The sequence below is a fragment of the Streptomyces sp. NPDC101118 genome (genome assembly GCF_044759445.1).
Classification (GTDB): Bacteria; Actinomycetota; Actinomycetes; order Streptomycetales; family Streptomycetaceae; genus Streptomyces.
The window spans coordinates 1-56,159 of record NZ_JBIVZG010000033.1; the positions used below are offsets into that span (position 1 = coordinate 1).

A 56,159-nucleotide genomic window follows, 5' to 3' on the forward strand; every position below is an offset into this window, starting at 1 on the left:
AGGGGGCTTCGCCCCTGGCCTTCGGCCACCCCAGGCCCGGGCCTGCCTCCGGACCAGCCTGCCACGACGCGTCAAGCACCTCCCCCACACACCACACGACCGGCAGGGGTGGGGAGGGGAGCCGGCGGGCAGCGGACGGGACCGGTGGTGAGTTGCTCAGGGAGGGAGCGGTGAGGAGCGGGCGGGCCCGGGGGCTTTGCTCTCGCCGCGTGTCGCCCCGGGGCTCCGGGACCGGCGCCCGCTGCCGCGCAACCCCCCTCCGGAGCTGACCCGTACCCGCCCCGCCGGGTCGGCGTCGCTTCCGGGCCGGGCCGCGGGGACGGTGTGGGGGTGCCGGCCTGCGGGGACCGGGAGGGGTGGGGGGTGGTGACGGCCACAGACCCGGGCCCGAGAATCGTGGGTATGCTCGCCGCCATGCCCCCAGCCCCTTCCCCCGCGTCCCGGGACGAACCAGTCATACGGGACGGCGGCGACGCCTGCCCGGGTGCGCTGCGTCTGCACGCGGCGGACGACGGGTACCTGGCGCGCGTACGTCTGCCCGCCGGCCTTCTCACCGCTCGTCAGGCCGCGGTACTGGGGCTGGCCGCGCAGCGGTTCGGCGACGGGCACCTGGACCTCACGTCACGGGGCAACGTGCAGATGCGCGGGCTCGTGGACGGCTGCGGTGCCGGGCTGGCGGAGCTGCTGGACACCGCGGGGCTGCTGCCCGCCCCCGGGCACGAGCGGGTGCGGAACATCGTGGCGACGCCGCTGTCGGGGCTCGACGCCCCCGGGCGGCCCGACGTGCTGCCCTGGGCGCGCGAGTTCGACCGGCTGCTGTGCGCCGACGCCCGCGTCACCGCCCTGTCGGGCCGGTTCCTCTTCGCCTTCGACGACGGCCGCGGCGACGTGGCCGCTCTCGACCCGGACGTGACGGTGCTCGCGGGACCCGTCGCGCCGGGGTCGGCCGCCCGGGGCGAACGTGCCGGACTGTCCGATGGCGTCCCGTCCCCCGGGTGCGCGCTGGTGCGGCTCGGCGGGTCCTCCGACGCCGTCGAGGTCGGCGGCGCCGATGCGCCTCGGGCCGCGTTGGAGGCCGCACACGCCTTCCTCGACGCCTCCGCCGCGGCCGGCACCAAGGCCTGGCGCGTGGCCGAGCTGCCCGCCGAACACTCCATGAGCGTCCGGCAGTTCGTCGTACGCCTCACCCGCGCCGGAATCCCGGCCGTGCACCGGTCCGGCATCGCGTGGCCCCGTACGCGGCCGCCCCGTCCCTGGGGCGCCGGGGACGGGCTCCGCGCCCACCTGTGCGTACTGCCGCCGCTCGGCCGGTTCACCCCGGACCAGTGGCAGGCGCTCGTGCAGGTCGCCGACCGGTCCCGCGGCCCGATGCGGATCACCCCCTGGCGCAGCGTCGTGCTGGCGGACGCGCCCGTGCGCCGCCCCCTCAACGGCCCCCGGCGGCTGGAGAGCACCGGGCTCGTCATCCGCGCCGACAGCGTCTTGGAGTCAGTCACGGCCTGTACCGGGCGGCCCGGTTGCGCCAAGTCCCTGGCCGACGTGCGTGCGGATGCGTTCCTCGCCGTACGGGCGGACCGGCCGGCCGCCCCGGGTGTGCTGCCCGTCCACTTCTCCGGGTGCGAGCGCCGGTGCGGACACCCGCGCGGCACCGACTGGGTCGACCTGGTCGCAGCTCCCGACGGCTACCGCCTGACCGCCCCCGGCCGGCCGGCCCGTACCGGACTGGCCCCCACCGACCTCGCCGCCGCCCTGGCGGAGGCGCGTACCACCACCCCTCACCCGTCGTCGCAGACCGCAGTGAAGAAATGAGCGAGTACACCGTGTTCGAGTACGAGAAGGACGGCGCGTCGATCTACCGCCAGTCCTTTGCCACGATCCGCGCCGAGGCGGATCTCGCCGGGCTGCCCGCCTCGGTCGCCCAGGTGGCGGTGCGCATGATCCACGCCTGCGGCATGACCGACCTCACCAGGGACCTCGGCTACACCGACGACGTCGTGCTGCGCGGCCGGGCCGCCCTGCACGCCGGCGCCCCGATCCTGTGCGACGTACAGATGGTCGCCAGCGGCGTGACCCGCAAGCGGCTGCCCGCCGACAACCGGGTCGTGTGCACCCTCTCCGACCCCGAAGTGCCGGAGCTGGCCCGCAAGATGGGTACGACGCGCAGCGCGGCCGCTCTCGAGCTGTGGCGCGACCGGGGCCTGCTGGAGGGCTCCGTGATCGCCGTCGGCAACGCGCCGACCGCGCTCTTCCGGCTGCTGGAGATGATCGAGGAGGGCGCGCCGCGCCCGGCCGCGGTCATCGGCGTGCCGGTCGGCTTCATCGGGGCCGCCGAGTCCAAGGACGCCCTGGCCGGGCACCACTCCGGGCTCGACCACCTGATCGTGCGGGGCAGGCGGGGCGGCAGCGCGATCGCGGCCGCCGCCATCAACGCGATCGCGAGCGAGGAAGAATGAGCGAGCAGACTGCCCCGCCCGCTGCCGGGCGCCTCTACGGTGTCGGGCTCGGCCCCGGCGACCCCTCGCTGATGACGCTGCGTGCCGTCCAGGTGATCGCCGAGGCGGACGTGGTGGCCTACCACAGCGCCCGCCACGGCCGCTCGATAGCGCGGTCGATCGCAGCGGAGCACCTGCGCGCGGACCACATCGAGGAACCCCTGGTCTACCCGGTCACGACCGAGACCACGGACCACCCGGGTGGCTACCAGGGCGTGATGGAGGAGTTCTACGCCTCCGCGGCGGCCCGGCTGGCCGCGCACCTGGACGCCGGCCGGACGGTCGCCGTGCTCGCGGAGGGCGACCCGCTCTTCTACGGCTCGTACATGCACATGCACAAGCGGCTGGCCGACCGCTACCGGACGGAGGTGATCCCCGGCGTCACGTCGGTGAGCGCCGCCGCCGCACGGCTCCAGACGCCGCTGGTGGAGGGTGAGGAGGTGCTCACGATCCTGCCCGGCACGCTCCCCGAGGAGGAGCTGACGGCCCGTCTGGCCGCCACCGACTCCGCCGTGGTGATGAAGCTGGGCCGCACCTTCCCGGCCGTCCGCCGGGCCATGGAGACGTCCGGGCGGCTCGCCGAGGCCAAGTACGTCGAGCGCGCCACCATGGCGGGCGAGCGGACCGGCGACCTCGCCGGCACGGACCCGGAGTCGGTCCCGTACTTCGCCGTCGCCGTGGTGCCGAGCCGGGTGGGCAACCCCGGCAGCCGGCCCGCCCCGGAGACCGGCGAGGTCGTCGTCGTGGGCACCGGGCCGGCCGGCCCGCTGTGGCTGACGCCGGAGACCCGGCGGGCGCTGGCCGACGCCGAGGTGCTGGTCGGGTACACCACGTACCTCGACCGGGTGCCCCGCAGGGCGGGCCAGGTGCGGCACGGCTCCGACAACAAGGTGGAGTCGGAGCGCGCCGAGTTCGCCCTGGACCTGGCGCGGCGGGGCAAGCGGGTCGCGGTGGTCTCCGGGGGAGACCCGGGCGTCTTCGCCATGGCCACCGCCGTCCTGGAGGTCGCCGCGCAGGACGGGTACCGGGACGTGCCGGTGCGCGTGCTGCCGGGCGTGACGGCCGCCAACGCCGCGGCCGCGGCCGCCGGCGCCCCCCTGGGCCACGACTACGCGACCATCTCCCTCTCGGACCGGCTCAAGCCGTGGGAGGTCATCGCGGAGCGGCTGGCGGCGGCGGCCCGGGCCGACCTGGTGCTGGCCCTGTACAACCCCGGTTCCCGCAGCCGCACCTGGCAGGTCGGCAAGGCCCGGGAACTGCTGCTGGAGCACCGGTCCCCGGACACACCGGTCGTGATGGCCCGTGACGTGGGCGGCCCGGAGCAGTCGGTCCGCATCGTGCGGCTGGCCGACCTGGACCCGGCCGAGGTCGACATGCGGACGATCCTGCTGGTCGGCTCGTCGCAGACCCAGGTGGTCCGCCGCGGGGACGGCGCGCAGGTCACGTGGACCCCGCGCCGCTACCCGGAGGCGTGAGGCCCGCGGCGGCCTGACGCCTCCGCCCGACGCGACGGTTCTCCCCCTCCCCCGGGCGGGGGAGGGGGATCCCCCGCGCGGGGGGAGGCACGCCCCCCTGCCTGCTGGGAGCTTGGGGGCATGGAACACGAACGGAAGCTGATCCGTGCCCGCCGCCCGCAGGGGCTACGGCTGGGCAAGTTGCCGGAACAGGGTGCCGATCCGGGACTGGTCGGCGACGAGCGGGAGCGTGTCGAAGTACAGCTCCCACGCGCCGCCCGGCCCGAAGCGCTCCACGATGCCGAAGGAGACCTCGCGGAAGCGGGGTTCCGCCGTCTGGTCGTCCCGGGGCACGGGGATGCGGGCGGTGCCGTGCCACTCCACGTACGCCGTGGTCCGCCCGAAGGCCGCCTGGCCGGCCTTGAAGCGCAGGTCCGCGGTCCCGAACAGCCGCTCCAGGTACGCCGTCTTCGCCTCGTGGGACGTCAGGGGCTCGCGCAGCCCCGGGCCGCTCAGCCGTGCCCCGGCCATGCGCCGGACCAGGGCCCGGGCGTCCGCGCCGTTCCACGCGGCCAGCCGGTCCGCGATCTCGTCGGCACGGAAGCGCTCCGGCGCCCGCCGGGACGCCTCCGACGCACCGTCCGCCCGGCCGGCGACGCCTCCGAACAGGTCCGGCACCGCGCCCGGCAGGGTGTCGCGGAACAGCGCGGCACGGTCGTAGTAGCGGCGCGCCTGCAGGGTCTTGCCGTCGTCGCCGAGCAGGTTGCGGGCGATCTGCGGGTAGGCCACGGTGCGGCCCTTGAGCGTCACCTCGTTCCACTGGCCGAACATCATCACGGCGCCGTCCGCGACCACGTCCGTGCCCCGGTAGCGCAGGTCCGGCGCGAGTCGCAGCGAGCCGGTGATGGAGGTGCCGATCGTGGTGTGGCCCCGCTGCACCGCGCCGCCGGCCTCCCACAGCGACGCGTCCGCGTCGAAGATGTCCAGGTACGCCCTGACCCGCGGGTGGCCCAGCTCCCCGAGTGCCGGGGGAGTGCCGGTGGGCGTTTCCCCGAAGGCGAGCTGCCGCTGCATGAAGGCGCAGGCGTTGGGCGTGATCCGGCCCTCCAGCCGGTCCACCTTCTCCCGTACCGCGGGGCAGTCTCCGAAGGACGGCGCCCCGGCGGCGGCACCCGCGACGGCGGCCGTCCCGCCGCCCGCGAACCCCAGCGCACCCATCGCCAGCACCGCCGCCACACCCGCGACCACACCACGCCGACCTGCGAACATTCCCCGCACCTCTTCCTGTTGCCGCTTGCGTGCGACAACCATCGCCGCCGGCCCACGACCTGGTCGATTACCTCGGAGGTCATGCCGGGGCCGTCGGGGGAGGGGCGGTCAGTGGCAGTCGTAGCGCCAGTCCCACGGCAGTCCGGGGCAGCGGCGGCAGTGGAAGAAGCAGACGCCGCCGCAGTCGCCCAGCTGTATGTCGCCGGTGATGGTCAGGAGGTGCTCCATACGGTGCCCGGCGGCCAGGACCTCGGCCTCGGCGCGCCAGTACAGCCGCGGGTGCACCGGCCCCTCGTCCTCGTCCTGGTCGTGGATCAGCGCGCACCACACCAGCTGGAGCACGTCCTTGCCGGGCGGGAACTCCAGCCGCGGCACGTCCCGGGCGTACAGCTGCAGGATCGGGCAACGCCGCAGACGGTCATACGCGCCACCGGCAGCCCGGCCGGCGTGCGGCGGGCGGGACGTCAGCGCCGGCGTGCCGTGTCGCGGAGCCAGGTGACGGCCTCCGGAACCGTGGTGGCGACCGCGACGCCCGCGGGCACGGGTGGGCGGCGGACGATGACGACCGGGACGTTCGCCTCGCGGGCGGCGGTGAGTTTCGGGGACGTGGCGGCGCCGCCGCTGTCCTTGGTGACCAGGACGTCGACGGCATGGGCCCGCAGCAGGGCGCGCTCGCCGTCCAGGGTGAACGGGCCCCGGTCCAGCAGGACTTCGGTGCGCGCCGGGCGCGGGCCCTCCGGTGCGTCCACCGAGCGGACCAGGAACCAGAGGTCGTCCAGGCCGGCGAAGGCCGCCAGGCCCATCCGGCCGGTGGTCAGGAAGACGCGCTCGCCCAGCCCCGGCAGCACGGCCGCCGCCTCTTCCAGGGAGGACACCTCGTGCCAGTCGTCGCCCGGCACCGGCGCCCACGAGGGCCGGCGCAGTGCCAGCAGCGGCACGCCGGCCGCGTCGGCGGCCGCCGACGCGTTGAAGCTCATCCGCTCCGCGAAGGGGTGCGTGGCGTCGACCACCGCGTCCACGGCGTGCTCCCGCAGCCAGCCGGCCAGGCCCTCGGCGCCGCCGAAGCCGCCGATACGGGTCTCCCCGGGCGGCAGCACGGGCCGGTTAACGCGGCCGGCCAGCGAGTTGGTGACGCGCAGGCCGGGCTCGCCAGCCAGTGCCTCGGCCAGGCGGCGCCCCTCGGTGGTGCCGCCCAGCACCAGGACGTGCGCCGCCGCGGGCGTCCTAGCAGACATGCCGGTCGCGCTCGGCCGAGTACAGGTGGCTGTCGCGGAACTGCTCCGCGCCCAGGGTGCGGCCCACGATGATGACCGCCGTGCGCACCAGGCCGGCCGCCTTCACCTGCCCGGCGATGTCGTCGAGCGTGCCGCGCAGCACCAGCTCGTCCGGGCGGCTGGCCATCGCCACCACCGCGGCCGGGCAGTCGGCGCCGTAGTGCGGCAGCAGCTCCTCCACGACCCGGTCCACGTACCGCGTGGCCAGGTGCAGCACCAGCAGTGCCCCGCTGCGGCCCAGCGTCGCCAGGTCCTCGCCCGGCGGCATCGGGGTGGCCTGCTGCGCGATGCGGGTCAGGATCACCGTCTGGCCGACCGTGGGCACGGTCAGCTCCCGCTTCAGCGCCGCGGCCGCCGCCGCGAAGGCCGGTACGCCCGGCACCACTTCGTACGGCACCCCGGCCTGGTCCAGGCGGCGCATCTGCTCGGCCACCGCACTGAACACGGACGGGTCGCCCGAGTGCAGCCGCGCGACGTCCTGGCCGGCCTCGTGGGCCCGCACCAGCTCCGCGACGATCTCGTCGAGGTTCAGCTGCGCGGTGTCCACCAGCCGGGCGTCCGGCGGGCACTCGGCCAGCAGCTCGCGGGGGACCAGGCTGCCCGCATACAGGCAGACCTGGCAGGAGGCCAGGGTCCGCGCACCGCGCACCGTGATCAGGTCCGCGGCGCCGGGTCCGGCGCCGATGAAGTACACGGTCATGTGAGATCTCCAGAAGTGACGTGTGGTGTCGTGGCGGTGCCGGCCGCAGCCGCGGTCTCCGTCTCCGTCTCCGGACCCGCGGCCCCGGCCGCGCCGCCCGGCTTGCTCACGGACCACTGCGTGATGGGCATCGCCTGCCGCCAGCCCGTGAACCCGCCCACCGGCACCGCGTGGGAGACCGCGAGCTTCACCAGCTCGCCCCCCAGCTCCCGGTGCCACCGGGCGAGCAGCGCCTCGGACTCCAGCGTGACGGTGTTGGCGACCAATCGGCCACCCGGCCGCAGCGCGGCCCAGGAGGCCTCCAGCAGCCCGGGCGCGGTCAGGCCGCCGCCGATGAACACCGCGTCCGGCACCGGCAGTTCGGCCAGTGCCTCCGGCGCGGCACCGCCGACCACGCGCAGCCCGGGCACGCCGAGCGCGAGCGCGTTGCGGCCGATGCGCCCGGCCCGTACGGCGTCACGCTCGACGGTCACGGCCCGGCAGGACCGGTGCGCCCGCATCCACTCGATGGCAATGGACCCCGAGCCCCCGCCGATGTCCCACAGCAGCTCGCCGGGCGCGGGCGCCAGCGCGCCCAGCGTGACGGCGCGCACGTGACGCTTGGTCAGCTGTCCGTCGTGCTCGTACGCGGCGTCCGGCAGGCCCGGCGTGACGGACAGCCGCAGCGCGCCCTCGGCCCGCCGGCACTCCAGCGCGATCACGTTCAGCGGATCGCCCGGAGCGTGCGACCAGTCCTCGGCCCGCCCTGAGAAGGAGTCCTCGCGCTCGGACCCGAGCTGCTCCAGTACGGTCATCCGGCTCGGCCCGAAGCCGTGCTCCCGCAGCAGCGCGGCCACTTCGGCGGGGGTGCCGGCACCCGCGCTCAGCGCCAGCAGCCGCCGCCCGTCGTGCAGGGCGGCGACCAGACCCGCGGCGGGCCGCCCGACCAGCGTGACGACCTCGGTCTCCTCGACCGGCCAGCCCAGCCGGGCGCAGGCGTACGAGACGGAGGACGGGTGCGGCAGCACCCGGAGCCGGCCGGCGCCCAGCTCCTCGGTGAGGGCCCGGCCGATCCCGTAGAACATCGGGTCCCCGCTGGCCAGTACGGCGATCCGGCGCCCGGCGTGCGCGGCGAGCAGCCGCGGGACGGCGGGCCGCAGCGGCGAGGGCCAGGCCACCCGCTCGCCCGGGCAGTCCGTCTCGGGCAGCAGGTCGAGCTGCCGCCGGCCGCCGATGAGCACCTCGGCGGCGCCGAGTTGCGCGCGGGCCGTGGCGGAGAGGCCCGCCCAGCCGTCCGCGCCGATCCCGACGACGGTCACGGGTGACGGTGACGGGGGCACTGGGGAACTCACGGGCCGGGTCCTCGGGGCTAGCTGGAGGGGAGCGGGACCCGACTCTACTGGCCCCTGACCTGCACGGGTGCTCCGGGCCCTGTGGCCGTCCTCACGCCGAGACGGCGGCGGCCAGGGTCGCCGCGGTCCGCCGCGCCCGCCGGGACGGCGGACCGGGAGCGAGTCCCGGTCCGCCGTCCCGCCCCAGGGGACCCCGGGTCTCGGGCGTCAACGCCTACCTCTGATCTTGCGAGAGTGCCCCGGCCTTCAGGCCGGGGGTGAATCGCATCTCAAGACTGCTCTGCCCTCAGCTGTGGGCACGGGTCTGTACTGTCCACCCAGGCCCACGGCTGGTCGCGCTCAGTCCGGCCGCTTCTGCTGCGCGATGTAGTCCTTGACCACCTGGAGCGGCGCACCGCCGCACGATCCCGCGAAGTACGAGGGCCACCAGAACCGGCCGTGCATGATCGCTCGGTTGACCCGGCCGGTGATCTCCGCGCGCAGACGGCGGGACGAGACGCCCTTGAGGCTGTTGACCAGGCCGGCGAGCGCGATCTTCGGCGGGTAGTGCACAAACGCGCCGGTACTTCGTGACGAACACCAAGTGTGCGTGAAGGTTGCAGACGACTGTTCGACCCCTGCGGATATCGGGGTTTCCCATCGTGGTGACACAGGCCAATGGAAGAGTGATCGTTATGCAGCTTCGGTACTCGTTCCGCGTGTACCCGAGCGCTGGTCAGCGCACAGCGCTGGCGAGGGCGTGCGGGTGCGTGCGGGTCGTCTTCAACGACGCGTTGCGCGTCCGCGAGGAGGCCCGCGCGGCGGGGCTGCCGTTCGTCACCTCGGCGGAGCTGTCCAAGCGCCTCACGGCCGCGAAGAAGACCCCGGAACGGGCCTGGCTCGGCGAGGTCTCGGCGGTGATCCTCCAGCAGTCCCTGCGGGACCTGGACACCGCGTACCGGAACTTCTTCGACGGGCTGAAGGGCAAGCGCCCGCGCATGGGCGCGCCGCGCTTCAAGTCGAAGCGGGACAACCGGCAGTCGATCCGTTTCACCGCGAACGCGGCCTGGCGGATCACGCCGGGCGGGAAGCTGCGTCTGCCGAAGATCGGCGACCTCAAGGTCAAGTGGTCCCGCAGCCTGCCCTCCACCCCGACCACCGTGACCGTGGTGAAGGACGCGGCCGGCCGGTACTTCGCAAGCTTCGTCGTCGAGACGGACGCCTGTGAGGTGCTGCCGGAGACGACGCCCGAGGTGGGCATCGACCTCGGGCTCGGGCACTTCGCGGTCCTCTCGGATGGCACGAAGATCGACAGCCCGCGCTTCCTGCGCCGGGCCGAGAAGCGCCTGAAGAAGGCACAGCACGCCCTCTCCCGCAAGGAGAAGGGCAGCAAGAACAGGGACAAGGCCAGGGGCCGCGTCGCACGGGCCCACGCCCGTGTCGCGGACGCGCGCCGCGAGTTCCACCACCGGCTCTCCACGCAGCTGATCCGCGAGAACCAAGCGGTCGCCGTGGAGGACCTGGCGGTGAGGGGACTCGCCCGTACGCGCCTGGCCAAGTCCGTGCACGACGCCGGATGGTCGGCGTTCGTGAGCATGCTGGAGTACAAGGCCGCCCGGTACGGGCGCACCTTCATCCGGATCGGCCGCTTCGAGCCGACCTCCCAGGTGTGTTCCCAGTGCGGCGTCAAGGACGGCCCCAAGCCCCTCAACGTACGCGAGTGGACGTGCGGGGCATGCGGGGCCGTCCTGGACCGGGACGTCAACGCGGCGGTCAACGTCGACAAGGCCGCCGGACTTGGCGGTGTCAGCCTGTCGAGCGCAGGTAGGACGGGCACCCGTGCCCGCACCGCGCAGTGAAGCAGGAACCCACCCGAAGTGACCCACACAGCCCGTGTGGGAGCAGGCGGGAATCCCGGGCCCTTAGGCCCGGGAGGATGTCAAACGTGCGCCGTGCCGCCCCCGGCCGCCAGCGCCCGCGCGATCCGCCGGTGCGTCTCCTGCCACTCCTCCAGGGGCACCTTGGGCAGCACGTCGCCCCACAGCGGCAGGCAGGTCCCGCGCAACTGCAGCATCCCGGCCGGGCGCGCGAAGAACCACCAGTGCAGGTGCTCGGCCCCGTCGCCGTACCGGTTGACGTGGACCCGCGCGACGCCGCCCGCCGACATCACCGCCTGCTCCACCCGCTGGAGCACCGGGCCCAGCTCCGCGGCCCGCTCGGGGGGCATGTCCGCCAGGTCGAAGTGGGCGCGCGGCAGCAGCATCACCATCGCGGGCAGCCCCTCCGGATCGGCGAACCCGCGTACCCACCAGTGCTCGTCGCCCCACAGGATGCCGTCGTACGCGCCGTCCGCGGACGGGCAGACCTTGCAGGGCCGGTCCTGCTCGCCCTCCCGCGGGGGTTCGGGCAGCACGGGCTCGTCCAGCACCTTGATCCGGAGGTCCCCCTCGTAGGGGAACACCTCCCAGAACGGTATGCCGTCCTCGGGCATCGGGATGCGCTCCCCGAGGGGCAACCGCTTGACGAATTCACTGGGTTCGACGGTCATGGCCGCAGCCTCGCACACCGTGCACGCGGGACCCGCGCGCCGCCCCCCGCCGCCTCAGCCGCGCGCCGCCCCCACCGCGCCCAGCGCCTCGACCAGCGGTGCCAGCTCGGGCCGGGCGGCGGCATCCGTCAGGGCCTCGTGCAGCGCGGCCCCGTTCGTGGGCCGGGCCTCGGCCAGCAGGGCCGCGCCCGCCTCGCTCACCTCGGTGTAGATCCCGCGCCGGTCGGTGGGGCACAGGTAGCGGGAGAGCAGCCCGCGCTCTTCCAGCCGCGTGACCAGGCGGGTCGTCGCGCTCTGGCTGAGGACGACGGCGTCGGCGACCTGCTTCATCTGCAGGTGCCCGCCGGGCCCGTCGTGCTGCCGGCTGAGCACGTCCAGCAGGGAGAACTCGCGCACGCTGAGTCCGTGGCCGGCCTGCAGGGCCCGCTCCAGGTGGGCCTCGATCCGGCCGTGCAGCAGCGACAGGGCGCACCAGCCCTGGGCCAGGCCGGTCAGCGAGGCGTCCGTGGCGGTCATTGGGCGCTCCTCTCCTCCTCCGTACGACGTCATCTCCAATGTACCGCGCTTGCAAATAACCCGCGTCTGCAATTATTGTGGACGCTCGTTAACGGCCCCTGCAATGAATCGCACGCACCGCACTCCCGGGAAGGCCCCTCCTCCCATGCCCCTCGCCCTCCTCGCCCTCGCGATCGGTGCCTTCGGCATCGGCACCACCGAGTTCGTGATCATGGGGTTGCTCCCCGAGGTCGCCGTCGACTTCGGCGTCACCATCCCCGCCGCCGGACTGCTCGTGACCGGCTACGCCCTCGGCGTGGTGGCCGGGGCCCCGCTGATGACGGCCCTCGGCACCAAGGTCCCGCGCAAGCGGATGCTCATGCTGCTGATGGGCCTGTTCGTCGCGGGCAACCTGCTCTCCGCCCTCGCGCCCGCCTTCGGCGTCATGCTCGCCGGCCGCATCGTCGCCTCGCTCGCCCACGGCGCCTTCTTCGGCATCGGCTCCGTCGTCGCGGCCGGTCTCGTCGCCCCGGCCAGGCGGGCCGGGGCCATCGCCCTGATGTTCACCGGCCTGACCGTCGCCAACGTCGTCGGCGTGCCGCTCGGCACCTTCCTCGGCCAGCGCGCGGGCTGGCGCGTCACCTTCCTCGTCGTCGCGGCCCTGGGCGTGGTCGGCCTGCTCGGCATCGCCCGGCTGGTCCCCGAGCTGCCCCGCCCCGAGGGCGTACGGCTCCGCCACGAGCTGGCGGCGTTCCGCAACGTCCAGGTGCTGCTCGCCATGGCGATGACCGTGCTCGGCTTCGGCGGCGTGTTCGCGGCCATCACCTACATCGCCCCGATGCTGACCGGGGTCACCGGCTTCGCCGGCTCCTCCGTCACCTGGCTCCTGGTGCTGTTCGGCCTCGGCATGGTCGGCGGCAACCTCGTCGGCGGCCGGTACGCCGACCGCGCCCTGATGCCGATGCTGTACGTGAGCCTCGGCGCCCTCGCCGTGACGCTGGCCCTGTTCACCGTCACCGCCCACCACAAGGCGGCGGCCGCCGTCACCCTCACCCTCGTCGGCGCCCTCGGCTTCGCGACCGTACCGCCCCTCCAGAAGCGGGTACTCGACCAGGCCGCCGGCGCCCCCACGCTCGCCTCCGCCGTCAACATCGGAGCCTTCAACCTCGGCAACGCCCTGGCCGCCTGGCTCGGCGGCCTGGTGATCTCGGCCGGGTACGGGTACACGGCCCCGGACTGGGTGGGCGCGGCCCTCGCCGCGGCCGCCCTGGCCCTCGCCCTGCTGTCCGGCGCCCTGGAGCGGCGGGACACCCGCTCCGGGAGCCGCGTGGTCGCCCAACACCATTCGCCACAGCCGGAGTTGGCAGCAAACGGCCGCTGACGCAAGCCCCCCGGACGCGGCGGAAACCCGCCGTACTGATCGGTAACCCGACGTCTTCCCCGCGGCCACCCAACTCCCCTACGCTCCCCCCTCGTTGACCGACGAGCGAGGGGAGCGCTGGCATGCGGAGACTGGTACGCACGGGAGCGGCACTGGCGGGACTGGCCCTGGCCGTGGGCGCCCTGACGGCAGCACCGGCCGGCGCCGCGGTCCACACGACGGCCCCGGAGGCATCCGCGGACCAGGCCTACTCGGCCTCCACCGGGGTCGGCGTCCACAACGCCTACGAGAAGTCGAAGTTCCCGTACCTCGCCGACGCCCTGGACTCCGGCGCGGCCATGCTCGAACTCGACGTGTGGACCAACTTCTTCGGCAGCTCCTGGCGGGTCTCGCACAGCAACCCCTTCGGCAACGACAACAACTGCGAGAACGCCACCACCCCCGCCCAGCTGCGCACCAAGTCCCGCAACCAGAACCTCGCGGGCTGCCTCTCCGACCTGCGCGCCTGGCACGACGGGCACCCCGGCCACCGGCCCGTGCTCATCAAGATGGAACTGAAGGACGGCTTCGCGTCCAACCTGAGCCGGGGCCCCGCCCAGCTCGACGCGCTGCTCACCGCCAAGCTGGGCGACGCGCTCTACCGGCCCGCCGAGCTGGCCGCCGGGTACCCGAACCTCGACGCGGCCGTGCAGGCGCGCGGCTGGCCCGCCCGCTCCGCCCTGGCCGGGAAGTTCATCATCGAGCTGATCCCCGGCACCGTCGAGCAGGACAACCCCAACGACACCTTCTGGACCGACCGCGAGTACGCCCAGTACCTGCGCGACCTCGCCACCGCGGGCCGCCTCGGCCAGGCCGGCGTCTTCCCGGCGGTCCTCCGCGCCGCCGCCGGCGACCCGCGCACCCGCTACGCCGACGCCTCGATCCGCCCCTGGTTCGTGGTCTTCGACGGCGACGCCAACGCCTACGTCACCGGCACGGCCGACGCCGCCTGGTACGACCAGCGGCACTACCTCCTGGTGATGACCGACGCGGCGGGCGTGGCCCCCGCCATCGACGGCACCCGACCCACGGAGGCGCAGGCCCTGGACCGGGTGAACCTCCTGGCCCGCGGCCACGCCAGCATCGTCTCCGCCGACTGGTACCCGCTGCCCAGGGTCCTGTCCACGGTCGTCCCCCGCGGCTGACCGGGCTGACCGGGCGGACCGGGCAGACCGGGCGGACCGGGCGGACCGGGCGGACCGGACCCACCAGGACGACCGGGCCGCACGACCGGACCGGGCCCGCCGGGCGGGCCCGGTCACGCCGGTCGGCCGGCCCGGGCCCGGGCCCGGGTCAGCGGCAGCTCTCCCACGGGGCGTCGTGCACCAGGGCGCAGACCATCCGCTCGCCCCGCCCGCCCGGATAGGCGGTCCGCAGCTCGTCCCGGAAGTCCGCCCACTGGCGCCCGATCGCCTCCTGGGCCAGCACCGCGGCCCGGTCGAAGTTGTGGTCGGCCCGGGTCCGCGGCATGCCCCGGAAGTCCTTCGCCAGGTCGGCGTGGCTCACCCGGCCCGTGCAGTCCTGCTCGACGCCGGCCGAGTCCAGGTCCTCGTAGCAGCCGGTGGTCAGCTCGTCCGGCGCCCTCTCCACGATGTCCTGGCGGACGGCGGCGTCGCTCATGTGCGCGTAGCGCGAGAACGCGAAGAACGGCGCGACCTCCGGCCGCTCCAGCCCCGCCGGGTTCGTGATGCCCAGGGACCCGGACCCGGCCACGTCCGCCCAGTTGCTGTGCGCGTAGAAGTCCTCCACGGCGTGCCAGGCCAGCCCGAGGTGCCGGATCACCTCGCACTTGGCCCGCCGGTCCGGCCCGTTCCAGACGCAGTCGGTACGCAGGCCGGTCTGGCTCTCGGGCACCCGGCCGTGCTCGTCGACGAGCCCGTCCGCCGCCGCCACGGCCGCCTCGAACTGCGCCAGGGCCCCGGTGGCGCAGGCCGTCAGCTCGGTGTTGCGGTCCTCGATCGTGCGGGGATACGCGCCGTCCGGGAACCAGTCGGCGTTGTCGCAGTGCATCGGCCCCTGGTGCCGGAAGGCCGGGTCGACATCGCTCGCGACCACGGCGCCCCGCACCGGGCTCGCGATCTGGTCCTCGGTGAGCGGCTCCCACGGCAGCGCGGCCCGGGTGATCTCCGCGTGGTTGCCCAGCGTGTACGCCCCCGCCGGGGCCGGCACGGCGAGCGCCAACGCCACCGACGACGCGCAGGCCAGCAGCAGGACCCCTCGCCCCCGCCGGTGGCTTCCGGGCATGGCAGGTCACTCCTCGGACGCGCCGCACCGGGCCCGCCCGGTGCCGGCGTGCCCAGGATGGCACCGTTCCCGGGCCCCCGCGACCCGTCCGTGCGGCCGACGGGCCCGGTCTCAGGCCAGCAGCCAGGCGATCGCCGACAGGGACACCATCGAGCAGAGCGTGGACAGCAGGACGGTGTCCCTGGCCAGATCGGTGTCCAGCCGGTACTCGGAGGCGAAGAGGAAGGCGTTCTGGGCCGTCGGCAGCCCGGCCACCAGCACCACCGACAGCAGCGCGTGCCCGCCGAGCCCGAACGCCCAGCGCCCCAGTGCGTACGCGAGGAGCGGCTGCCCCACCACCTTCAGCGTGACCAGCACCCCCCGTTCGGCCCGGCCCCCGGCGTCCGGCCGCACCCGGGCGTGCAGGGACATCCCGAGGGCGAACAGCGCCGCCGGCACGGCCGCCCCGCCCAGCAGCTGCAGCGGTTCGGTCACCTCGTGCGGCAGCGGACGGCCCAGCGCCGCCACCGCCAGCCCGCACCCCGAGGCCGCCACGACCGGGTTCCGGAACGGCAGTTTCAACAGGGCCAGCCAGCGCTCCCGCGTCCCGCGCCGGGTCCCGAGGTCGATCAGCGTGAGGATCAGCGGAGTGATCAGCAGGGTCTGGAAGAGCGCGGCCGCCACCAGGAACGAGGTGTCCTTCAGTACGTGCACGGCCACCGGGATGCCGAGGTTCGCCGAGTTCACGTACGCGGCGGCCATCGCCCCGATCGTCCGCTCGCCGGGCCCGCGCCGGAACACCCGGTGCCCGAGCACCAGTCCCACCGCGAACACGGCGAGCAGGCTGAGCGCGAAGACGAGCACCCCGGGCTGGAACAGGTCGCCGACCCGGGACCTGGACATCGTCAGGAACAGCAGCGCCGGCATGGCGAAGGTGAACGCGAACCGGCCCAGCACCCCCTGCGCGTGCGGCCCGAGGACGTCGAAGCGCCCGGCCGCCCACCCCACGGCGGTGATGGACCAGATCGGCAGAAATCCCGCGAGCACCGTCCCCGTCACGGCGCCCAGTATTGATCACCCGTGGCGGAACCCGGTGGGCAGGTCCCGCCACGGTGCTTTTCGGAGGTCCCCCGGGTCAGGGGGTGAAGACCTGGTCCAGCTGGTGGATCGCGCCGTCCTTGCCCAGGCTGTACCTGAAGACCAGGCCCGAGTCCGGGTGCGCCTCCAGCCAGTCGAGGAATTCCTGGACGCCGATCTTCTGGTTCTCGGTGGACTCCACGATCGGGGTGACCACCGTGATGGACGCGGCCTGGTCGAGCGGGATGAAGGTCTCGACCCCCACCGTCTCGAACGGCGCCCCGTCCGAGTCCGGCGTCCCGCAGCCCCAGTTGCCGTGCCGCACGATCAGGCTCAGGAACCCGCCCTCGGGCGTGTACCGGTACACCGCGATCTCGTCCGGGGAGATCGGCATCTTGTGGTCGCAGGACGGGGTCGCCCCCGGCTTGGCCGTGGCGGGCGCCTTCGGCTTTCCGGCCGGGGCCTTCGGCGGTGCGGTCGTCGCGGCCGGCTTGCCGTCGGCGGTCGGCTTCGCGTCGGGGGTGGCGCTCGCCGTACCGGCGGGCGCCGCGGGCGCGGAGGCGGCGGGCTTTCCGGGCGCCGGGGCCTTCGGCGCCCCGGCGGCGTCCCCGTCGCCCTTGCATCCGGTCAGCACCAGCGCACCGCACAGTGCCGCCGTCGCGAACGCCGCTCTCCGACCGCTCCGCTTCATGTCACTTCTCCCCTGCGCGAGGTGCCGCCACCGGCAGCCGTTGAACCTCGGGGAGGAAGGTAGCGTGGCCGGATCCCGCAGGGTAACGCCGTCCGCCCGTTCGTCACGGATCCGCGATCGCGTTGTTGCCGATCAGGGAACTCCCGGAGGCCGCGGGGACATTCGAGGGCCCGGCGCGGGACCCGGCGGAGGCCACGGACGGGACCCGGCGGAGGTCCCGGACCGGACCCCCGCGCAGGCCCCGGGCATGCCCCGCGCGCGTACGCCCGCCCCGGCACACCGCCCCGGGTGTTCACCACGCGGACGGTCCCCGGCCGGACCGCGTAGGCCCGCCCGCCGCCTCCCCGTTCGATTCTCTCGCCCGATCTGCGTGTTCCTGACAGTCGGGAGACCCCCTCATGACCAAGCCCCGTCCCGTCCGTACGGCGGCCCTCGTCCTCACCGCGGCCCTGGCCGTGCTCGCCGCCGTCGTCCCCGCCCAGGCCCAGCCCGGCCCGGCCGACGCCGCCCGCGCCCTCCCCGTCGTGACCGCCCGCGCCGAGACCGCGACGCTGTACGACGACGAGGCCGGCGGCAACGCCAACGCCGACGACCCGGCGATCTGGCGCAACCCGGCCGACCCGGACCGCAGCCTGGTCATCGCCACCGCCAAGGAGGGCGGCCTGCGCGTCTACGACCTCGACGCCCGCACCGTCCAGAAGGTCACCCCGCCCTCCACCGGACGGCCCGACGACGCCCCCGGCCGCTTCAACAACGTCGACCTGGTGCACGGCCTGCGCCTGTCCACCGGCCGCGCCGACCTGGCCGTCACCACCGACCGCGGCAACGACCGCCTCCGGTTCCACCGCATCGCCCCCGGCCACCGCGGCGGCCCGCTCGTCGACGTCACCGACGGCGCCGTCCCGCCGGTCTTCAACCGCGACCAGGACCAGATCAACGACCAGCGCACCGTCTACGGCCTGGCCACCTGGACCGACCCGCGCACCGGCCGCTCGTACGCCCTGGTCAGCCGCCGCGAGCGGACCCGCGTCGCCCTCCTGGAGCTGCGCCCCACCGCCACCGGCACCGTCACCTACCGCACCGTCCGCACCCTGGACCTGCCCTCCTCCTTCCGGCTCCCCAACGGCAGGACCTGGCGCCCCTGCGGCGAGCCCGGTGAACTGCCGCAGGTCGAGGGCATGGTGGTGGACCCGCTGAACGGCGTGCTCTACGCGGGCCAGGAGGACGTGGGCATCTGGCGCATCAGCGCCGACCTCAGGGGCACCCCGAAGCTGATCGACAAGGTGCGCGAGTACGGCGTGCCGGCCACGTACGACGAGGACACCGAGGAGTGCACGCCCGGCGCCGACCCCGGCTACGGCGGCAAGCACCTCACCGCCGACGTCGAGGGCCTGACCCTGGTCCGCCGCGGCGGCCACGGCTACCTGTTGGCTTCCAGCCAGGGCGACGACACCTTCGCCCTGTACGACCGGGACGTCGCCGACCGCAACGCCTACCGCGGCGGCTTCCGCATCGGCGCCCGCAACTCCGTGCTCGACGGTTCCGAGGTCTGCGACGGCGCCGCCGCCTTCACCGGCCCCCTCGGCCGCCGCTACCCGCGCGGACTCCTCGTCGTCCAGGACGGCCGGTCCACCCCGGCCCCGGCCGGCCGCGAGGCCACCGGCTTCAAGTTCGTGGACCTCGGCACCGTGCTGGACGCCGTCCGCCGCTGACCCGCCCCGGCCGCGCCCCCGCCCCGCCGGCCGGCGGGGCGGGACGGCGCGCCTACCGCGGCCAGGGCCTCCGCACCGAGGGCGTCTTGACGAGCGGCAGCGCCTGTTCCGCCCAGATGGTCTTGCCCGACGAGGTGTACCGGGTGCCCCACTGCTGGGTCATCTGGGCGATCAGGAACAGGCCCCGGCCGCCCTCGTCGTCGCCCGACGCGCGCCGCAGGTGCGGCGAGGTGTGGCCGGTGTCCGACACCTCGCAGATCAGCGTCTGGTCCCGGATCAGCCGCAGCTGCACCGGGCCCGACGCGGCGTACCGCACCGCGTTCGTGACGAGCTCGCTGACCACCAGCTCGGTGGTGAACGCGAGGTCGTCCAGGCCCCATTCGGAGACCTGCCGGACGGCCAGCGCCCGGGCCCGGCCCACCGAGCGCGGGTCGGGCTCCAGCTCCCACACGGCCACCTGGTGCGAGCCGAGGGTGTGCGTACGGACCAGCAGCAGCGCCGCGTCGTCGTCCACCGGGCGGGGCAGCAGCGTGGCCACCGTCTCGTCGCACAGCTCGTCCAGCGGCCGCCCGTGGCCGGCCAGCACCCTGCGCAGCGCGTCGAGCTGCACGTCCACGTCCCGGTCCCGCCCCCGCACCAGGCCGTCGGTGAACAGGGCCAGCAACGAGCCGCGCGGCAGCTGGAGTTCGGCCGACTCGAAGGGAAGCCCGCCCAGGCCGAGCGGTGGTCCGGCCGGCAGGTCGGGGAACCTGACGGCCCCGGTCGCCGGGTCCACCACCGCCGGCAGCGGGTGCCCGGCCCGGGCCATCGAGCAGGTCCCGGCCACCGGGTCGTACACCGCGTACAGGCAGGTGACGCCCAGGGCCTCGTCGTCGGGCACGGACTCGCCGTCGATCAGCACCGCGGCCCGCTCGTTGGCGGCCTGCGCCACCAGGTCGTCCAGCCGGGAGAGCAGTTCGTCGGGGGCCAGGTCCAGCCGCGCCAGCGCCCGTACGCTCGTCCGCAGGCGGCCCATGGTCGCCGCGGCCCGCAGCCCGTGCCCCACCACGTCGCCGACCACCAGCCCGACCCGGGTGCCGGACAGGGCGATCACGTCGAACCAGTCGCCGCCCACCCCGGCCTTGCTGTCCGCCGGCAGGTAGCGGTAGGCCAGCTCCACCGCCGTCAGCCGGGGCAGGATCCGCGGCAGCAGGCTGCGCTGGAGCATCAGGGCGGCGGTGTGCTCGCGGGTGTAGCGGCGGGCGTTGTCGACGCACACCGCGACCCGGGCCACCAGCTCCTCGGCGACGGCCAGTTCTCCGGGGTCGAAGGCGTTCACGCGGTGCTCCCACGTGAAGGTGACCACCCCGAGCACGCTCGCCTCGGCGCGCAGCGGCACCGTCAGCCGCGCCCGCCCGCCCCCGGCGGCGCCGTCCGCGCCGTCCGCCACGCCGTCCTCGCGGACCGGCAGGCCGGTGGCCAGCGCCCGGGCCTGCGGACCGTCCGGGAGCAGGGCGATCCGCTGCGGCTCCTCGCCCGCACCCACCCGGACCAGCGGCCCGTGGGGCGTGGCGCCGGGCGTGGGCCGGTCGCCCTCCAGCACCTCGGCCAGCAGGTCCACCACGAGGTCGTCCGCGAAGCTCGGCACGGCCACGGCCGCGAGCTCCCGCGCGGTGCGCTCCATGTCGAGGCTGACGCCGACGCTGCCCCCGGCCCGGACCAGCAGGTCGAGCCGCTGCTGGGCGAGGTACCGCTCGGTGATGTCCACCGACTCCTCGCAGACGCCGAGGGGGGTGCCGGCGGCGTCCTGGAGGCGGTAGTAGGAGCAGGACCAGACGCGTTCGCGGTCCGGGTCCACCGGGGCGCGGCCGCGGTAGTGCAGGTCGATCACGGGCCGCCCGGACTCCAGCACTCCGCGCAGCGTCTCGGTGAGGGTGGGCGGACTGTTTGGGGTGAGGACGTGGCCGTCGCCCACCATCTCGTCCGGGCCCTGGCCGACGTACTGCGAGTTGCCCATCTCCACGCACAGCGCCTGGTTCGTCCAGACCACCTTCAGCGCGGTGTCGTAGATGGCGAGGCCGACGGGGGACTGGGTGACCAGGCCGCGCAGCATCGACTGGAGCGCCTCCCACTGTTCGCTCTCGTCGGCGTCGGCCATCGCCATCAGCCGGGCGGGGGCCGCGTCCTCGGTGTTGAGCGGCAGCACGGCGAGGCTGACCCGGACGGTGTGGCCGTCGCGGTGGCGCAGCACGGCGGTCCGCCGGGCGCGGCCGGGCAGGGCGTCCAGGGGCACGGGAGCGCCGGCCTCCTGGGCGACGTACCGGGCCACGGGCCGGCCGAGCACCTCGGCGGGGGTGTAGCCGAGCAGCTCCTCGGCCGCCGCGCTCCAGCCCAGGACGGTGCCGCCGGCGTCGATCACGGCGGTGGCGGCGCGGGAGACGTCCAGCGGGCCGCGCGGGTCCTCGTCGCGCCCGTACCTGGCCGGGTCGCGGTCAGGGGCGTCCACTGCGGTCACCTCCCCCGGTCCCGGCGTCCTCCCGGCGGGCGGCGAGCAGCAGGGCGATGTCGTCGGGCCGGTCGTCGACCTGGCCTGCCTCGCCGATGAGCCGGTCCGCGGTGGCGGCGAGGGAGTCCTGGCCGGCCTCGGCGAGGGCGCGGCGCAGGCGTTCGATGCCGAGGTCGATGTCGGTGCCGGGCTGTTCGACCAGGCCGTCGGTGAACAGGGCCAGGACCGCGCCGGGTTCGAGGCGCAGCTCGGTCATCGGGTATTCGGCCGCCATGTCGATGCCGAGCACCACGCCGCCCGGCAGATCGAGTTCCTCGGTGATGCCGTCGGGGTGGCGGACCAGCGGCTGGGGGTGGCCGGCCCTGACCGCCTGGGCGCGCCCGTCGGAGGGGTCGAGGACCACGTACAGGCAGCTGGCGAACTGGCCCGGGTCGAGGTCGATCAGCAGCCGGTTGGTGCCGCTCATCACCTCGCGCGGGTCGTGCCCGCTGAGGGAGAAGGCCCGTACGGCGCTGCGCAGCTGGCCCATGGTCGCGGCCGCGTTCACGCCGTGGCCCTGGACGTCCCCGATGACCAGGGCCAGCAGGCCGTTGTCGGTCTCGATGACGTCGTACCAGTCGCCGCCGACGTCCATGCCCTGGGTGCCGGGCAGGTAGCGGCCGACGGTGTCGACGTTGGGCCGTACGGGCAGCCGGTGCGGCAGCAGCGCGTCCTGGAGCCCGCGGGCGACGGCCGACTCGGTGTCGTACCGCTGGGCGCGCTGGAGGGCCTGGGCGATCAGTCCGGCGAGGGCGGTGAGCACGGTCCGCTCCTCGGGGCTGAAGCCGCGCGGCTTGTCGAAGCCGAGGATGCAGGAGCCGACCGGGCGGCCGGAGGCGATCAGCGGCAGGAAGGCGCGGGCGCCGACGTGCGAGTCCAGCGGGATGCCCGGGTAGGCGGCCGCGAGGTGCTCCATCGACTCGAAGAACAGCGGCCGGCCGGTGGTGAGCGTCTCCACGCCCGGCAGGCGGGTGTCGAGCGCGACCCCGTCGAAGCGGTCGAGGAAGCCCTGCGGGAAGCCGGTCTCCCAGGCGAGGTACAGGTGCCGCTCGTTGAGGAGGTAGATGGCCAGCTGGCGGCCGCCGAAGGCGGGCAGCAGCTCCTCGGTGACCACGGCGGAGACCTGGCGGGCGGTGATGGCCTCGGTGAGGGCGATGGCCAGGGCCACCGGCCGGTACAGCGCCGCGGCCCGGTCGGCGGGGGAGCCGAGGCCGCTGCCGGGGCTGACCACGGAGCCGGGCGCGTACGCGGGGTGCTCGGCGGCGGACAGCAGGACGGTCACCCCGCCGGGGGAGGGGTGCAGCGAGACGGAGACCCATTCGGCGGTGCCGCGGCGGGCCAGGAAGTTGACCGGGTCGTGCGAGAGGAAGACGGCGCGGAAGAAGTCCTCGTACGCGGGGTTGGCGAACCAGGGCAGCGCCTCCCACAGCACCTCGCCGGTCAGCTCCTCGCGGGCGCGGCCGAGCAGGGCCTCGGCGCTGTCGTTGACGTAGCCGACCCGGCCGAGCCGGTCGAGGCAGAGCAGGGCCTGCGGCAGCCGGTCGGTGGCCTCGCCGGCGACGGGGCCGCCGTGCAGGTCGAGGAGCACGCCGGTCAGGGGGGCGCCGGGGGCCTCGGGGGCGGAGAGTTCCAGCAGCCGCATGCCGCCCCGGGGGCCGCGGAGCCGGATGCGGCGGGATCCCTCGCCCGGGGCCTCGGCCAGCCGGCGGGCGGCCACCCGGAGACCGTAGGCGTCCTCGGGCGCCCAGCCCTCGGTGAGCGCGTCGACGGTGCCGGGGAAGCGCCCGGGGGTGGGACGGTCGCGGCGGCTCCGGCCGGCGCCGCGGGCCAGGTCGGCGCGGAGCTCGGGGTCGGGGGTGACCTCGTCGGTGGCCGGGTCCCAGGCGAAGCGGCCGACGCGGGCGGGCGGGGCGGGGCTGCCGGGGGGCTGGACGGTGACGGGCTCGGCCTCCCACTCCACGCTCCCTCCCTCGTCGGCCAGGGCCGCGAGGGCGGCGCCGAGCCGGTCGGCGGCCCGGTGCAGGCGGCGCCGGTGGGCATGGCTGACGGGGGTGCCGGGGGTCGCGGGGCGGAGCACCATCAGGACGCCGTACTTCTCGCCGCGGGCGGTGACCGGCTCGAAGAGCGAGCCGAAGGGGTACGGCAGCCCCGCCATCAGCTGCGGGAACCGGCGCATGGCCTCCTCGGCGTCGGCGAGGTGGACCGGCATGCCGGAGCGGTGGGCCTCCGCGACGGGGAACGGGCGGTTCATGTGCATCCGCCACCAGGGCCGGAAGAGCGGTCCGGGCAGGCCGGCGAGCACCGCCAGCCTGAGGAGCTCTGCCGTCCCCGACCGCAGGTACACGCCGCCGGCGTACCCGCCCACGGACTCGATCGCGCCCACGACGGCATGGGCGAGCACCAGGGCCAGTCCGTCCGGAGCCCGTCCGTTCACACAGACAGCATGCTCCCGATCCGGCGCCCCGCGCATCTCGCGCGGGTCACGCGCGGCCGCCGGCGGCGGGCAGCGCGGTGCCGGGCCCGGCCGGTACGGGAGCCTGCCCGGCCGGTGCGGGTGCCGGTGCGGGCGCGGGTCCGGCCGGCCCGTGCGCGGGCTCCGCGGCCGCCGGTACCGGCATGGGCACGGCCCGCTCCGCGGCGCGGCTGGTCTCCTCCCAGGCGGCCCAGGTGTCCATCCGCCGCCGGGCCACGTCGAAGGCCAGGTCGTACACCATGGAGCCGAGCAGCAGCCGCAGCGGCGGCTCCTCGGCGCCGACCAGCGCGAGCACGGCGTCGGCGGCGAGGCGGGGCTCGCTGTCGACGGACCCTTCGGCCCACTGGGCCTCCAGTTCGGCGCGCAGGGGGGCGTACGCGTCCAGCGGCGCGGCAGCGTGCATCGAGGTGTAGAGATCGGTCCAGTAGCCGCCGGGCTGGACGATGCTCACCTTGACGCCGAACGGGGCCGCCTCCATGGCCAGGGCCTCGCTCATGCCCTCCAGGGCGAACTTGCTCGCGCTGTAGAGCCCGGTGGCCGGGAAGGCGGCGACGCCGCCGATGCTGGAGATCTGGACGATGTGGCCCGCCCCGCGCTTCCGCAGGTGTGGCATGACGGCCTGGCAGACCCACAGGGCGCCGAAGAAGTTCACCTCCATCTGGGCGCGGGCCTCGGCCTCGGTGAACTCCTCGGTCATGCCCATCGACAGGGTGCCGGCGTTGTTGACGACCACGTCGAGGTGCCCGAAGTGGCCGACGGCGTCGGCGACCGCGGCGAACACCGCCGCGCGGTCGGTGACGTCCGCGGTGAGGACCCGTACCCGGCCCGGGTGGGCGGTGGCGAGCTCGTCGAGCGCGGAGGTGGTGCGGGCGAGTGCGGCGACGGAGTCGCCCGCGGCGAGGGCGGCCTCGGCGAAGGCCCGGCCCAGGCCGCGGCTGGCGCCGGTGACGAACCAGACGCGGGGAGCGGCAGGGGTGCTGACGGGGGTGCTGACGGGGGCGGTGGCGCGGGTCATGCGGTCTCCTCGCAATTGGTGAGACGAGACGGTCCGTCTCGCTTCGAAGTCCCGACTATCGCCCGCGCCGGCCCCGCTGTCAAGACGGACCGTCTCGTCTCTTTGTTAAGGTGCGGCCATGACCCCAGTGAAGAACCCCGCGGGCGGCGCGAAGAGCGCCCCCAGCGCCGCGCGCCGCAGCGAGGCCTCCCGGCGCGCCATCCTCACCGCCGCCGTCGAACTCGCCGGCGAGGTCGGGTACGCGAAGCTCGGCATCGAGGCCATCGCCGCCCGGGCCGGCGTCGGCAAGCAGACCATCTACCGCTGGTGGCCCTCCAAGGGTGCCGTGCTCCTCGACGCGGTGCTGATGCTGAGCGGCGCCGAGGGTGCGGGCGGGGAAGGTGCCGAGGGCGAGGCGGGCGGGGGAGTGGCCGGCGCGGCGGCGGTCGAGGGGGGAGCGGCCGCGGAGGCCGCGCCCGGGCTGCCCGACACCGGGGACCTGGAGGCCGACCTGAAGACGGTGCTGCGCGCCACCGCCGCCGAACTGGCCGACCCGGCCTTCGACGGCGTGCTGCGCGCGCTCACCACCGAGGTCATCAACGACCCGGCGCTGGCGGACGCGTACGCCGAGCGGCTGCAGGCGCCGCTGCACGCGATGAAGCGCGGCCGCCTGCTGGCCGCCCGGGCGGCGGGCCAGCTCGCCGGCGACGTGGACCTCGACGTCGCCGTGGACCTGATCTGGGGCCCACTGACCAACCGCTGGCTCCAGCGCGGCGGTCCGCTCACCGCCGAGTACGCCGACCGCGTCGTCGAAACCGCCCTCCGCGGCCTGCGCCCGGCGTGATCCGGCGGCCGCCTCCCAGGGTCGTGACCTGCGGTGCCTCTGGGGCGCGCGGGGTTCCGGAGGTGCGCGGGGGGCATGGGACGGCCCGATCATTTTCAGCCATGGCCGATCGTGCGCCGGGGCCCCGGGGTCAACTCGGCGGCCCCGCTGCCACATCGTCGAGGTGGCCCCGGTCGGACGACCGGAACTCCCTTGCGCGATGGGCCAGTTTCGGCCACGCAAAGTGAACATCAGATGTACATTTGGTTACTTGTGTTGTCGCAGCGAAGATCGTCAGTAGGTTCTGTGCGGACGTCGCCGCACCCTGGGCAAGGAGCCCGCACGGGGAATCGCGGCGTCAAGGATGCGGCAACATCCATGACGACAACGACAGTTGCGTTCCAGGTTCAGCCCTACACCCCGCACTGCCAGGTCATCGCCGACGAAGGCGAACACGCGGTGATCGGCATCAGCCCCGGAAACTCCTACTTCTCCCACCAGCGGGTTCAGGATCTCGCTCGCTGGGGACTCGACAATTTCGCGCAAGTCGACCTGATATATACGGACTTGCACGTGGCCGAGATGTACGAGGCACTCGGCTATCCGGAGGACGAAGCGCGCCGCAAGGCCGTGAAGAACCTCCGCGGCGTTCGCGCCAAGGTCACCGCCGCCGTCGCCGACAACGACCCGAGCGGTGAACGCCTCCGCGGCCGGCCCATGTCGGCGCTGCGCGACATCCCCGAGTACCGGCGGATGCACGCGGAGCTGATCGGCCGCCTCGACAGCGACCCGGCGTTCCGCGAGACCTGCAACGCCCTGGTCGACATCTTCCTGTCCTCGAAGGTCCTCGACGGCAGGGCCCCGACCGCACGGCAGCGCCAGGTCTGCATCGACTACGTGTGCGCCGAGGCCCCGCTCTTCCTCGACACCCCCGCCATCCTCGGCGTGCAGTCCTCCCTGAACTGCTACCACGCCGCCCTTCCGATGGCGGACCTGCTCTACGCGCGCGGCGCCGGTGTGCGGGCCTCCCGCAACCAGGGCCACGCCATCGTCACCCCCGCTGAAGGAGACCACTGATGTCCGCCGCCGAGACGATCCTGGACTTCCCGTTCACCTGGGACGGGACCCAGCTCCCGACGGAGGTCGCCGAGCTCGCGCCGATCACGAAGGTGCGTACCATCGCCGGGGCCGAGGCCTGGCTGGTCTCCTCCTACGAGCTGGTCAAGCAGGTGCTGGAGGACGACAACTTCAGCCTCAAGAACACCTCCGACCCGGGTGTGCCGCGCCAGTACGCGCTGACCATCCCGCCGGAGGTGGTCAACAACATGGGCAACATCACCGGAGCCGGGCTCCGCAAGGCCGTGATGAAGGCCATCAACCCCAAGTCCCCGGGCCTGCAGGAGTGGATGCGCGACCACGCCGCCGAGCTGGTCGAGCGGATGCTCAAGCACGGCGCGCCGGTGGACGTCCGCTCGATGTTCACCGACCCCTTCAGCGAGGCCATGCACAGCTACCTGCTGGGCATCCCGCTGGAGGACACCCCGCTCCTGGCCGAGTCCCTGCCGATCGCGTTCATGAACTCCGCCACCGAGATCCCGGCCGCGCGCCTCAACTGGGACCGGGACATCGCGTACATGAAGGAGCGCCTGAAGGACACCGAGGGCGGCCTCATCGGCGACCTCGCCAAGCTGCGCGGCACCGAGGAGTACGCGCACGTCTCGGACGAGATGTTCGCGACCGTCGGCGTCACGCTCTTCGGCGCCGGCGTCATCTCCACCGCCGGGTTCCTCGCGATGGCGCTGGTCACCCTCCTCACCCACCCCGAGGAGCTCGACCAGCTCGCCGCCGACCCGGAGCTCATGCCGAAGGCGGTGGACGAACTCCTGCGGATCAACCTGTCCATCGGCGACGGCCTGCCCCGCCTGGTCATGGAGGACGCCGTCCTCGGCGGCCAGGAAGTGCGCAAGGGCGAGCTGATCCTCGTCCTGCCCGAGGGAGCGAACTTCGACCCGAAGGTCTTCCCGCAGCCGCACAAGCTCGACTTCCACCGCGAGAACTCCTCCGCCCACTTCTCCTTCGGCGGCGGCTCGCACTACTGCCCGGCCACCGCCCTCGGCAAGAAGCACGCGGAGATCGCGCTGACCGCCCTGCTGGAGGCCATGCCGCGGATCCGCCTGGCCGTGCCGGTCGAGCAGCTCGTCTGGCGCACCGGCTTCATGAAGCGGCTCCCGGAGCGCCTGCCCGTGATGTGGTAGTCCCCGCTGACTAGGGACCAGTAGACCAGGGGACTGGTCGAAAGGGGGGGGCGGGCTCCGGCGCCGGCACGGAGCCCGCCCCCCTCACATCCGCTGCCGGATCAGGTCCTCCAGCGAGCCCTCCGGCACCGAGCCGTCGGGGGTCAGCCGGTCCACCGCCGTCGGCAGCACCTCGGCCAGTCGGTCCGCGGCCTCCTCGGGGGTGACGCCCGCCTGCCCGGCCACGTGGTCCAGGGCCTGGTACGGCAGGGCCTGCGCGACCTCGGGCCCGCTGACCTCCTGGTTGCCGCCCGTGCCCACCCAGGAGTCGGCCTTCGCGCCCAGACCGCCCTCCTTCAGGGTGTCGATGAGCGCGCCCAGCGGGTTGCTGCCCGCCCCGTGCGTACCGGCCCCGCCCAGCGAGGTCAGCAGGGCGCCCAGCAGGTCGCCGCCCTTGCCGGAACCACCGCCGAGCAGCCCGCCCAGCAGACTGCCCAGATCGTCGCCCATGCCGGCCGCCTTTCGTCGAATACCCGGAGCCCCCTACGTTGGTCGGCGCCCGCGAGCGCGGCACCCCGGCGCGCGGCCCGGCGCGCGACGTTCACCCGTACCGGGGTGTGGAGGTTCCCCGAACCCGCCCTCGTCGTCGCGGATCTGCACATGGTGGTGAACCGTGCGCCGTGCGCCGTTACCTGTGCGCCGTGCTGAGCTGCACCGTTACCCGGGGACTCGAACCCCCGCGCTGCTCTCCGCGCACCGCAGGACCGGATTGACCGCCGGTCCTCGGCTTGTGCACGCCTCCGTGACGACTACCTGCTCCACACCCGGGTGAAGGTCAGTCCAGCAGGTCGACCTCCCAGTTGGAGCGCTGGATCAGCACGTCGACCTCGCGGATCTCCTTGGCCACCAGGTCGGCCTGCGCCCGCAGTTCCCTGACCGGGAGCGCGGAGAACATCCGCAGCTCGGAGCGCATCTGCCGGCCGGCGGCGGGCCCGGCGGCCGCGTCGGCCGCCGAGGTGAGCACGGAGTGGCGCAGCCGCAGGACGTCGCGGCGCGCGAGCGCGTCGGTGAGCGTGCCGCCGCCGTCGATGACGGCCTGTGCGTTGGTCCGGTTGATGCGCCGGATCAGGGACTCCAGGCCGTCCAGCGTCTCCCCGGCCTCGGCGAGCAGGGCCGCGGCGTCCTCGACGGGCGTCTCGCCCTCCTGGTGGCGCGCGTTGCCGACCACGCGGGAGCGCAGCTGCTCCACCCGGCGCGCCGCGTCCGCCCGCAGTGCCAGTGCTTCGGCAAGCTTCATGGTCCGTCCCCCTGTGCGTGGATCAGGACCGCATTATGCCTGGTCCGCGGGGGCGGCGGGGGAGCCGCGCGGCGGAAATATCTTGACGTCGAGATTCGTGGGCGGGCACCCTGGCGCAGGTATCTCGACATCGAGATACCTCTACGGGGAACACGGAGGAAGCCCGGCATGGGACGGAACGGCACAGGGGGGACGGCTCCGACGGGGCTCGCGGGAGACGGGACGGGGCGGCAGTCGGACGGCGTGCCGGCAGCAGGGCCGACGTCAGGCGGGCCGACGCCAGGCGGGGCGCCGGCCGACGGGGCGGCGGCCGACGCCGCAGGCCGCGAGGGGGCCGTACGCGAAGGAGCCCCCGGCGGCGGCCTGATCGCGCAGCTCCGCCGCCCGCCCGGCGGCCGCGACGCCCGGATCATGCTGTTCGCCCAGCTCCTGGACCGCACCGGAACCGGCGTCTGGGCCGCCTCCATGGTCCTGTTCTTCACCTTCGTCATCGGCCTCGACGCCGGCCGGCTCGGCCTGATGCTCGGCGCCGGCGCGGTCGCCGGCATCGTGGGCTCGCCGATCGCCGGCCACCTGGCCGAACGCTTCGCCGTACGACCGCTCCTGATCGCCTGTCACCTGCTGCGGCTGGCGGCCCTCCTCGCGCTGCTGGTCGTCACCCGTTTCGAGGCGCTGCTGCTGATCGTCGCCCTCACGTTCCTCGGCGACCGCGCGGCGAAGACCCTGGAGATGCTCTTCGCCACCCGGGTGGCGGGCGAGCGGCGCGCCACCTACCAGGCGCTGTCGCGGAGCGCGGCCAACGCGGGCTACGCCATCGGCGCGGGCCTCGCCGCCGCGGGCCTCGCCGTGGGCACCAGGGACGCGTACGAACTCCTCATCCTGGCCAACGTCCTGTCGTTCCTGCTGGCGGCAGCCCTGACCTGGCGCACGGCGGAACCCCAGGTGCTGCGCACGGCGGAACCCCCGGCCGGGCACACGGCCGGACCCCCGGCCGCCGCGCCCCCCGGCCCCTCGGGGGAGGCCGCGGCCGGACCTGCGCACGCCGCAGCGGCGGCCGCCCCCGCAGGTCCCGCGGCAGTGGCCGCGAACCCCTGGCGGGACCGCGGCTACCTGCGCTTCGTCCTCCTGGACATCCCGCTCTGCCTGGACGACGCGATCCTGTCCGTCGGCCTCCCGCTGTGGCTCGTGCACCACACCGACGCCCCCCACGCCCTGGTCCCGGCCTTCCTCTTCCTCAACACCGTGCTGGTCGTCGTCCTCCAGCTCCCCGTGTCCGCGAAGGTCGAGCGGCCGCGCCAGGCGGCCAGGTCCGTCGCCTGGTACGGGCTGTTCCTGCTCGGCGCCTGCGCCCTCGTCGCCCTCACCCCGGCCCACGGCCCCTGGACGGCCTCCGCGACCCTGCTGGCGGCCGCGGTCCTGGTCACCGCCGCGGAGCTGGTGCGCTCGGTGTCGTCATGGGAGCTGGCCGTGTCCCTCGCCCCGAGCGAGGGGAAGGCCTCGTACCTCGGCGTGGCGGGCATCTCCTCGGCCACCCAGAAGGCCGCCGGCCCCCTCCTCCTCACCGCGGCCGTCATGCCCACGGGGCCGGCGGGCTGGCTCGCCCTCGGTGTCGTCGTCACGGGCCTCTCCCTCCTCCAGCGCCGCACGTCCCTCGCTCGCCTCGCCACCCTCACCGGCCACTCCACCGGAAGCTGACTGGCAATCAACTAAGGCCCCACTCACCTGAATTGGGAACCGTTCCGTAAAGTCATGGCACTGCCCCACGCCTGCCCACCCATCGCACGCCCATGACGAAGGGAACGATCGGCGCATGACGCTGCCCGAGAGCACGGTGTACGAGTACGACGTCGTGATCAGCGGGGCCGGCCTCGCCGGCAGTGCCGCGGCGATCCTGCTCGCCAGGCGGGGGGCCCGCGTCGCGCTGCTGGAACGCCGGTCGGACCCGGGCGCGTACAAGGTGCTCTGCACTCACTCCCTCACGGCCAACGCGCATCCGGTGCTGGACGAGCTGGGTCTCGTACCCGACCTCGAGAAGGCGGGCGCCGTCCGCAACGAGGCCCGCTGGCACACCCGTTGGGGATGGATCGAGCCTAAGGCCGCGCCGGGCGGCCCCGAGCTGCCGTACGCGTACAACGTACGGCGCAGCACCCTCGACCCGCTGATCAGGTCCCGTGCCGCCGAGACCCCCGGTGTCGACCTGCTCCTCGGACACCGGGTGACCGGGGTGGTCCGGGAGGCCGGCCGCACCGTGGGCGTGCGCGCCTCGACCCGGCAGGGCGAGCGGGAGCTGCGGGCCCGCCTGGTGGTCGGCGCCGACGGCAAGGACTCGGCCGTGGCGAAGCTCGCGGGGGTGCCCACCCGGCAGCACGAGAACGCGCGGTTCGCCTACCTCGCGCACTACCGCGACCTCCCGCTGCCCGGCGGGATCGGCCAGACCTGGTTCCTCGAACCCGACATGGCGTACGCCTTCCCCAACGACGACGGCGTGACGGTCCTCGCGGTGGTACCGGACAAGAGGCGGCTGCCGGCCTTCCGGGACGACCTGGAGGGCAGCTTCAACGCCTTCGTCCGCGCCCTGCCCGAGGCCCCGCCGGTCGACTCCGCCCGGCGGGTGTCGAAGTTCATCGGCACCGTCGACTACCCGCTGCACACCCGCAGGCCGACCGCACCGGGCCTCGCGCTCATCGGCGACGCCGCCCTGACCTGTGACCCCCTGTGGGGAGTCGGGTGCGGCTGGGCACTCCAGTCCGCCCAGTGGCTGGCGGAGGCCGTCGCCCCGGCCACGACCGGGCGCGGCGACCTGGACCGCTCCCTCGCGGCGTACGCCCGGACCCACCGCCGCCGGCTGCGCGGCCACCAGTCCCTGGCCGCCGACTTCGCCAGGTCCCGTCCGTTCAACCCGATGGAACGCCTGATGTTCTCGGCGGCGACGCGCGACCCCTCCCTGGCCCGCCACATGCACCTCTTCGCCTCCCGCCTGATCAGCCCCCTCGGCTTCCTCAGCCCGGCGGCCGTCCTCAGGTCGGCGACGGCGAACCTCCGCCCCCGCCGCCCCTCGTCGTAACGGAGGTTGTCGAAACGGACCTTCGCGCGGGCCCCGGCCCCGGCGAAGGCCTCGCCGTCCGACAGGGTGCCGTCGTCGCGTACGTCGAAGGGCGTCGACCCGGCGGCGTGCGCGGGCCCCGTCGAAGACTGAGGGGCGGGCGGCCGGAACGAGCCGGACCGAAAAGATGCTTTAACGCCGCGGCTGTTGCGGGGGTGGCCTCTGTGGCCGCAATCCCGGGCATTCGAGGGCGGGTGCCGGGATTCGGGCGCGGGTGGGGCGACTTGCACGCCGCGGGCGTGCTGCTGCCGGCCCCGGTGCGCCGTTGTGATGATCCGGTCACCCTACGTAGCGTTGCCGAGCGGGATGACCGGTCTCCGGACCGGGCAACCGCCGCGCGCGCAGGCACCCCATCACCCCTGAGGCGAAAAGGAGTTCGACCATGACGTATGAGCGCCCCACCCTCACCAAGGCCGGCAGCTTCCGCAAGCTGACCGGGATCAAGAACACGGGGCCCAAGGACGTCCTCGGCGGCAAGCAGCTCCTCTGACGTGAGGACCCGGCCGCGCCGCTGAAACGGCGTCCGTGCCACCGGGTGGCGGCCCCCAGCCGCCACCCGGCCACCCCACTTCCCGCACACCGCCGACCGAAGGCCGCAGCCGTGGAAGACTCCCTGTCACTCCAGGCCCTGCCCACCTGGTTCACCGTCCTGCCCGACACCGACGCGGCCGCCGCCGTCGCCGCCAAGGCGCTCGCCCACGCCGACCAGAACCTGCGGCACCCGTCCGGGCGCCCCTGGCTGGTCGGGCGCTGGGCGCCCTCCGGCATCACGGTGGGCGAGTGCGGAGGCACCCGTATCGCCGTCCTCGGCGAACACTCCGTCACCGCACAGGCCGCCCGGCACGCCGCCGAAGCGGCCGAAAGCACCTCCCTGTCGGGACTCGACCGCCTCAGCGCCACGTGGGCCGGCAGCCTCCACCTCGTGGCCAGCCGCGGCGGGCGGGTCCGGGTCCAGGGCGGCGTTGTCGGCATGAGACGGGTCTTCTTCACCGATGCCACCCTCCCGGCGGGCGGCGGCGTCAGCCTGGCCTCCGACCGGGCCGACGTGCTCGCCGAACTGGTCGGCGCCGAACTCGACGAACGCCGGCTCGCCCTCGAACTGCTCACCCTGGGCGTGCCGCACCCGCTGTCGGGCGCCCCGATGTGGAAGGGCGTACACGCCCAGCCCGGCGGCCACTTCCTCACGCTCGACTCCGACGGACGGGCCACGGAGACCCGCTGGTGGTCGCCCCCCGACCCCCACCTGCCCCTGACCGAGGGCGCCGTGCGCTTCCGGGAGGCGCTGACCACCGCCGTCGCCACGCGCACGCGCGGGCGCGAACTGGTGACGGCAGACCTGGGCGGGCTCGACTCCACCGCCGTGTGCTGCGCCGCCGCCCGCGGGGACGCGAAGGTCGCGGCGTACACCGCGGCGATCCACGACGAACTCGGCGACGACGTGTACTGGGCCCGCCGGACCACCCGGGCACTGGGGACGATCGAGCACCACGTCGTGCCCGCCCCCGACCTGGCCATGACGTTCGACGGGATCGACACCCTCGACGACCTTCTGGACACCCCCAGCATCCTCACCGTCGACCGCAACCGCCGCATGCACATCATCGGCCTGGCAGCAGCCCGCGGGTCGAACCTGCACCTGACCGGCCTGGGGGGCGACGAACTCCTCGCCGGGGCACCCGCCCGCCTGCACGCGCTGATGCGCACCCATCCCCTCACCGCGATGCGGGACATGCGCGGATACTCCGCGAAGTACCAGTGGTCCCGGCGGCGCGTGCTCCGCCAGCTCCTGGACCGCCGCTCCTACCGCGCCTGGCTGGGCAGGGTCGCCCGCGACCTGAACGCGCCCCCGGCCCCGGCGGACGAACCGCTGCTCGACTGGTCGGCGCCGCCCCGCATGCCGGCCTGGGCCACGCCCGAGGCCGTGGACGCGGCGCGCGAGCTGCTCCGCGCCCACCTCCCCCGGGCGGAGCCCCGCGGCCGCGGGCACGGGGAGCACCGCGAGATGGCCGCCATGGACGGCATCTCCCAGTGGACGCGGCACATCGGCCAGATGGCCGCGCCGCTGGGCATCACGGTGGCGGCCCCCTACTACGACGACCGGGTGATCGAGGCGGCCCTCGCCATCCGGCCGCAGGAGCGGATCACTCCCTGGCGGTACAAGCCGCTGATCGTCGAAGCCATGCGCGGCATCGTTCCCGAGGCCAGCCGCACGCGCGACACCAAGGCCAACGCCACGTTCGAGGAGGAAGTGGGGCTGCGCCGCCACCGTGCCCGACTGCTGGCCCTGTGCGAGGAGTCGCGCCTCGCCCGGCTGGGCCTCGTCGACGTCGAGGTCCTGCGCGAGTGGTGCCGCCGCGCCCTGTCGGCCGAGACGGAGAGCTACCTCCTGCACCCGACCGTGGCGTGCGAGGTGTGGCTGCGCTCCCGGGAGGCGACACCCTCCAGGGAGACGACACCCTCCCGGACGCGCCCCCCTACGGCACGCGAAAGGTGAGCCCGATGTGCACGCTGAAGTCCGGAGTGCTGCTGACCGAGACCGAGTACGGCATGGCCCTGCTCGACGAGAAGAGCGCCGAGTACTGGACCCTCAACCCCGCGGCGGCCGTCGTGCTCCGCGAGCTCCTGGACGGGCATGCAGTCGAGCGGGCGGCGGCGGCCCTCGTCGAACGGTACGAGGACGTGGACGCCGAAGTGGCCGCCCGGGACGTCGGGAGCATCGTCGAAGACCTCCGCTCCGCGGGGCTCATCACCCCGTAGCCGGACCCGGCCGCCGGCCGCCCGGAGAAGGGATGTGCAGATGTCGACCCCGGAAGCCGTTCCCTACCGCCCCCGCTCCGTCCCCCTGGCCCGCCGCCTCGGAGCACGCCTCGTGATCGGCTGCGCCCACGTGCTGGCCGCCCTGCCGCCCCGGAGGATCCGGGCCGTGCTGGCCCGGCTCCGCCGCGGAGCGAGGCCCGCCACGCAGGCCGAGGCGGCCGCGGCACGGGAGACGGTGCTCGCCGTGAGCCTGGCCGCGGGCGGGCACAAGGGCTGCCTGCCGCGGTCCCTGGCCACCGTGCTCCTGTGCCGCTGCCGCGGCCAGTGGCCCACCTGGTGCGTGGGGGTGCGCACCCGCCCGCCGTTCGCCGCGCACGCCTGGGTGGAGGCCGAGGGCGAACCCGTCGGCGAGGGCACGCCCGCCGGATACTTCCAGCGCTTCTTCGCGGTGGAGTGAGCCCGTGCCCACTGCCCCGCTCGCCCTCCTCGGGCACCTCCGGCCTCAGCGCGGCCGCATGACGGCAGGTGTCCTGCTCGGCCTGCTCGGCAGCGTCATGGGCCTGGCCCAGCCCCTGGCGGCCAAACAGGTCATGGACGACATGGGCCGAGGAGCCCCGGCGTACGGCCCGGTGATCGTCCTCAGCGTGCTGGTGGCGGCCGGCGGGATCCTCGCCGGCCTCGGGCACTACCTGCTGGACCGGTCCGCCGAGTCCGTCGTCTGCACCGCCCGGCGCCGGCTGATCGACCGTCTGCTGGCGCTGCGCGTCCCGGTGGTGGAGCGGACCGAGCCGGGGGACCTGATCTCCCGCGTCACCTCCGACACGGCGCTGCTCCGGCAGAGCGCGCCCCAGGCCGTGTCGGCCGCGGTCACCGGTTCCCTGATCACCCTGGCGACGGTGGTCATGATGGGGCTTCTCGACGCCGTGCTGCTCGGCGTCACGCTCGGCGTGATCGCGTTCGTCGGCATCGCCGTCGCTGCCGTGGCCCCGCGGATCGGCCGGGCCACCCGGCACACACAGGAGGCCGTCGGCCGCATGGGTGCCGCGCTGGAACGAGCCCTGGGCGCCTTCCGCACGATCAAGGCGTCGGGCGCCGAACGGCAGGAGGCACGAGCGCTGCACGTCGCCGCCGAGCACGCCCGGCGCACCGGTGTCCGCGCCGCCGCCTGGGAAGCGGTCTCCGCGACCCTGTCTGCGGTGGTCGTCCAGGTCTGCTTCCTGGTCGTGCTGGGAGTGGGGGGCGCACGCGTCACCTCGGGTGCCATCGGCGTCTCCACCCTGGTCGCCTTCCTCCTCTACCTCTTCGCGCTCGCACCCCGGATCGGCCAGCTGGTGGAGGGCGTCGTCCAGTTCCAGATCGGTTCGGCCGCCGCCGCGCGGATCCGGGAGGTCGAGAGCCTGGACGTCGAGAACCCGGAGGCCGAGAACCCGGAGGCCGCGAGCCCTGAGGCGGAGGGCGCGCACCGGGGACGGGACGGCGGTCCGGTCCGCGCGGAAGCCGGACCGCTGCCCGCCGGCGTGGCCTTCCGCGACGTCTGCTTCGCCTACCGCCCCGGGCTGCCCCGGGTCCACCACCGTGTCTCCTTCAGCATCCCCGGCGGAGGCCTGACCGCGTTCGTCGGGCCGTCCGGCACGGGCAAGACCACGGTCTTCTCCCTCATCGAGCGCTTCTACGACCCGGACGCCGGCCAGGTACTGCTGGACGGGAAGGACCTGCGGCAGTGGCCGCTGGCCGAACTCCGCGCGGCCATCGGATACGTGGAACAGGACACGCCCGTCCTCGCTGGCACCCTGCGCGAGAACCTGACGCTGGGCGCGGTCGACGCCACGGACGAGGAACTCCGGCGTGCCCTGCGCCTCGTCCGCCTCGACGGCCTGACCGACCGGCTGCCCCACGGCCTCGACACCGAGGTCGGCCACCGCGGCAGCAGGCTTTCGGGCGGCGAGCGCCAGCGCGTCGCGATCGCCAGGGCCCTGCTCCGCGGCCCGAGACTGCTGCTGCTGGACGAAGCCACCTCGCAGCTCGACGCGGCCAGCGAAGCGGCGCTGCGCGACACGATCACCGACATCGCGGGCCGCATCACCGTCCTCGCCGTCGCCCACCGCCTGTCCACCGTCACCACGGCCGACCGCATCGTCGTGATGGAGGCCGGCCGCGTACGCGCGGTGGGCACCCACACCGAACTCCTCGGCACGGACGCGCTCTACCGCGAACTGGCCACCACCCAACTCCTCGACGCCCGCCCCACCCCCTCCCGAACGGCCCTCACCTGAGCCGGGAGGTGCTCGCCCGCCAGGACCGCCCGGCCGGCGCGGAGGTTCTCCCGCGCTGCCGACGTGCCGGGGCGGTGCCCGGAGCGCCGCCGCTCACACGGCCTTCGGGGCCGGCCTCCCGCTCGACACCTTCGACCTGCCGTCCACCCCGGCCGACCCCGCTCCGCCGAGCCCTACAGCCAGTCGCGCTTCTTGAAGATCACGTACAGGCTCGTACAGACCACGGCCATCAGCAGGATCGCGAAGGGGTACCCGCCGGCCCACTTGAGCTCCGGCATGTCCTCGAAGTTCATGCCGTAGATCGTGCCCACGAGGGTGGGGGCGAAGAGGATGGCGGCCCAGGAGGAGATCTTCTTGATCTCCTCGTTCTGTTCGAAGCCGGCTTCGGCGAGGGCGCGCATTTCGGCGTTCTGCTGCTGGGTGACCAGGGTGGCGTTGACCGTGAGGATTTCGGTGAGGGCCTGGCGGAAGCCGTCCACGCGTTCGCTGGTGTGCGTGACGTGGTCGGCGACGTCGCGGAGGTAGCGCTGGAGCTCCTCGTCCGTGCCGTACTTCGCGAAGCCCGCCATCAGGCCGTGGAGCATGCCGACCAGGGGGCGGGTGGCGCGCTGGAACTCGACCATTTCGCGCGAGAGTTCGTAGATGCGGCGGGAGACCTCCGGGTCGCCGCGGAACACCTCCGTCTCGATCTCGTCGATGTCGGTCTGGACGCCGTCCACCACCGGGGCGTAGCCGTCGACCACCGCGTCGAGGATCGCGTACAGGACCGCCTCGGGGCCGAGTTTGAGGAGGTCCGGGGTCTCCTCCATGCGGCGGCGGACCGCCGAGAGGTCGGGGGCGGCCGCGTGGCGGACCGTGATCAGGAAGTCCGGGCCCACGAAGACGTGCAGCTCCCCGAAGTCGACCTCCTCCGGGGCGTCCAGGTAGCGGGCCGCGCGGAGGACGACGAAGAGGGTGTCGCCGTAGCGTTCGAGCTTGGGGCGCTGGTGCGCTTCGAGGGCGTCCTCCACCGCCAGCGGGTGGAGGTCGAACTCGGCGGCGAGAGAGTGGAGTTCGGCCTCGGTGGGGCGGTGCAGGCCGATCCAGGCCATGCCGTCGCACTGCTCCCGCAGCTGCCGGAACGTCTCCGCGAGGGTGGCCGGGGACGCGACCCTGCGCCCGTCGCGGTAGAGGGCGGCCTCGACCACGCTGCGGTGGTTCGCGGGGGCGTCGGGGGATTCGGCGGAGGGGGAGGAGGGAGAGGAAGGGGAGGCCGGCGCGCCGGGGGGCGCGGGGGCGGGAGCGGCGGGGCGCAGCCAGGAGGTCCTCTTCTGCGGAGAGGAGGGGCGGCGGTCGCGGCGCTCGGCCATGTCGGGTCAGCTCCCGGTCGGTTTCCTGCCAGGGGGTCCTTTTGTGAACACCGAGCAGGATATACGGATGAATCGGGGCACGGGCAGGGCGGTGGGATCGTCATCGCGGACCGAAATCGTCCGCAATGCTCGTTAGCGTGGTCCCCATGGACGCCACGAAGAAGCACGTGCTCGGCACCCGCGCGCTCAACCGCGCCACCCTCGCCCGCCAGCTGCTCCTCCGCCGCTCCGCGATGGGCGCGGGGGACGCCGTGGCACACCTGCTGGGGCTTCAGGCGCAGAACGTGAAGCCGCCCTACTTCCAGCTGTGGTCCCGTCTGGAGGGCTTCGAGCCGGCGGCGCTGGCCGCCCTCATGGAGTCCCGCGAGGTGCTGCGCATGGTCACGATGCGTTCCACCATCCACACCCACACGGCCGAGGACGCGCTCGTGCTGCGCCCGCTCGTGCAGCCCGCCCGCGACCGGGAGATCAACAACTTCCGCAAGGGACTCGTGGACGTCGACCTCCCGCGCCTCGCCGATCTCAGCCGCCGCTTCGTCGAGGCCGAGCCCCGCACGATGGCGGAGATCCGCGAGGAGCTGCTCAAGGAGTGGCCGCACGCCGACCCGCCCGCGCTCTCGGTGGCCGCGCGCTGCCTGCTGCCGCTGGTCCAGGTCACCCCGCGCGGGGTCTGGGGGCGGTCGGGGCAGGTCCGGCTCACCACGCTGGACAACTGGCTCGGACGTAAGGAGTCCGGGGGCGGGGACGCGCCGGATCACGCCCCTGGTGCCGGTGCCGGCACCGGCACCGCCCTCGACGCGACCGTGCTGCGCTACCTCGCCGCCTTCGGGCCCGCCTCCGTCCAGGACATGCAGACCTGGGCCGGGCTGACCCGGCTCCGCGAGGCCTTCGAACGCCTCCGGCCCCGGCTCGTCACCTTCCGGAGCGACTCCGGCGCCGAGCTCTTCGACCTCCCCGACGCGCTCCGCCCCGACGAGGACACCCCCGCGCCCGCCCGATTCCTGCCCGAGTTCGACAACCTTCTCCTCTCCCACGCCGACCGCACCCGCGTCGTCCCGGAGGAGTACCGGGGCCGTACCTGGCAGGGGAACCAGGCGCGCTGCACGTTCCTCGTCGACGGGTTCCTCGCGGGGATCTGGCGGCTGGAGCAGCCGAAGGGCGGCGCGGCCGCCGTGCTCACCGTCGAGCCGTTCGGCCGGCTCACCCGGCAGCAGCGGGCCGAGCTCACCGCCGAGGGACAGGACCTGCTCGCCGCCATGACGGAGACGGGGGAGGGGGACGTCCGGTTCGGGTCCGTGGACGGAGGGCCCCCCACCTCCGCCGGTCGGTCCTCGGTCAACCGCGGCTGACGGCCCACTGGTGCTCCGCCGTCCCGCCCGGCACGATGCCCATGCGCAGTGATCCACATCCACACCGACCGCAGTCCATCGTGCGTGCGACGCAGACGAGATGCCAGGAGTGAGCAGTGCGGGTTCCGATGACCGTGTCCGACTTCCTCGACCGGGCAGAGCTGGGGTTCGCCGCCGGCCCCGGTGTGATCGACGAGCCCGACCAGCCCGGCCCGCCGGTGCCGGATTCGACGTACGGCCGCCTCGGCGAGCGGGTCCGGGCCTGGCAGGCCGGGTTCGACGCGCTCGGCGTGGGCGAGGGCGAGCGGGTGGCCGTGGTCAGCCACAACTCGGCCCGGCTGCTGGAGCTGCTGTTCGCGGTGCCGATGAGCGGCCGGATCTGCGTACCGGTGAACTTCCGCCTCAAGCCCGAGGAGGTCGAGTACGTCGTACGGCAGAGCGGCGCGTCCGTTCTCCTCGTCGACCCGGAACTCGACGCCGCCCTGGCCGGCGTCAAGGCCCGCCACCGCTTCGTGCTCGGCGCGGAGACCGAGACCGGGCTGATGCGGTTCGGCGTCGAGCCGCGGCCGTGGTCCCGCCCCGACGAGGACGCCACCGCCACGATCAACTACACCTCCGGCACCACCGCCCGCCCCAAGGGCGTCCAGCTCACCCACCGCAACATCTGGGTCAACGGCCTGACCTTCGGCCTGCACACCCGCGTCTGGGAGCGCGACGTCTACCTCCACACGCTGCCGATGTTCCACTGCAACGGCTGGGGCATGCCGTACGTGATGGCGGGCCTCGGCGTGAAGCAGGTGGTGCTGCGCAAGGTCGACGGTACGGAGATCCTGCGCCGCGTCGACGAGCACGGGGTCACGCTCATGTGCGGGGCGCCCGCCGTGTGGAACGCCGTGCTCGACGCGGCGGCCTCCTGGGAGGGCGAGGTCCCCGGCCGTGACCGGGTTCGGATCGTCTGCGCGGGCGCCCCGCCGCCGAGCCGGACGATCCAGCGGGTGGGGGAGGAGCTGGGGTGGGAGTTCACCCAGATCTACGGCCTGACCGAGACCTCCCCGCTGCTCACCTTCAACCGGTCCCGCCCGGCCGACGAGGACCTGCCGCCGGAGGAGCGCGCCCACAAGCTGTCCCGCGCCGGGCTGCCCGCGCTCGGGGTCAAGCTCCGGGTCTCGGACTCCGGGGAGGTGCTGGCCCGCTCGAACGTCGTCCTCGACGGCTATTGGGACAAGCCGGAGGAGACCCGGGAGGCGCTGGCGGACGGCTGGTTCCACACCGGTGACGGGGGCACGCTCGACGAGGAGGACGGCCACCTCACGATCTCCGACCGCAAGAAGGACGTGATCATCACCGGTGGCGAGAACGTCTCGTCCATCGAGGTCGAGGACACGATCTTCAGCCACCCCGCGGTCGCCGAGGTGGCCGTGATCGGCGTCCCGCACGAGAAGTGGGGCGAGACGATCAAGGCGCTGGTGGTCCTCGCCGAGGGGGCGACCGCGGACGAGGCCGAGATCATCTCCCACTGCAAGCAGCGGATGGCCGGGTACAAGGCGCCGACGAGCGTCGAGTTCCGCGAGGCCATCCCGCGCACGGCGACCGGCAAGATCCAGAAGTTCAAGCTGCGCGAGCCGTACTGGGCGGGGCGCGACCGGCAGGTGAGCTGACGCCGGGAGCGCGGGGCGCGGGTGCCTTCGCCGGTGCGCGTGGCCGGTGGCGGGTCGCGGGCAACCGGGTACGGGGCTCCGGTGCGGGTACGCGGGTGCGCGGCTCCCCGCCCTCACCCGGTACGCCGCAGGGGCCGCCCGCATCCCGCGCGGGCGGCCCCTCCGTGGCGTACCGGACGGGACGCCTACGCCGGCAGCACGGCCTCGATGGCCGCCAGCATCTCGGGCGACTCCGGGTCGGTGCGCGGGCGGAAGCGGCCCACGACCTCGCCCTGCGGCGAGATCAGGAACTTCTCGAAGTTCCACTGGACGTCGCCGGCCTCGCCCTCGGCGTCCGGCGTCTTGACCAGCTCGGCGAAGAGCGGGTGCCGGTCCGCGCCGTTCACGTCCGACTTCTCCAGCATCGGGAAGGTGACGCCGAAGCCGGCCGCGCAGAAGGTCTGGATGTCCTCGGCCGTGCCGGGCTCCTGGCCGCCGAACTGGTTGCACGGCACGCCGATGACGGTGAAGCCCTTCTCCTCGTACTTGAACTGCAGGCGCGCCAGCCCGGAGTACTGCGGGGTCAGGCCGCACTGCGAGGCCGTGTTCACCACCAGGATGGCCTTGCCCTTGAACGGCGCGAGGCTGGTGGGCTCGTCGGACAGGGTGGTCAGGGGGATGTCGTACAGGCTCAAGACGGGTCTCCTCGACAGGATGGTGTGCGCCGCATCCGATGATGCCCGATCCCGTCGAACAAGTGATCAGGCGCCCGTGCCCACCAGCTCGTCCGCCGGGTCGTTCACCGGTTGGGGCATGCCCGTGAGGTCCATGACGAACAGCGGTATGCCCAGGTCGTCGGCGCGCGCCCGGGCGTCCTCGGTGTAGCCCGCCAGGGAGAAGTACACGCTGGTCGCGGAGGCGGTCAGGCCGTTCAGCCAGACGCACTCGACCGCCCGCAGCCCGGCCGGCGCGGTCGTCGGGTCCACCTGCGCCACCAGCCCGGGCGCCCGCAGGTCCACCGCGGCCGAGGGCACGGGGCGCGCGTCCGGCTGCCGCACGTCCTGGAAGCCGAGCCAGCGCAGGTACAGGGCGGCGGTCGCCACCGCGTCCCGCGCGGTACGGATGGTCACCGGCCGGAACGCCGGGCGCGGCACCGGCCCGGTCACCGGCAGCGGAATGTGCGCGGGACCGCGCACTCCGGGAGCGGGTACGGAGTCCCGCGCGCCCTCCCCCCGCGGCTCCGCCGCGTCCGGCGCGGGGTCGGGCGGGGCCGGTGCGGCCGCCGCCGCGTCCTCGCGCGCCGGCCGCGCGGCCGGCGGGGCGACCGGGGTGTCCATCGCCTCCGGCGGCGTCACGGGCAGCCGTACGACCGTCCCGCAGGAGCAGCCCACCTCGGGCTGCGGCCACTCGTCCCGCCGCCCGCACGCCGTACAGCGCACCGCGACCCAGGTCTCCGACCAGTTCCGGTGGGTCAGCGGCACCGGGGAGGCCACCCGGTCCAGGGGCGGGGTCACCGGGGAACCGCAGGCGCAGGGGAAGACCGGCGGGGCGTACGCGTTCTCCCGCCCGCACGCCGGGCAGCGCACCGCAAACGTCTCGGCCATCGACATCCCTCCGCCGTCCCCACCGCCGTCGCTCTGCGTGGTCCATCGTCCACCACAAGCGACGGCGCGCGCGAGGGTCCCCCGGATTTGTGCGACTCACGGGGCGGTTACGCGCCATTTGGTGGTTTCCGGGGTGCTCCACCGCCTTGACGCGCCGGAAGACGCCTCCTAGATTGTTTCGCATAGCAGAACAGATTTTCCGGATGACGGAAACAGCCTGATCGCAGGAGTACCGATGCCTCGTATGACAGCCGCCGCCGCGGCAGTGGAGATCCTCAAGCGCGAAGGAGTCACGCAGGCCTTCGGCGTGCCCGGCGCTGCGATCAACCCCTTCTACCGCGAGCTCAAGAACGTCGGCGGCGTCAACCACACGCTCGCCCGCCACGTCGAGGGCGCCTCGCACATGGCCGAGGGCTACACCCGTGCCCAGGCGGGCAACATCGGTGTCTGCATCGGCACGTCCGGCCCCGCCGGCACCGACATGATCACCGGCCTGTACTCCGCCATCGCGGACTCGATCCCGATCCTGTGCATCACCGGCCAGGCCCCGGTCTCGAAGCTCCACAAGGAGGACTTCCAGGCCGTCGACATCGCGACGATCGCCAAGCCCGTCACCAAGGCCGCGACGACCGTCCTGGAGGCCGCGCAGGTCCCCGGCGTCTTCCAGCAGGCCTTCCACCTGATGCGCTCCGGCCGCCCCGGCCCGGTCCTCATCGACCTGCCGATCGACGTCCAGCTGACCGAGATCGAGTTCGACCCGGAGACCTACGAGCCGCTGCCGGTCTACAAGCCGTCCGCGACCCGTGCCCAGGCCGAGAAGGCCCTGAGCTTCCTCCTGGAGGCCGAGCGCCCGCTGATCGTCGCCGGTGGCGGCATCATCAACGCCGACGCCTCCGACCTGCTGGTCGAGTTCGCCGAGCTGACCAGCATCCCGGTCATCTCCACCCTGATGGGCTGGGGCACCATCCCGGACGACCACGAGCTGGCCGCCGGCATGGTCGGCGTCCAGACCGCGCACCGCTACGGCAACGCGACCTTCCTGGAGTCCGACACCGTCATCGGCATCGGCAACCGCTGGGCCAACCGCCACACGGGCTACAACCTGGACGCGTACACCAAGGGCCGCAAGTTCGTCCACGTCGACATCGAGCCCACCCAGCTCGGCAAGATCTTCGCCCCGGACTACGGCATCGCCTCCGACGCCAAGGTCGCCCTGGAGCTCTTCATCGAGATCGCCAAGGAGTGGAAGGCCGCGGGCAAGCTCCCCGACTTCACCGCCTGGGCCGCCTCGGCGCAGGAGCGCAAGGCCACCCTGCAGCGCCGCACGCACTTCGAGAACATCCCGATGAAGCCGCAGCGCGTGTACGAGGAGATGAACAAGGCCTTCGGCCCGGAGACGCGCTACGTCACCACCATCGGCCTCTCGCAGATCGCCGCCGCGCAGTTCCTGCACGTCTACAAGCCGCGCCACTGGGTCAACTGCGGCCAGGCCGGCCCGCTCGGCTGGACCATCCCGGCCGCCATCGGTGCCGCCACCGCGCAGCCGGACGTCCCGGTCGTCGCCCTGTCCGGCGACTACGACTTCCAGTTCATGATCGAGGAGCTGGCGGTCGCCGCCCAGCACAAGGTCCCCTACGTCCACGTCCTCGTGAACAACGCCTACCTGGGCCTGATCCGTCAGGCGCAGGGCGGTCTCGGCATCAACTTCGAGGTCAACCTCGAGTTCGAGAACATCAACACCCCGGAGCTCGGCGTCTACGGCGTCGACCACGTCAAGGTCGCCGAGGGCCTGGGCGTCAAGGCCATCCGCGTCACCGACCCGGAGAAGCTGGGCGAGGCCTTCGAGCAGGCCAAGAAGCTGGCCGCCGAGCACCAGGTCCCGGTCGTCGTCGAGGCCATCCTGGAGCGCGTCACCAACATCGCGATGAGCAAGACGGTCGACATGAGCGACGTGACCGAGTTCGAGGAGCTCGCCACGGAGCCCGGTCACGCGCCGACCGCCATCAAGGCCCTGCAGGTCTGATCCAGGCCCTTCAGGCCCCAGGACCGCGGGGCGGGCAGCACGAACTGCCCGCCCCGCACGAAGCGGCCCCCGCCCCTCCTCCGGGAGGGACGGGGGCCGCTTCGCGTTCCGGAGCCCCTCCAGGCCCGTCCGGCTTCCCGGCAGGTCCGGTCCGGCTCGACCGGGGCTCGCCCGGCCTCTGGGAGCTTCCGGCCATGGAAACCGCCCTGGACACCGCCGGGAAGACGCCCCCCGCCGCGGCCCCGTACCCGTACCGCTGGGCCGTCCTCGCGCTGGTGCTCACCGCCGACGTGATGGACCTGCTCGACGCCACCATCACCGGCATCGCCGCCCCCGAGGTGGCCGCGGACCTCGGGGGCGGGCGCGAGCTCGGCCAGTGGCTCCAGGCCGCCTACACCCTGCCCTTCGCCGTGCTGCTGATCACCGCGGGGCGGCTCGGGGACCGGTACGGGCGGCGCCGGCTCTTCCTGATCGGCAGCGCCGGCTTCACCCTCGCCTCCGCGCTGTGCTCGCTGGCCACCGAGCCGGGCTGGCTGATCACCGGACGGGCGCTCCAGGGCGCGCTCGGGGCACTGCTGCTGCCGCAGGGCTTCGGCCTGCTGAAGGAGGTCTTCCGGGGCCCCGAGCTCGGCCGGGCCTTCGGGTTCTTCGGCCCGGTCCTGGGCGTGGCCGCCGTGGGGGGCCCGGTGCTGGGCGGCGTACTCGTCGGCGCGGACCTGTTCGGCACGGGCTGGCGGGCCGTCTTCCTGGTGAACCTGCCCCTGGGCCTGCTCACGGTGCTGGGCGCGCTGCGCTGGATGCCGCGCGGCGAGGCCGACCCCGCGCTGCGGATGGACCTGCCCGGCATGCTGCTGACGGGAGCCGCCTCGGCCGCCCTGGTCTACCCGCTGGTGCAGGGCCCCGGCCTGGGCTGGCCCTGGTGGTCCCTGGTGCTGCTGGCGGCCGGTCCGCCGGGCTTCTGGCTCTTCGCCCGGCTCCAGCCGCGCCGGCCCAGCCCGCTGGTGCTGCCCAGCCTGCTGCGGAACACCGCCTACACGGGCGGCATCGTGGTGGTCACCGCGTTCTTCGCCGCCTTCAGCGGGGTGACGCTGGTGCTCTCGCTCTTCCTCCAGGGCCCGCTGGGGATGTCCCCGCAGGGTGCCGGGTACTCCGTGGCCCCGCTGGCGCTCGGCATGGCGCTGACCGCGGGTCCGGCCTCCGCGCTGGCCCGGCGCAAGGGCCGGCTGGTCATCCAGGCGGGCATCGTGGTGAGCCTGCTGGGGCTCGTGCTGCTGGCGCTCCTGGCCGGGCCGGCCGGGTGGGCCACCAGCGGCTGGCGGCTGGCCCCGGCCACCCTGGTCACGGGGCTGGGCATGGGGCTGGTGGTGCCGCCGCTGTTCGACGTGATCCTGGGCGGGGTCACCGGGCCCGAGACCGGCTCGGCGGCGGGCGTGCTCAACGCCGCGCAGCAGCTGGCCAACGCCTTCGGCGTCGCGCTGCTGGTCACCTGCTGGTCGGCGTACGGCGACCACGGGTACGGCCCGGGCGGGGCGCTGGCCGGTACGGCCCTGGCGGTGGTGGGGCTGCTGGTCGTGGCCCTCCTGGCCTCGTACCGGCTGCCGGAGGAGATCACCGCCCGGCACTGAGGCCCGTACCGGGAACCCCGTACCGGGAACCCCGTACCGGGCGGACGATCCGGCCGGGAACGACAAAGCGCCGGGTTCGCGGGACCGTCCGCAAACCCGGCGCTCTGGCCTGGGAGGTGTGACCGCCCGACGGAACGAGGCTGGCGCGACAGGACGTTCGCACCGCCGGGCGGAGTCTGGGTGGATCCCTCACGGGAGTCCGGGTCCTCACCTACAGGGGGCTCTGTGCGTGGCCCCTGTGGGCAGAGGAGTGGCTGGGACCGTGGCGGCGGGCGACGGGCGTCCCGGCACCGTCCCCCTCAGGTCAAGGGACGGGCCTGCGAACACCCATTACCACCGCACTGGCTCGCACGCCGCCACGGTCCTCGTCCTGAACCCTTCACCGACGAACCACCCCTCATCCGGGTCCGCGGTGCCGGGCTCAGCGCCCAGGTCCTGACCTCCCGTCAGGTCCCGAGCGCGGCCTTGTGGGCTCAGTCCTCGCGCAGGGCGCGGACGGCCTCCTCGACGCGCTTGCCGTAGTCGGCGTCGGCGGCGTGGAAGTGAGCCAGGTTCTTCTCGATGACGTCCTCGCGGGAGACCTGCGACAGGCCGCCGGCGATGTTCGCCACCAGACGCTGCTTCTCGTCCTCGGACATCAGGCGGTACAGCTCGCCGGCCTGGAAGAAGTCGTCGTCCTTGGTGTGGGCCGGGGCCGCGTGGGTGCCGGTGTAGCCGGAGACCGCCAGCGGGGCGCCGAGGGCGTCGCCGGTCTCGGCCGGGCCCTGGTACGAGTTGGGCTCGTAGTTCTTGTCGTGGCGCGAGCCGTTGCGCAGCGCCATGGCGCCGTCGCGGCCGTAGTTCTGCGCGGTGGTGGCCTTGGGGGCGTTCACCGGCAGCAGGGTGTGGTTCACGCCGAGGCGGTAGCGCTGGGCGTCCGCGTAGGCGAACAGGCGGCCCTGGAGCATCTTGTCCGGCGAGGCGGTGATGCCCGGGACGAAGTTGTTCGGGGAGAAGGCGGACTGCTCGACCTCGGCGAAGACGTTCTCCGGGTTGCGGTCGAGGACCAGGCGGCCCACGCGCTGCAGCGGGTAGTCCGCGTGCGGCCACACCTTGGTGAGGTCGAACGGGTTGAAGCGGTAGTCCGCGGCCTCGGCGGCCGGCATGATCTGGACGTAGAGGGTCCAGCTCGGGTTCACGCCGCGCTCGATGGCCTGGAGCAGGTCGGTCTGGTGCGAGTTCGCGTCGCTGCCGACGACCTCGGCGGCCTGCTCGGAGGACAGGCAGCGGATGCCCTGGTTCGTCTTGAAGTGGTACTTGACGAAGAAGGCCTCACCCTGGGCGTTGGTCCACTGGTAGGTGTGGGAGCCGTAGCCGTTCATGTGGCGGTAGGAGGCCGGGATGCCGCGGTCGCCCATCAGCCAGGTGATCTGGTGCGTCGCCTCGGGGGCGTGCGCCCAGAAGTCCCAGACGTTGTCCGCCTCCTGCTTGCCCGTGAAGGGGTCGCGCTTCTGGGAGTGGATGAAGTCGGGGAACTTGATCGGGTCCTTGATGAAGAACACCGGGGTGTTGTTGCCGACGAGGTCGTAGTTGCCGTCCTCGGTGTAGAACTTCAGCGCGAAGCCGCGCGGGTCGCGGACGGCGTCCGCGCCACCGAGGGAGTCGGCGACGGTGGAGAAGCGCAGGAAGGTCTCGGTCTTCTTGCCGACCTCGTTGAGGAACTTCGCCGAGGTGTAGGCGGTGACGTCGTCGGTCACCTCGAAGTAGCCGTACGCGGCCGAGCCACGGGCGTGCACGACGCGCTCCGGGATGCGCTCACGGTTGAAGCGGGCGAGCTTCTCGAGGAGCTGCTGGTCCTGGATGAGGAGCGGGCCACCGACGCCGGCGGTGGCGGAGTTCTGGTTGTCGGCGACCGGGGCGCCGGACTCGGTCGTAAGCACGCGCTTCGACATGGTGACCTTCCGTACGGGAGCTGCTGACGGAAAGCGTCTTCCGCCATGCGGATGAGCCTAATTTCAGGCGGAACGCAACGTCAACAGTTTGTTGAAGAAAGATGGAGGAGAGGTGATCCGGACGGTGCCGGCGCTTGGGCGCGACAGGACAGGTGTCAGCACCGGCACCGTCCGGAAACTCAGGTCCCCCGGAGGGGAGGCGCCGCCCCCGCAGGGGCGGCGTCAGGCTCAGACCTGGGCGCCGGAGAGGCGCTCGACGGCGCGCAGCAGGGCCGAGTGGTCCAGGCCGCCGTCACCCTGGGCGCGCAGCGAGGCGACCAGCTGGGCGACGACCGCGCCGACCGGGAGGGCCGCACCGACGTTGCGGGCGGCGTCGGTGACGATGCCCATGTCCTTGTGGTGCAGGTCGATCCGGAAACCGGGCTTGAAGTCGCGGTTCAGGAAGTTGTCCTTCTTGCGGGTCAGGACCGTGGAGCCGGCCAGACCGCCGTTGAGGACGTCCAGGGCGGCCTGGAGGTTCACGCCGGACTTCTCGAGGAAGACGACGGCCTCGGCGCAGGCCTGGATGTTGACCGCGACGATGAGCTGGTTGGCGGCCTTCACCGTCTGGCCGGAGCCGTGCGGGCCGCACAGGACGATGACCTTGCCGAGGGCCTCGAGGATCGGGAGGGCCTCGTCGAAGTCGGCCTGCTCGCCGCCGACCATGATGGACAGCACGGCCTCGATGGCGCCGGCCTCGCCGCCGGACACCGGGGCGTCGATGACGCGGATGCCCTTCTCGGCGGCGTTCTTGGCCAGGTCGACCGAGGTCTGCGGGGTGATCGACGACATGTCGATGATGAGCGCGCCGGACTTGGCGTTCTCCAGGATGCCGGCGGGGCCGTAGTTGATGGCCTCGACCTGCGGGGAGGCGGGCACCATCGTGATGACGACGTCGGCGTCCTTGACGGCCTCGGCGATCGAGCCGGCCGCGGTGCCGCCGGCCGCCGCGAGGCGGTCCAGCTTGTCCTGCTCCAGGGTGAAGCCGGTGACCGAGTAGCCGGCCTTCAGGAGGTTCTCGGACATGGGGGAGCCCATGATGCCGAGGCCGATCCACGCGATCTTGGGGAGGTTGCTCATGATGAGGTCCTTCTCTTAAAGCTACGTACGAAAAGTTCGAGCGGTGTCTGGGCCTTCGCCCCGACCTACTTGGCCGCGCGGGCCTCGGCCGGCAGCCACTCGAAGGACGCGGCGGCGTCGGCGGCCTTGTACTCCAGGCCGACGTAGCCCTCGTAACCAGCCTTCCTGAGCTGGTCGAGGAGCTCCTCGAGGGGCAGGTCGCCGGTGCCCGGAGCGCCACGGCCCGGCTTGTCGGCGATCTGGACGTGCCCGGTCTTGGCGGCGTACTTTTCGATGACCTCGGAGAGGTCCTCATCGTTCATCGCCAGGTGGTACAGGTCGAGCAGGAACTTGGCGTTCCCCAGGCCGGTCGCCTCGTTCACCTTGTCCACGACCTCGATCGCGGACGGCGCGCTCACCAGCGGGTAGAGCGGAGACTCGGGCTTGTTGAGGGTCTCGATCAGGAGGATCGCACCCACGCGGTCGGCGGCGCGGGCCGCGACGACCAGGTTCTCCAGGGCGAGTTCGTCCTGGACGGCGGGGTCCACGCCCTCGACGCGGTTGCCGTAGAGCGCGTTGAGCGCCTTGCAGCCGACCGAGGCGGCGAAGTCCGCGGCCACGTCGATGTTCGCCCGGAACCGGTCCGACTCCTCACCGGGGACGGATACCGCGCCGCGGTCCGGTCCGGGGAGCTGGCCGGCGTAGAAGTTCAGGCCCACCAGCTGGGTGCCGGCGTCCTCAAGGGCCTTCTTGAGGGCGTCGAGCTCCTCCTGAGCCGGGGTGGGGGTTTCGATCCAGGGCCACCACAGCTCGACCGCGGTGAAGCCGGCCGCGGCGGCGGCCGCGGGGCGCTCCAGGAGCGGGAGTTCCGTGAAGAGGATCGAGAGGTTCACATCGAAGCGCTGGTCCGTGTATCCCATGAGGGGTATGCGCTCCTTCCGTATTGCGGAAGTTGTTTTCTGCTTGATGGAAGGTTGCATGGGCTGCTGCGCGAATGTCAAGTGGGACCTGCCGGATTTTCCGTACCTCGGGGTAGCTTGGCCGCGTGCGATTGAGAGTGGAGTTCACGACCGAGCCCTTCGACCTCGAGGAAGCCCCGGCCCACGCCGTGGCGGCCCGGGAGGTCATCCAGAAGGCGCAGCTGGACGCGGTGGATGTCGGCCCCTTCGGCAATACGGCCGAGGGCGGGGCGGACGCCGTGCTGACCGCGGTGGCCGCGCTGCTGCGCGACTCGCTGGAGGCCGGGGCCACCCGCGTCTCGCTGCAGGTCAACGTGGTCCGGGAGGACACCTGATGACCGAGCCCCGCGACCACCCGTTCGTCGCAGCGGTCAAGCCGCTGGTCGACGCCATGGGCGGCGAGCTGATGGACCCGTCCCTGGCGCAGCCCGACGACGTCGTGCTGGCCTGGGAGGGCGAGGACGTGCTCGCCGTACGGCTGCCGCAGCTGTCGGACTCCCTGGACCACATCCTGGCGGCGCTGGAGCGCCGGCACGGGATGCCCCTGTCGGAGCTGGACCGCAAGGCGAAGCAGGACGTCGTGCGCATACTGGAGGCGCGGGGCGCCTTCTCGGTGCGGCACGGCGTCGAGACGGTCGCCGGCGCTCTGGGCGTAAGCCGCTTCACGGTCTACAACTACTTGAACAGGGAAAACCCCAACAAGAACAGCCAAGGGTGACGCCGGAATCACCCGTTGTCACGAGCCGCCGCCCGATTGAACCGGGCGGCGGCTTTTGTGTACCGGAAGTTTCAACAAAGTGTTGACGCGGTGTTGTGGAGGGCGTTAGCTATGCGAAGCCCGTCAAAGCACAAGGCCAAGCACATCGGCCACGGAGGCTTCCCGTGACTTCGAGTACGACACCGGGCCTCGCCCGGTTCAACACCTTGGTGGACGCCGCGGCCCAGGCCGAGCTCCACGAGGTGTGCGCCAGTTCGGCTTGGGTGAGCAAGCTGCTCGCCCAGCGCCCCTTCACCAGCGCCGACGCCCTGTTCGCCGCGAGCGACGCCGCCATGGCGGAGCTCACCACCGCGGACCTGGAAGAGGCGATGGCGGGCCACCCGCCGATCGGCCGCCCGAAGCCGGGTGACCCGACCTCCGCGCGCGAGCAGCGCGGCATGGCCGGGGCGTCCGAGGAGCTGAAGGCCGAGCTGCTCGAACTGAACCTGGCCTACCAGGAGAAGTTCGGCCACGTCTTCCTGATCTGCGCCACCGGTGCGACCGGTGAGCAGATGCGGGACGCGGTCAAGGTCCGGATCGAGAACTCGGACGAGGTCGAGCGGGAGATCGCCCGCGGAGAACTCGTCAAGATCAACCGGATCCGTCTGACCCGCCTCGCAGAAGGAGAGTGAGCATGAGCACCGAGACCACCGCGTCGGTGTCCACGCACATCCTGGACACCAGCATCGGCCGCCCCGCGGAGGGCGTCGCCATCTCCCTGTCGGCCCGCAGCGGCCTCGACGGCGAGTGGGCGGCCCTCGGCGGTTCCGCCACCGACGCCGACGGGCGTTGCAAGGACCTGCCGGCACTGCCGGAGGGCACCACCCACGTACGCCTCGACTTCGAGACCGAGACGTACTTTTCCAAGAAGCAAGCCGCCGAGGCGCAGCAGGACGCCCCCCGCGTAAGGGACAGCGGTGCGTTCTTCCCCGAGGTGACCATCACTTTCGCGGTCAACCCGGGCGAGCACTACCACGTACCGCTGCTGCTCAACCCGTTCGGCTACTCCGTTTACCGAGGGAGCTAGCAGACATGCCCACGATTCTCGGCCAGAACCAGTACGGCAAAGCAGAGAACCGCGTCGTCAAGATCACGCGGGACGGCGACACCCACCACATCAAGGACCTGAACGTCTCGGTCGCGCTCTCCGGCGACATGGACGACGTCCACTACTCCGGCTCCAACGCCAACGTCCTGCCGACGGACACCACCAAGAACACGGTGTACGCGTTCGCCAAGGAGTACGGCATCGAGTCCGCCGAGCAGTTCGGCATCCACCTGGCCCGCTGGTTCGTCAACAGCCAGGAGCCGATCGGCCGCGCCCGGATCCGCATCGAGGAGTACGCCTGGGAGCGGATCCAGACCTCGGACGCGAACTCCAAGTTCATCGGCGCCGACGAGGTGAAGCACTCCTTCGTCCGCAAGGGCCAGGAGACCCGCGTCACCCAGATCACGTACGACGGCCAGAACTGGGAGGTCATCTCCGGCCTCAAGGACCTGATCGTCATGAACTCCACCAACTCGGAGTTCTGGGGCTACGTGAAGGACAAGTACACGACCCTGCAGGAGGCGTACGACCGCATCCTGGCCACCCAGGTGTCGGGCCGCTGGCGGTTCAACTGGACCGACGACGAGCAGCGCATGCCGAACTGGGAGAAGTCCTACGAGGCCACCCGGAAGCACATGCTCGAGGCCTTCGCGGAGACCTACTCCCTGTCGCTCCAGCAGACCCTGTACCAGATGGGTTCGCGGATCATCAACCACCGTTCGGAGATCGACGAGGTCCGCTTCTCGCTCCCGAACAAGCACCACTTCCTGGTCGACCTGGAGCCCTTCGGCCTCAAGAACGACAACGAGGTGTACTTCGCCGCCGACCGTCCCTACGGTCTGATCGAGGCGACCATCCTCCGCGACGGCGCCGACGCGCGCATCCCGGTGGACCTGACCAACCTGTAGGACCGCCCGTCCGGCCGGCCAGGCCGGCACGCGTCCCGGGGTACCGCAGTGGCCCCGGGGCGCGGCCCCCCCCGCAACACCCCAGAACTTCCTGAACTCGGCACCCGGAGCATCACACGGGGCGGCAGTACTGTCAGCTGCCAGGCCCCCGGTTTCGGCACTCAAATCCCCTGGGTCCTGCCGTGCCCGCACCGCCACTGAAAGCACGAGGAAGCCCCATGGCAGCCACTGACAGCGCGGTCGAGCGCATCGTCATCGAGAACTGTGCGATCGCGACCGTCGACGCCAACGACACCGAGTACGCCTCGGGTCACATCGTCATCGCCGGCAACAAGATCGAGGCCATCGGCGCGGGCAAGGCCCCCGAGAACCTCGAGAACGTCGTACGCCGCATCGACGGCACGGGCCACCTCGTGACGCCCGGCCTGGTCAACACGCACCACCACTTCTACCAGTGGATCACGCGGGGCCTGGCGACCGACCACAACCTCTTCAACTGGCTCGTCGCGCTGTACCCGACCTGGGCGCGCATCGACGAGCAGATGACGTACTCGGCCGCGCAGGGCTCCCTCGCCGCGATGGCCAAGGGCGGTGTCACCACCGCCATGGACCACCACTACGTCTTCCCCAAGGGCTCCGGCGACCTCTCCGGCTCGATCATCCGCGCCGCGTCCGAGATGGGCGTCCGCTTCACCCTCGCCCGCGGCTCCATGGACCGCAGCGAGAAGGACGGCGGCCTGCCGCCGGACCACGCCGTCGAGACCCTCGAGGGCGCCCTGGCCGACACCGAGGCGACCGTCAAGAAGTTCCACGACGCGTCCTTCGACTCGATGACCCAGGTCGCCGTGGCCCCCTGCTCCCCCTTCTCGGTCTCCACCGAGCTGCTCAAGCAGGGCGCCGAGCTGGCCCGCCGCCTGGGTGTGCGCATGCACACGCACGGCAGCGAGACGGTCGAGGAGGAGAAGTTCTGCCACGAGCTCTTCGGCATGGGCCCGACCGACTACTTCGAGTCGACCGGCTGGCTGGGCGAGGACGTGTGGATGGCGCACAGCGTCCACATGAACGACTCCGACATCGCCGCCTTCGCCCGGACCAAGACCGGTGTGGCGCACTGCCCGTCCTCCAACGCCCGTCTGGCCGCCGGCATCGCCCGCGTCCCGGACATGCTCGCCGCCGGCGTCCCGGTCGGCCTCGGCGTCGACGGCACGGCCTCCAACGAGTCCGGCGAGCTGCACACCGAGCTGCGCAACGCGCTGCTCATCAACCGCCTGAACCCGGTGCACCGCGAGGCCGCGCTCAACGCCCGCCAGTCGCTGCGCCTCGGCACCTACGGCGGCGCCCAGGTGCTCGGCCGCGCCGACAACATCGGATCGCTCGAGGTCGGCAAGCTCGCCGACCTGGTGCTCTGGAACCTGAGCACCTTCCTGCACTCCTCGATCGCCGACCCGGTGACCGCCCTGGTCTTCGGCGCGGCGGCCCCGGTGACGGCCTCGTTCGTCAACGGCAAGCAGATCGTCGAGAACAACCGCCTGCTGACCGCGGACGAGGACGCCATCGCCGTGTCCACGCGGGAAGAGGCCCAGCGCCTCGCGCGGATCGCCGCGCAGGCCTGATCCCCCACGGAATCCGGCCGGGGGGGACGGCCCCCGGCCGGTGGCCGCGGACCCGAGCGGGGTCCGCGGCAGCCGTTCCCGGGGGGTGCGGACGTCAGTGCCCGCACCCCCCGGGGCGGTGACTCGTGTACGTACACACGCCACCCCCCTCCCGTCTGTTTTGGCATGCCCTGAACAAATCGGGCATCCGTTCCCAACCGAACACCGCACAGGACTGATCCACCTCCCTGACACCCACGTCACCTGCCGACGTGTTAACCGACCGGAGGAAGCCCGTGGCCGTCACGCCCAGGTTTCGCAAAGACGCAGTCGCCAGCCCAGCGGAGAGGCACCCGGTCGACGAGACCCTGCCCCCGCTCCGGATGTTCACCAGCGGCCTCCAGCACGTGGCCGCGATGTACGCGGGGGTCGTCGCCCCGCCCATGATCGTCGGACCGGCCGTCGGCCTCTCCGCCACCGAGACGGCCTTCCTGATGGGGGCCTCCCTCTTCACCGCCGGCCTCGCCACCCTCCTCCAGACCCTCGGCTTCTGGCGGGTGGGCGCCAAACTCCCCTTCGTGAACGGCGTTTCGTTCGCCGGTGTCACCCCGATGGTCGCCATCGGCAAGGACCAGGGCGCCGACGCCATCCCCGTCATCTTCGGCGCGATCATCGTCGCCGGGGCCCTCGGCTTCTTCGCCGCCCCCTACTTCGGCCGCCTGGTCCGCTTCTTCCCGCCGGTCGTGACCGGTACGGTCATCACGCTGATCGGCGTCTCGCTGCTGCCCGTCGCCTTCAACTGGTCCCAGGGCGGCAACCGCACCGCCGCCGACTACGGCTCCCTCACCAACATCGGCATGGCCGCGGCCACCCTCGCCCTCGTGCTGCTGATGCGGAAGTTCCTGCGCGGCTTCCTCCGCCAGATCGCCATCCTGCTCGGCCTGGTCGCCGGCACCCTGATCGCGATCCCCGTCGGCATCACCGACTTCTCCGCCATCGGCCGCGCCGGACTCGTGGGCTTCCCCACCCCGTTCCACTTCGGCGCCCCGCAGTTCCACGTCGCCGCCATCGTCTCGATGTGCATCGTGATGCTGGTCTGCATGACGGAGTCCACCGCCGACATCCTGGCCCTCGGC

The 56,159-nt window shown here is 73.2% G+C and carries 48 protein-coding genes and 2 pseudogenes (1 of these 50 running past the window's edge); 28 read left to right on the forward strand and 22 right to left on the reverse strand.

Features of this window, described 5'->3' with window-relative positions; translation table 11 throughout:
- The first annotated feature begins 414 nt into the window (after positions 1–414).
- Genes cobG through ACIQUQ_RS33485 form a run of 3 tightly spaced genes read left to right on the forward strand, consistent with a single transcriptional unit; the run spans position 415 to position 3,967 of the window.
- On the forward strand, positions 415–1,809 hold the full coding sequence (gene cobG / locus ACIQUQ_RS33475; RefSeq protein ID WP_403983629.1) for a precorrin-3B synthase: 1,395 nt from the start codon (positions 415–417) through the stop codon (positions 1,807–1,809).
- A complete protein-coding gene (locus ACIQUQ_RS33480; protein WP_399940683.1) occupies positions 1,806–2,453 on the forward strand; it encodes a precorrin-8X methylmutase in 648 nt (215 codons plus the stop codon). The genes cobG and ACIQUQ_RS33480 overlap by 4 nt, the downstream gene beginning before the upstream one ends.
- Positions 2,450–3,967 carry a precorrin-2 C(20)-methyltransferase gene (locus ACIQUQ_RS33485; protein WP_403983632.1) on the forward strand — a complete coding sequence of 506 codons (1,518 nt, stop codon included), beginning with the start codon at positions 2,450–2,452 and terminating at the stop codon, positions 3,965–3,967. Before ACIQUQ_RS33480 ends, ACIQUQ_RS33485 begins: the two co-directional genes overlap by 4 nt.
- 165 nt (positions 3,968–4,132) lie before the next feature.
- Here ACIQUQ_RS33485 and ACIQUQ_RS33490 read toward each other — a convergent pair whose 3' ends face one another.
- The 6 genes and pseudogenes from ACIQUQ_RS33490 to ACIQUQ_RS33515 form a co-directional block, all read right to left on the reverse strand.
- The gene (locus ACIQUQ_RS33490; RefSeq protein ID WP_403983634.1) at positions 4,133–5,215 is read right to left on the reverse strand and encodes a hypothetical protein; all 1,083 of its coding nucleotides are present in this window, start codon (positions 5,213–5,215) and stop codon (positions 4,133–4,135) included.
- Positions 5,216–5,323: 108 nt separating this feature from the next.
- Positions 5,324–5,590 carry a hypothetical protein gene (locus ACIQUQ_RS33495; protein WP_403983636.1) on the reverse strand — a complete coding sequence of 89 codons (267 nt, stop codon included), beginning with the start codon at positions 5,588–5,590 and terminating at the stop codon, positions 5,324–5,326.
- Positions 5,591–5,679: 89 nt separating this feature from the next.
- Positions 5,680–6,450, reverse strand: a complete 771-nt coding sequence (locus tag ACIQUQ_RS33500; protein WP_403983638.1) for a cobalt-precorrin-6A reductase — start codon at positions 6,448–6,450, stop codon at positions 5,680–5,682.
- Complete coding sequence (gene cobM / locus ACIQUQ_RS33505) at positions 6,440–7,189, reverse strand: precorrin-4 C(11)-methyltransferase (RefSeq protein WP_399940694.1); 750 nt, start codon at positions 7,187–7,189, stop codon at positions 6,440–6,442. Before cobM ends, ACIQUQ_RS33500 begins: the two co-directional genes overlap by 11 nt.
- The gene (gene cbiE, locus ACIQUQ_RS33510; protein WP_403983640.1) at positions 7,186–8,487 is read right to left on the reverse strand and encodes a precorrin-6y C5,15-methyltransferase (decarboxylating) subunit CbiE; all 1,302 of its coding nucleotides are present in this window, start codon (positions 8,485–8,487) and stop codon (positions 7,186–7,188) included. Before cbiE ends, cobM begins: the two co-directional genes overlap by 4 nt.
- Positions 8,488–8,859: 372 nt before the next feature.
- Positions 8,860–9,160, reverse strand: a pseudogene (locus tag ACIQUQ_RS33515) (transposase).
- A gap of 34 nt (positions 9,161–9,194) precedes the next feature.
- Between ACIQUQ_RS33515 and ACIQUQ_RS33520 the strand changes: the two are divergent.
- Positions 9,195–10,380: pseudogene (locus ACIQUQ_RS33520) on the forward strand (RNA-guided endonuclease InsQ/TnpB family protein).
- A gap of 58 nt (positions 10,381–10,438) precedes the next feature.
- Here ACIQUQ_RS33520 and ACIQUQ_RS33525 read toward each other — a convergent pair.
- Positions 10,439–11,047 (reverse strand): HIT family protein, encoded by a 609-nt coding sequence (locus tag ACIQUQ_RS33525; RefSeq protein ID WP_403983642.1) that lies wholly within the window; start codon positions 11,045–11,047, stop codon positions 10,439–10,441.
- Between the two features lie 54 nt (positions 11,048–11,101).
- A complete protein-coding gene (locus ACIQUQ_RS33530) occupies positions 11,102–11,563 on the reverse strand; it encodes a MarR family winged helix-turn-helix transcriptional regulator (protein WP_403983644.1) in 462 nt (153 codons plus the stop codon).
- 145 nt (positions 11,564–11,708) lie between these two features.
- Between ACIQUQ_RS33530 and ACIQUQ_RS33535 the strand changes: the two genes are divergently transcribed.
- Positions 11,709–12,923 (forward strand): MFS transporter, encoded by a 1,215-nt coding sequence (locus tag ACIQUQ_RS33535; RefSeq protein ID WP_403983646.1) that lies wholly within the window; start codon positions 11,709–11,711, stop codon positions 12,921–12,923.
- A gap of 122 nt (positions 12,924–13,045) precedes the next feature.
- Positions 13,046–14,107: a phosphatidylinositol-specific phospholipase C domain-containing protein gene (locus ACIQUQ_RS33540; protein ID WP_403983648.1), complete on the forward strand. Its 1,062-nt coding sequence runs from the start codon at positions 13,046–13,048 to the stop codon at positions 14,105–14,107.
- 148 nt (positions 14,108–14,255) lie between these two features.
- Here ACIQUQ_RS33540 and ACIQUQ_RS33545 read toward each other — a convergent pair whose 3' ends face one another.
- From ACIQUQ_RS33545 to ACIQUQ_RS33555, 3 genes are all read right to left on the reverse strand, one after another.
- Complete coding sequence (locus tag ACIQUQ_RS33545; protein ID WP_403983650.1) at positions 14,256–15,206, reverse strand: HET-C-related protein; 951 nt, start codon at positions 15,204–15,206, stop codon at positions 14,256–14,258.
- Between the two features lie 111 nt (positions 15,207–15,317).
- A complete protein-coding gene (locus ACIQUQ_RS33550; RefSeq protein ID WP_403983652.1) occupies positions 15,318–16,244 on the reverse strand; it encodes an AEC family transporter in 927 nt (308 codons plus the stop codon).
- A 76-nt stretch (positions 16,245–16,320) separates the two neighbouring features.
- Positions 16,321–16,953, reverse strand: coding sequence for a hypothetical protein (locus tag ACIQUQ_RS33555; protein ID WP_403983654.1), 633 nt, complete (start codon positions 16,951–16,953; stop codon positions 16,321–16,323).
- Between the two features lie 398 nt (positions 16,954–17,351).
- Here ACIQUQ_RS33555 and ACIQUQ_RS33560 point away from each other — a divergent pair, with 398 nt between their 5' ends.
- Positions 17,352–18,665 (forward strand): phytase, encoded by a 1,314-nt coding sequence (locus ACIQUQ_RS33560; protein WP_403983656.1) that lies wholly within the window; start codon positions 17,352–17,354, stop codon positions 18,663–18,665.
- Positions 18,666–18,717: 52 nt separating this feature from the next.
- Here the strand turns inward: ACIQUQ_RS33560 and ACIQUQ_RS33565 are convergent, their stop codons facing one another.
- From ACIQUQ_RS33565 to ACIQUQ_RS33575, 3 genes are read right to left on the reverse strand one after another with little or no spacing between them, the layout of a single operon-like run.
- The gene (locus ACIQUQ_RS33565) at positions 18,718–21,150 is read right to left on the reverse strand and encodes a SpoIIE family protein phosphatase (RefSeq protein WP_403983658.1); all 2,433 of its coding nucleotides are present in this window, start codon (positions 21,148–21,150) and stop codon (positions 18,718–18,720) included.
- Positions 21,137–23,659 carry a SpoIIE family protein phosphatase gene (locus tag ACIQUQ_RS33570; RefSeq protein WP_403983660.1) on the reverse strand — a complete coding sequence of 841 codons (2,523 nt, stop codon included), beginning with the start codon at positions 23,657–23,659 and terminating at the stop codon, positions 21,137–21,139. The genes ACIQUQ_RS33565 and ACIQUQ_RS33570 overlap by 14 nt, the downstream gene beginning before the upstream one ends.
- A 10-nt stretch (positions 23,660–23,669) precedes the next feature.
- Positions 23,670–24,677: an SDR family NAD(P)-dependent oxidoreductase gene (locus ACIQUQ_RS33575; RefSeq protein WP_403983662.1), complete on the reverse strand. Its 1,008-nt coding sequence runs from the start codon at positions 24,675–24,677 to the stop codon at positions 23,670–23,672.
- A gap of 118 nt (positions 24,678–24,795) precedes the next feature.
- Between ACIQUQ_RS33575 and ACIQUQ_RS33580 the strand changes: the two genes are divergently transcribed.
- From ACIQUQ_RS33580 to ACIQUQ_RS33590, 3 genes are all read left to right on the forward strand, one after another.
- Positions 24,796–25,500, forward strand: coding sequence for a TetR/AcrR family transcriptional regulator (locus ACIQUQ_RS33580; protein WP_403983664.1), 705 nt, complete (start codon positions 24,796–24,798; stop codon positions 25,498–25,500).
- A 357-nt stretch (positions 25,501–25,857) separates the two neighbouring features.
- Entirely contained in the window at positions 25,858–26,556 is a 699-nt protein-coding gene (locus tag ACIQUQ_RS33585; protein WP_399940734.1) for a tRNA-dependent cyclodipeptide synthase, read from the forward strand.
- Positions 26,556–27,734, forward strand: a complete 1,179-nt coding sequence (locus tag ACIQUQ_RS33590) for a cytochrome P450 (protein WP_403983666.1) — start codon at positions 26,556–26,558, stop codon at positions 27,732–27,734. Before ACIQUQ_RS33585 ends, ACIQUQ_RS33590 begins: the two co-directional genes overlap by 1 nt.
- Before the next feature lie 84 nt (positions 27,735–27,818).
- Here ACIQUQ_RS33590 and ACIQUQ_RS33595 read toward each other — a convergent pair whose 3' ends face one another.
- Complete coding sequence (locus tag ACIQUQ_RS33595; RefSeq protein WP_403983668.1) at positions 27,819–28,223, reverse strand: YidB family protein; 405 nt, start codon at positions 28,221–28,223, stop codon at positions 27,819–27,821.
- 325 nt (positions 28,224–28,548) lie between these two features.
- The gene (locus tag ACIQUQ_RS33600; RefSeq protein WP_403983670.1) at positions 28,549–29,010 is read right to left on the reverse strand and encodes a DIP1984 family protein; all 462 of its coding nucleotides are present in this window, start codon (positions 29,008–29,010) and stop codon (positions 28,549–28,551) included.
- Positions 29,011–29,253: 243 nt separating this feature from the next.
- On the opposite strand from ACIQUQ_RS33600, the gene ACIQUQ_RS33605 reads away from it, so the two are divergent.
- The 7 genes from ACIQUQ_RS33605 (at position 29,254) to ACIQUQ_RS33635 (ending at position 37,143) form a co-directional block, all read left to right on the forward strand.
- Complete coding sequence (locus tag ACIQUQ_RS33605) at positions 29,254–30,705, forward strand: MFS transporter (protein ID WP_403983672.1); 1,452 nt, start codon at positions 29,254–29,256, stop codon at positions 30,703–30,705.
- 115 nt (positions 30,706–30,820) lie between these two features.
- The gene (locus ACIQUQ_RS33610) at positions 30,821–32,074 is read left to right on the forward strand and encodes an NAD(P)/FAD-dependent oxidoreductase (protein ID WP_403983674.1); all 1,254 of its coding nucleotides are present in this window, start codon (positions 30,821–30,823) and stop codon (positions 32,072–32,074) included.
- 421 nt (positions 32,075–32,495) lie between these two features.
- Positions 32,496–32,603 carry a keywimysin-related RiPP gene (locus tag ACIQUQ_RS33615; protein ID WP_158939584.1) on the forward strand — a complete coding sequence of 36 codons (108 nt, stop codon included), beginning with the start codon at positions 32,496–32,498 and terminating at the stop codon, positions 32,601–32,603.
- Positions 32,604–32,714: 111 nt separating this feature from the next.
- Positions 32,715–34,607 carry a lasso peptide isopeptide bond-forming cyclase gene (locus tag ACIQUQ_RS33620; protein WP_403983676.1) on the forward strand — a complete coding sequence of 631 codons (1,893 nt, stop codon included), beginning with the start codon at positions 32,715–32,717 and terminating at the stop codon, positions 34,605–34,607.
- 5 nt (positions 34,608–34,612) lie between these two features.
- Positions 34,613–34,870, forward strand: coding sequence for a lasso peptide biosynthesis PqqD family chaperone (locus ACIQUQ_RS33625; protein WP_403983678.1), 258 nt, complete (start codon positions 34,613–34,615; stop codon positions 34,868–34,870).
- Between the two features lie 40 nt (positions 34,871–34,910).
- Positions 34,911–35,327, forward strand: a complete 417-nt coding sequence (locus tag ACIQUQ_RS33630) for a lasso peptide biosynthesis B2 protein (RefSeq protein WP_403983680.1) — start codon at positions 34,911–34,913, stop codon at positions 35,325–35,327.
- Positions 35,328–35,331: 4 nt separating this feature from the next.
- Positions 35,332–37,143 (forward strand): ABC transporter ATP-binding protein, encoded by a 1,812-nt coding sequence (locus tag ACIQUQ_RS33635; protein WP_403983682.1) that lies wholly within the window; start codon positions 35,332–35,334, stop codon positions 37,141–37,143.
- Positions 37,144–37,316: 173 nt separating this feature from the next.
- Here ACIQUQ_RS33635 and ACIQUQ_RS33640 read toward each other — a convergent pair whose 3' ends face one another.
- The gene (locus ACIQUQ_RS33640; RefSeq protein ID WP_403983684.1) at positions 37,317–38,492 is read right to left on the reverse strand and encodes a magnesium and cobalt transport protein CorA; all 1,176 of its coding nucleotides are present in this window, start codon (positions 38,490–38,492) and stop codon (positions 37,317–37,319) included.
- Positions 38,493–38,638: 146 nt separating this feature from the next.
- Between ACIQUQ_RS33640 and ACIQUQ_RS33645 the strand changes: the two genes are divergently transcribed.
- Both ACIQUQ_RS33645 and ACIQUQ_RS33650 read left to right on the forward strand, forming a co-directional pair.
- Positions 38,639–39,841, forward strand: coding sequence for a winged helix DNA-binding domain-containing protein (locus ACIQUQ_RS33645; protein WP_403983686.1), 1,203 nt, complete (start codon positions 38,639–38,641; stop codon positions 39,839–39,841).
- Between the two features lie 128 nt (positions 39,842–39,969).
- Complete coding sequence (locus ACIQUQ_RS33650; RefSeq protein ID WP_403983688.1) at positions 39,970–41,499, forward strand: AMP-binding protein; 1,530 nt, start codon at positions 39,970–39,972, stop codon at positions 41,497–41,499.
- Between the two features lie 185 nt (positions 41,500–41,684).
- On the opposite strand, the gene ACIQUQ_RS33655 is transcribed toward ACIQUQ_RS33650, so the two are convergent.
- Both ACIQUQ_RS33655 and ACIQUQ_RS33660 read right to left on the reverse strand, forming a co-directional pair.
- Positions 41,685–42,173 carry a glutathione peroxidase gene (locus tag ACIQUQ_RS33655; RefSeq protein WP_403983690.1) on the reverse strand — a complete coding sequence of 163 codons (489 nt, stop codon included), beginning with the start codon at positions 42,171–42,173 and terminating at the stop codon, positions 41,685–41,687.
- Between the two features lie 66 nt (positions 42,174–42,239).
- Positions 42,240–43,082, reverse strand: coding sequence for a hypothetical protein (locus tag ACIQUQ_RS33660; RefSeq protein ID WP_403983692.1), 843 nt, complete (start codon positions 43,080–43,082; stop codon positions 42,240–42,242).
- A 235-nt stretch (positions 43,083–43,317) separates the two neighbouring features.
- On the opposite strand from ACIQUQ_RS33660, the gene gcl reads away from it, so the two are divergent.
- Complete coding sequence (gene gcl, locus ACIQUQ_RS33665; RefSeq protein ID WP_403983694.1) at positions 43,318–45,105, forward strand: glyoxylate carboligase; 1,788 nt, start codon at positions 43,318–43,320, stop codon at positions 45,103–45,105.
- A 194-nt stretch (positions 45,106–45,299) separates the two neighbouring features.
- Positions 45,300–46,730, forward strand: coding sequence for an MFS transporter (locus ACIQUQ_RS33670; RefSeq protein ID WP_403983696.1), 1,431 nt, complete (start codon positions 45,300–45,302; stop codon positions 46,728–46,730).
- Between the two features lie 473 nt (positions 46,731–47,203).
- Here ACIQUQ_RS33670 and ACIQUQ_RS33675 read toward each other — a convergent pair whose 3' ends face one another.
- The 3 genes from ACIQUQ_RS33675 to ACIQUQ_RS33685 form a co-directional block, all read right to left on the reverse strand.
- A complete protein-coding gene (locus tag ACIQUQ_RS33675) occupies positions 47,204–48,661 on the reverse strand; it encodes a catalase (protein ID WP_403983698.1) in 1,458 nt (485 codons plus the stop codon).
- Between the two features lie 228 nt (positions 48,662–48,889).
- Positions 48,890–49,780 carry a 2-hydroxy-3-oxopropionate reductase gene (locus ACIQUQ_RS33680; protein WP_403983700.1) on the reverse strand — a complete coding sequence of 297 codons (891 nt, stop codon included), beginning with the start codon at positions 49,778–49,780 and terminating at the stop codon, positions 48,890–48,892.
- A 65-nt stretch (positions 49,781–49,845) separates the two neighbouring features.
- Positions 49,846–50,679 carry a TIM barrel protein gene (locus ACIQUQ_RS33685; protein ID WP_403983702.1) on the reverse strand — a complete coding sequence of 278 codons (834 nt, stop codon included), beginning with the start codon at positions 50,677–50,679 and terminating at the stop codon, positions 49,846–49,848.
- A 125-nt stretch (positions 50,680–50,804) separates the two neighbouring features.
- On the opposite strand from ACIQUQ_RS33685, the gene ACIQUQ_RS33690 reads away from it, so the two are divergent.
- The 7 genes from ACIQUQ_RS33690 to ACIQUQ_RS33720 all read left to right on the forward strand — a co-directional run.
- On the forward strand, positions 50,805–51,053 hold the full coding sequence (locus tag ACIQUQ_RS33690; protein WP_399940831.1) for a hypothetical protein: 249 nt from the start codon (positions 50,805–50,807) through the stop codon (positions 51,051–51,053).
- Positions 51,053–51,436, forward strand: a complete 384-nt coding sequence (locus ACIQUQ_RS33695) for a helix-turn-helix domain-containing protein (RefSeq protein ID WP_399940834.1) — start codon at positions 51,053–51,055, stop codon at positions 51,434–51,436. The genes ACIQUQ_RS33690 and ACIQUQ_RS33695 overlap by 1 nt, the downstream gene beginning before the upstream one ends.
- Before the next feature lie 164 nt (positions 51,437–51,600).
- Complete coding sequence (gene uraD / locus ACIQUQ_RS33700) at positions 51,601–52,107, forward strand: 2-oxo-4-hydroxy-4-carboxy-5-ureidoimidazoline decarboxylase (RefSeq protein WP_403983705.1); 507 nt, start codon at positions 51,601–51,603, stop codon at positions 52,105–52,107.
- A gap of 2 nt (positions 52,108–52,109) precedes the next feature.
- Positions 52,110–52,502 (forward strand): hydroxyisourate hydrolase, encoded by a 393-nt coding sequence (uraH, locus tag ACIQUQ_RS33705; RefSeq protein WP_399940838.1) that lies wholly within the window; start codon positions 52,110–52,112, stop codon positions 52,500–52,502.
- A 5-nt stretch (positions 52,503–52,507) separates the two neighbouring features.
- A complete protein-coding gene (pucL, locus tag ACIQUQ_RS33710) occupies positions 52,508–53,431 on the forward strand; it encodes a factor-independent urate hydroxylase (protein WP_399940841.1) in 924 nt (307 codons plus the stop codon).
- Between the two features lie 218 nt (positions 53,432–53,649).
- The gene (locus tag ACIQUQ_RS33715; protein WP_403983708.1) at positions 53,650–55,044 is read left to right on the forward strand and encodes an 8-oxoguanine deaminase; all 1,395 of its coding nucleotides are present in this window, start codon (positions 53,650–53,652) and stop codon (positions 55,042–55,044) included.
- 275 nt (positions 55,045–55,319) lie between these two features.
- On the forward strand, positions 55,320–56,159 hold the 5' portion of the coding sequence (locus ACIQUQ_RS33720) for a nucleobase:cation symporter-2 family protein (protein WP_403983711.1). 552 nt of this gene lie beyond the right edge of the window; only the first 840 of its 1,392 coding nucleotides appear in the window; its start codon is at positions 55,320–55,322; its stop codon lies off the right edge, out of view.

Coding starts and splice junctions, on each gene's coding strand:
- ACIQUQ_RS33485 (WP_403983632.1), top strand. CDS start 2,450: ATGAGCGAGCAGACTGCCCCGCCCGCTGCCGGGCGCCTCTACGGTGTC.
- ACIQUQ_RS33625 (WP_403983678.1), top strand. CDS start 34,613: ATGTGCACGCTGAAGTCCGGAGTGCTGCTGACCGAGACCGAGTACGGC.
- ACIQUQ_RS33590 (WP_403983666.1), top strand. CDS start 26,556: ATGTCCGCCGCCGAGACGATCCTGGACTTCCCGTTCACCTGGGACGGG.
- ACIQUQ_RS33715 (WP_403983708.1), top strand. CDS start 53,650: ATGGCAGCCACTGACAGCGCGGTCGAGCGCATCGTCATCGAGAACTGT.
- ACIQUQ_RS33580 (WP_403983664.1), top strand. CDS start 24,796: ATGACCCCAGTGAAGAACCCCGCGGGCGGCGCGAAGAGCGCCCCCAGC.
- ACIQUQ_RS33675 (WP_403983698.1), bottom strand. CDS start 48,661: ATGTCGAAGCGCGTGCTTACGACCGAGTCCGGCGCCCCGGTCGCCGAC.
- uraH (WP_399940838.1), top strand. CDS start 52,110: ATGAGCACCGAGACCACCGCGTCGGTGTCCACGCACATCCTGGACACC.
- ACIQUQ_RS33490 (WP_403983634.1), bottom strand. CDS start 5,215: ATGTTCGCAGGTCGGCGTGGTGTGGTCGCGGGTGTGGCGGCGGTGCTG.
- gcl (WP_403983694.1), top strand. CDS start 43,318: ATGCCTCGTATGACAGCCGCCGCCGCGGCAGTGGAGATCCTCAAGCGC.
- ACIQUQ_RS33480 (WP_399940683.1), top strand. CDS start 1,806: ATGAGCGAGTACACCGTGTTCGAGTACGAGAAGGACGGCGCGTCGATC.
- ACIQUQ_RS33660 (WP_403983692.1), bottom strand. CDS start 43,082: ATGGCCGAGACGTTTGCGGTGCGCTGCCCGGCGTGCGGGCGGGAGAAC.
- ACIQUQ_RS33585 (WP_399940734.1), top strand. CDS start 25,858: ATGACGACAACGACAGTTGCGTTCCAGGTTCAGCCCTACACCCCGCAC.
- ACIQUQ_RS33645 (WP_403983686.1), top strand. CDS start 38,639: ATGGACGCCACGAAGAAGCACGTGCTCGGCACCCGCGCGCTCAACCGC.
- ACIQUQ_RS33640 (WP_403983684.1), bottom strand. CDS start 38,492: ATGGCCGAGCGCCGCGACCGCCGCCCCTCCTCTCCGCAGAAGAGGACC.
- ACIQUQ_RS33570 (WP_403983660.1), bottom strand. CDS start 23,659: ATGCGCGGGGCGCCGGATCGGGAGCATGCTGTCTGTGTGAACGGACGG.
- ACIQUQ_RS33545 (WP_403983650.1), bottom strand. CDS start 15,206: ATGCCCGGAAGCCACCGGCGGGGGCGAGGGGTCCTGCTGCTGGCCTGC.
- ACIQUQ_RS33685 (WP_403983702.1), bottom strand. CDS start 50,679: ATGGGATACACGGACCAGCGCTTCGATGTGAACCTCTCGATCCTCTTC.
- ACIQUQ_RS33525 (WP_403983642.1), bottom strand. CDS start 11,047: ATGACCGTCGAACCCAGTGAATTCGTCAAGCGGTTGCCCCTCGGGGAG.
- cobM (WP_399940694.1), bottom strand. CDS start 7,189: ATGACCGTGTACTTCATCGGCGCCGGACCCGGCGCCGCGGACCTGATC.
- ACIQUQ_RS33630 (WP_403983680.1), top strand. CDS start 34,911: ATGTCGACCCCGGAAGCCGTTCCCTACCGCCCCCGCTCCGTCCCCCTG.
- ACIQUQ_RS33575 (WP_403983662.1), bottom strand. CDS start 24,677: ATGACCCGCGCCACCGCCCCCGTCAGCACCCCCGTCAGCACCCCTGCC.
- ACIQUQ_RS33555 (WP_403983654.1), bottom strand. CDS start 16,953: ATGAAGCGGAGCGGTCGGAGAGCGGCGTTCGCGACGGCGGCACTGTGC.
- ACIQUQ_RS33695 (WP_399940834.1), top strand. CDS start 51,053: ATGACCGAGCCCCGCGACCACCCGTTCGTCGCAGCGGTCAAGCCGCTG.
- ACIQUQ_RS33530 (WP_403983644.1), bottom strand. CDS start 11,563: ATGACCGCCACGGACGCCTCGCTGACCGGCCTGGCCCAGGGCTGGTGC.
- ACIQUQ_RS33615 (WP_158939584.1), top strand. CDS start 32,496: ATGACGTATGAGCGCCCCACCCTCACCAAGGCCGGCAGCTTCCGCAAG.
- pucL (WP_399940841.1), top strand. CDS start 52,508: ATGCCCACGATTCTCGGCCAGAACCAGTACGGCAAAGCAGAGAACCGC.
- ACIQUQ_RS33560 (WP_403983656.1), top strand. CDS start 17,352: ATGACCAAGCCCCGTCCCGTCCGTACGGCGGCCCTCGTCCTCACCGCG.
- ACIQUQ_RS33650 (WP_403983688.1), top strand. CDS start 39,970: ATGACCGTGTCCGACTTCCTCGACCGGGCAGAGCTGGGGTTCGCCGCC.
- ACIQUQ_RS33500 (WP_403983638.1), bottom strand. CDS start 6,450: ATGTCTGCTAGGACGCCCGCGGCGGCGCACGTCCTGGTGCTGGGCGGC.
- ACIQUQ_RS33540 (WP_403983648.1), top strand. CDS start 13,046: ATGCGGAGACTGGTACGCACGGGAGCGGCACTGGCGGGACTGGCCCTG.
- ACIQUQ_RS33680 (WP_403983700.1), bottom strand. CDS start 49,780: ATGAGCAACCTCCCCAAGATCGCGTGGATCGGCCTCGGCATCATGGGC.
- ACIQUQ_RS33670 (WP_403983696.1), top strand. CDS start 45,300: ATGGAAACCGCCCTGGACACCGCCGGGAAGACGCCCCCCGCCGCGGCC.
- ACIQUQ_RS33610 (WP_403983674.1), top strand. CDS start 30,821: ATGACGCTGCCCGAGAGCACGGTGTACGAGTACGACGTCGTGATCAGC.
- cobG (WP_403983629.1), top strand. CDS start 415: ATGCCCCCAGCCCCTTCCCCCGCGTCCCGGGACGAACCAGTCATACGG.
- ACIQUQ_RS33595 (WP_403983668.1), bottom strand. CDS start 28,223: ATGGGCGACGATCTGGGCAGTCTGCTGGGCGGGCTGCTCGGCGGTGGT.
- ACIQUQ_RS33600 (WP_403983670.1), bottom strand. CDS start 29,010: ATGAAGCTTGCCGAAGCACTGGCACTGCGGGCGGACGCGGCGCGCCGG.
- ACIQUQ_RS33535 (WP_403983646.1), top strand. CDS start 11,709: ATGCCCCTCGCCCTCCTCGCCCTCGCGATCGGTGCCTTCGGCATCGGC.